The following is a 54,285-nucleotide window of genomic DNA, read 5'->3' on the forward strand; positions in this document are numbered from 1 at the left end:
GAATGTGAACGGTCACCCTGTTCTGCGCAAAGGCGCCGGGCACGGAAGCGTTGGCGATCCATCCTCCATAGGCGATCCCCGCCCGTTTCAGAGCATCCAGCGCATCTTGCGGGTAACGAACCCCGCGCACCGTCGTCTTGAGGCCGAGTTCCGCCGCCGGGCGGACGAGATATTCACCGATTTCGGCCGTCCGTTCGTCATCGCCCCAGTTCCCGATCCAGATCAGATCGCCAGTCTTCTCTGCCGATGGCTGTGGCCTGAAGATAGTGTCGTCAGCGGCCTCATGCCATGTGAAGACGTTGCGTCCCCAGCCGGCGTCCAGATAGCGCTGGCGTAATGTCTCACCGAAAACAAGAACACCGTCAAAGGCAGAAAGATCAAGGCCAGCAATGTCACCGTCGGTCGAGACTGCGCGGTGATGCGTGTCGTGAAACAGGAGTGTGAAGGTCGCGCCCGACTGCCGCAGGCGGCCGAGATGCGCAATCGTTGCCGGTTCCGTCCATTCATGCACGATGACGACATCGGCATCATCAACCGCCGTCTCGTGATCGAAATCCTCGTCATAGATGACGGACCGCAGATCGGGAAAGGTATCGTGAAAGGCGGCGATAGCGGCGCTGCCCTGATCGGCCTCCAGATTTTTACGGCTCCACGATCCGGCGGGCTCGAGCGCGATGGCGACATGTCCGCGCCGCAAGAGATCGCGCATGATCCCCCGCAGGAAATGCGCATTGCCGTGGTTCCAGTCCGAGATCAGAGAGTGCGTATAAAAGACGAACTTCATGGTCTACTCCGCAGCTGTGAGGAGGCGGGGCGAACGTGCCGCCGCGCGATAGTGATCGAGCATGGCGTCGCACTGCGCCTTGCGGGTGAAGGTCCCGGAGCGCAGCAGCGCCTGCGTCGCCAGCCTCTCCCGTAGAGCTTCATCGCCCGCAAGACGGTTCAGGGCGGCGGCGAACGCGGATGGATCGCGTGGCGAAGCAAAGAGTGCGGCGCCACCCCATAATTCGCGGTATGTCGGGATGTCCGCCAGAACTAGCGCGCAGCCGCTTTTTGCGGCTTCGAGCGCGGCAAGGCCGAAAGGTTCATAAATGGAGGGCGAGACGAATACCGCGGCTTCGCGCATCAGCTTCAGGATCTCGGAATGTGCACATTCCCCGACCGGGCGGGCATTGGCGATATCCAGATGCTGGCCGTTCGGACCGCTCGTCGAACCGGCCATAAAAATGGGCCAGAGTGTATCCCTCGCTGCCTGGACGAGAACCGCACCGTTCTTCCCCTCGTCCCACCAGCGTCCCGCTGCCACCACGATATCGCCTTTGTCCCCGGTTTGCGGTACGTCGTCGCTCGCATTGTGGACGACCTGAAGAGAGGGTAACGGCCCATAGACCGCCCTCACGTTTTCTGCATGGCTCCGGCTCGGAACCAGAACGAGATCGGCCTGGTTGAGGCCCCGGCGGCCCAGTTCCTCATGCCACGCCCAGTCGGGTGGCGGCTTTGTTCCACGCACGGCGGAAAACCACGTCGGTATGCAGGAATGCGACACCACCACCACCGGCTTTGCGACAGCAAGCCCGGCGGCCTGCGACGGCAGGTTGAGGTGCAGCAGATCGACGTCGTGCAGTCGGACGACCTCTTCGATCATGGCCGGTATGGCGGAGAGTTGTGCCGGGTCGTTCGCCATCCAGTCGAGCGGCGCATCCAGCCAGAGGAGCCGGCAATTCCGGGGTATCTCGAGGATCTGTTCGGCCGTTGGAGGTGGCCCAAAACCGGTCAGGATAATTTTTATATCCTCGTCCTCAAGCCCGGCCGCGAGATCGAGCGCGTAACGCCAGACGCCTCCGACCGCGTCGACGGTAACGAGAATGGTCCGGATCCGCCTGTTAATCGCCGGCGGTATCATGCGCGCCTCCTGCCGGCATCGACTGGCGAGGCCATGTCACGAAACCGGCTTTCGATCAGCCATGCCGCGAGATCGCGAAGCCCGGAACGCCAGGGTGTGCTGGCTTGCCATCCCAGCATCCGTTGCAGTTTTCGGGTGTCTGCGACGAAAAACAGCTGATCGCCGGCGCGCCAGTCGCCGAAATGAATGTCGGCCTCGCGTCCGATCACAGCCTCGATTTCCCGGATCACTTCCAAGACGCTGACGGCGTTGAGCGGACCACCTCCAAGATTGAAGGCTTCACCTGTCACGGTCGCGATGTTCAGAAGCGCCGCACGATAGGCCGCGACCGCGTCCTTGACATGAAGGACATCGCGGACCTGCCTGCCGTCGCCATAGATTGATACCGGTTCGTTCGCCAGCAGCCGAAGCAGAAAATGCGCAACCCAGCCCTGATCCTCGGTACCGAACTGGCGCGGGCCATAAATGCAGCTCATGCGAAGCACGCTGGTGGGAATGCCGAAGGAGTGGGCGTAATCCAGCACATACTGATCCGCCACGCCCTTCGAACAGCCATAAGGCGTGCAGAAGGCCAGCGGACGGTCCTCGTCTATTCCAACGGCGCGTATATCCTCATCAGCTGGAAGATAGCGGTCGCCGGCCTCGATCATGTCAAGATCGTCGAGAGCGCCATAGACCTTGTTGGTGCTGGCGAAGATGACGCCAGCCCTGCGACCTGCCCTGCGCACCGCCTCCAGCACATTGAGCGTGCCGCGCCCGTTCGTTTCGAAATCGTCCGGCGGATGGGCGAGGCTGGTCGTTACCGCCGTCTGGGCGGCCAGATGAAAGACCGCTTTTGCATCGGTAAACACCGCGTCGATACCATTGAAATCGCGGACATCGGCGAGAACCGGATGAACCCTGTCGCGATGCCGCTCCATCAGCCATGCGAGGTTCTGATCGACGCCCGGGCGTTGAAGATTGTCGAGAATGACGACATCCTCGCCATCCCTGAGGAAACTGTCCGCCAGGTTGGACCCGATGAAACCGCTGCCGCCGGTAATGACGATGGGTGCCGCATGGGTGGCAAGACGCGGCGTCGCGAGCCGCGTTACGTCCGCCAGCCGGTCAATGCCACCTTCGGTCAGCAGGCGCGCCAGGAGTTTGGGCTGATTGTCATGAGTGACGGCGCCGAGATGGTAGTGTCTGGGGTCAAACCAGAGGCCCTCCTGTACCGCGACGTCGGGCGGCACATCCTGCCAAGCATACCAGTACATCCGGTCGGCGTCGACGTTGAGCGCCACCATGAAGCGCCTTGCCTGCTCGATTTCGTCTTTGCGCCAGGTCGAATAACCGGTTTCCGTGATCCAGATTTCCGCACCGGGATTGTAGCGGTCGAGAACCTTGCGCATTTCGCCGAGATGCATGTCCCAACCGCCCCACGCACCCTGTTCGCTGTCCCATGTCCCGGGAAAACCGTGAAAACCCACGGCGTCCACGACGCCAAGAACGCCGCGTTCCCCCATGAGGTTCAGCCAGAACGGATCGAATGGGCAGGGGCCGCCAAGGACGGGCTTGAAGCCCCGCTGTCTCGCCCAATAAGCCGCACCGCCCACCATTTCGCAAAACAGCATGAAGTCGCTGTCTTCCCGCCAGTCCCAGTCGAGCAGGTTGTTCGGTTCGTTCCACAATTCGATATGGGTGAAATGCCGCCCGTAACGGGTAAGGATGTGGTCGACAAAATCGGCATAGGATTTCAGTTCCACGGGCGCGCCGGACGAGCGCCCGGTGCGCGACATCGAGGGCGGGGTGTAGTGGATGCAGGGCAGAATTTCTATCTGGCCGGCGAGATGGGGGATGAGCCAGTCGAACCATTCCTCGCCACCGGGAGCCAGATACTCCGCCCAGGAGAGATGGGTGCGTAGATAGCTGGCGCCGCTGGCGCAGATATCCGGCAGGGCAGTTTTCGCCCTCTCATATTCGCCAGGGCGAAACCATTCCACGAAACCGAATTTCCGCGGCGGAACCGGCAGGCTGCTGACGCGCTCCGTCATGACACCAGCCCTCTTGCAAGCAGTTCCTGCTGCATCTGGGTGCCGCGGTCCTGTCCACCTGTGCTGCGCACCCAGGCGGCGAATGGGCCAAGGGAGGTTTCCAGACGATGGCGGGGCGTGAAGCCCAGAAGCTCCTGCGCTTTGGAAATGTCCGCGAAGCAGTTGCGGATATCCCCGGCCCGGGCCTGGAGCGTAATTTCCGGCGTGAGGTCGGGGCAATCCATCGCCTGCGCCAGAAGGGCGGCCACCTCGGCGATCGTGTAGGCTTGACCGCTGCCGACGTTGAAGACGTGGCCGGGTGCTGCGGGTTTCTCCAGCGCGAGACGGAAGGCGCGGGCAACATCCTGCACGTGAACGAAATCGCGGCGCTGCTCGCCGTCCTCGAAGATGATCGGGCGCTGGCCGTTGGAAAGGCGTGCTGCAAAATTCGCCAGTACACCGGTATAGGGGTTGGAAAGCGCCTGGCCCGCTCCGAAAACGTTGAAAAGACGCAAGGCCACCGCTTCAACCCCGTAGGCACGACCGAATATCAGCACCTGCTGCTCCTGCGAATATTTGGTCAGGGCATAGATCGAGGCCAGATCGACGGGCTTTTCCTCGTCCGTGGCGACTGGCGTCAGGCTGGCGCCATGGGCATCGGCGGGATCCCATATATGGCGCTTGACCAGATCGGCGCGCCGGCGCACGTGGCCCAGGATCGCGCCTTGGCGGTCGCGGTACAGCCCTTCGCCGTAAACGCTCATCGAGGAGGCCACAACGATCCTGCGGACGGGACGTTCGATCATGGCTTCAAGAAGAATGGCCGTGCCGAGATCATTGCTGCCGACATAACGGGCGATCTCGTACATGGACTGGCCGACACCCACTTCGGCCGCAAGATGCACCACGGCATCCACGCCATCCAGCGCGGCAATGACGGCGTTCTTGTCACGTATGTCGGCCTTGACGATGTCGGTGATATTTCCCGGCGCTGGGCCTCCGCTGCCGTGGACCTGGTCGATGAACGCGTCGAGAATGCGAACGCTGTGACCGTGATCGGCCAGTTCCGCCGCTACATGCCGGCCGATGAAACCGCCGCCGCCTGTTACGAGAATTGTCGCCATCTGGAATATCCTTTGCCCGGTCGTCGGGGAGCGAATTGGGGGGCCCAACCGCAGACCGTTGCAAAAGTTCCTTCTTGAATGACTTCAATGTTGTCTTCTACTTCATCAATGACTTCTTCCGGAACCAAAGCCGTGCACTGTTGTTCGGCACCTCCGAGCCCGTTGTTTTGCTTCCGACGGGCATGCCTGCCGTAATCAGGACAAGGAGCGTTGTGATGAATCTCGTCGATAACCGTAGCAGCACCATGCAGGCTGCCGTCGTCACTGGCCCTGGAACGCTGCACGTCGAAGCCCATCCCCTTGCCGCGCCGGGACCGCATCAGGTTCGGATAAGGCTGGAAGGATGCGGCGTCTGCGCTTCCAATCTGACACCCTGGTCCGGTCCCGAATGGATGCAGTTTCCGACGGAGCCAGGCGGTCTCGGCCATGAGGGCTGGGGGGTGATTGACCGGGTGGGTACGGGTGTCGACGATCTCAAGGTCGGCGACAGGGTCGCGGCGTTGAGTTACCACGCCTATGCCAGCCATGATATTGCCGATGCCGGCCTCGTGGTGCGCCTGCCGTCCCAGCTGGATCGTCATCCATTTCCGGGCGAGCCCCTCGGCTGCGCCATGAACATTTTCGAACGCAGCGGGATTGAGGCAGGGCAGACGGTCGCCATCATCGGTATCGGCTTCATCGGCGCGTTGTTGACGCAGCTTGCCGCCCGCCGCGGGGCGCGGGTCATTGCCATATCGCGGCGGCCTTTTTCGCTGGAAGTAGCGCGCCGGATGGGCGCGACGGAGCTTGTCGAGATGGATGATCACTGGCGCATCATTGAATGTGTCAGGCAGTTAACTGACGGGCGTTTCTGCGATCGTGTCATCGAAGCGGTGGGCAAACAGTGGCCGCTTGATCTCGCAGGCGAGCTGACGGCCGAACGCGGCCGGTTGATCATCGCCGGCTATCACCAGGACGGGCCGCGCCAGATCAATATACAATTGTGGAACTGGCGCGGGCTTGACGTCATCAATGCGCATGAAAGAGATCCGGCCATCTATATCAGCGGAATGAGGAAGGCGGCGGCAGCGGTTGTCGCGGGAGAGCTCGACCCGTCGACATTGTATACCCACCGGTATACTCTGAATGATCTAGACCGGGCGCTGAACGATACCAGGGATCGTCCCGAGGGTTTTCTCAAAGCGCTGATAACCTACCCATAAGCGAACCGTAAGGTCGCCGGCATTGATGGGATTTCTGGTTCTGCCCGGTTCGATCGCAAGGCAGCAAAGGTGCAAGGGTACGGAAACGTACATGGTATTTCCTTGCAATTTCAAGCTGCTAAGTTGCCGCCCGTTTGGTGTCGTCGAGCGAGGGGGAAGCGGGTAACGGTTATGCCTGGATCGAGTATTTTTGCGCGCAACCGATTGCTGAGGGCGTTGGGTGAAGAGGGGTTTTCGCGGCTGGTCGCCCGGATGGAGATGATCAATCTGCCCGTGGGCTATCAACTGGTCGGCGCCAACACGCCCATCTCGCGCGTCTGTTTCATTGAGAGCGGTATTGCTTCGTCCGTGGCCCGGACGGAAGGCGGCAAAAGCATGGAGAACATGCTTGTCGGCCGCGAGGGCATGACCGGATGGCCTGTTCTGCTCGGCGCGCGGACAACGCCCGACGAGACGACGATGGGCGTCGCGGGCGAGGGATTTGTCATCGCTGCAGCCGATCTCAGGCACGAGATGGACCGAGACGCACGCCTTCGCGACCTGTTGCTGGGATATATCAATATCTGTCTGCTTCAGGTGGGTCAGCTTGTCCTCGCAAACGGACAATATGCCCTGCGTGAAAGGCTGTCCCGCTGGCTGCTGATGTGCCACGACCGGCTCGACAGCGATGACCTGCCCATTACGCATGAGTTCATGTCGAGTGTATTGGGGGTGCGACGGCCGGGAATCACCAATGAGCTGCATATCCTCGAGGGCATGCGGGCCGTCAGGGCAACACGCGGCAATGTGCGAATCATCGATCGCAAGGTGCTCGAGGAGATAGCAGGGGTGACCTATGGTGTCCCCGAAAAGGAATATGAGAGCCTGATGGCGCAATGGCGGGCAGAGATTCCCGTCCCCTCAGGGCTTCCTGTCAAGGGCATCGGCGAAGGGAACCACTTTTAGGAGCTCGCGGGCCGAATCGCGAATGACGACGCATCCTTCGGAGATGTCGTGTCCCTGAAGGATCGCCTCGCTCATCAGTTCGCGGGCGTCCTTGCGGGCTTCCTCTATGGCCTGATCGAGCGAGGCGAGATCACTTCCCTCGTCATCATCGAGAATATGCTGGCCACTGACGATGCTGAAGAAAAACCTTGGCATTGAAGTGTCCCCAGAACCTGACGGCTTCCGGCGGGTTTCCGCCCGCCGCTAACCGAATTCCCGCAAAATTTGCGCCTGCTTTTCCAGCCGCCCGGCAAGCTCGGAAATGCTCATGTTCGTCGCACAGAGATGGATTGCGCATTCGAGGAACTGCAGCGACGACCGCCTCAGAAAGTCCTGCTGTTGCTCATACGCGATCCGGGAGATGCGATCGGGCTCATGGGGTTTGTCCGTCATCATCGTGCTCCACCAGTTTGTGTCAAAACCGCCTAACTTCGACCCGGCGGAATGGTTTCGAAAAATTCGCCCCGGTCGCCGGGCCGGGAACATTGCCCGGGCTGAGTGGTTCGGGATCAGCGAAACGACTCAGGAGGCAAAAATGGGTAATAACTCGCCAAGCGACGGTGCGCCGGGCACCACCGACCAATCACCGCGCTGGGAGGGGCCGGAAGAAAACAGGCCGCGCGGCTACCTGAAGCCCAAGGACGATCCAGAACGTGACAGGGACGCCGTGGGCGAAAATCTGCGCGATCCAAGGAAAAAACGCGTCTCCGACGCGATGAAGACCAAGGACGACCAATAGGACAGGAGGAAACGATGTCGACCTCGACAAAGACACCGGCAAGCATCCGCCAGGGCGGCCCCGGCGCGTCCCATGAAAACGCCAAGGCGCCGCTGGACATCAAGAAGCCGCCCGCAGACAGCGACAGGCGCTCCCAAAGCAAGGTCTCGGGTGGTGGCGGCGAGCGCGACAGCCACCACACGCATGATCCGGAGCGAAAATGACGCCGGTTCGGGAGAAGACCGATGAAAAAGGGCAAGAAGAAAAAGAAGTGGTCGCAGAAGGTAACCAGCGAAAGCGATGCGCTTGATCTCGAGAAGGATGTTTTCACGAAAAAGGATCCCACCGGCATTGCCCGGTCGCTGAAAGCCTCGGCGGAACACTCGACACGGCGCAAGGCCAATCCGTTCCGCTCGGCAATGTCGATGCTGGTTTTCTATATCAATCGGGCAGGTGGCAAACTTCCGAAGGAGCGTAAAGAGGTTCTGGAGGAGGCAAAGGACAAGCTGAGAAAGGAATTCGGCAAGTCATAATAGGGCGGTTTTCCGGGAATTCATCAGTCGGTGCTGCCGCCGAATTGCCACGAAAACACCCAGATTCATTCAGCCACAGTTCACCCGGCCGGGCGCTAAATCGCTCTATCCAATAAGGAGGGAGATGCGATGCGTAAGATGATTTTAACCGCTGGAGTAATTCTCGGCGCCCTGTTGGGCACTGGCGCGAACGCCATGCCCGTCGGTCAACCATCCGCACCTTCGGCATCCCACATTCAGAATGTGGACTATGCCTGCGGTCGCGGCTTTCATCTGACACCCCGCGGCTATTGCCGCCCGAACGGACCGCGCTACGAGCGTGGCTGGGACCGGCGCGATCCCTGGGAGGGTCGCCGCGAATGGCGCGAACGGCAGGCACGGCGCGAATGGCGTGAGTGGCGTGACCGCCGCGAGTATCGTGACTGGCGAGACCGTCGCGATTATTACCGCTACTGACCAGACGAGGCCCTCCATCCGGAGGGCCTTTTTGCTGTTCCTTCTTTGCAAAACCGCCCCGGGGTTTCTGACCGGGGATGTGCGCCCGGAGAATTCGGGAAAATCCAGGCAACCTCCGGCGTCCTTCAGGGTTTGCCTCCATCGTCACTGACATGGAGGACCATCATGGAGATCACCAGACGCACGATTCTCGCCGCCGGCGCGGCAACCGCTGCCGCAGCCGTCTTCCCCCGGCCGCACGTGGCGCGGGCGGCGCTTCCCCTCAGCCAGCCGGCACTTCCGTTCGCCGAGGCGGATCTGGCGCCGGTGATTTCGGCGAAGACGGTGGGGTTGCATTATGGCAAGCATCACAAGGCCTATTACGACAAGCTCAATACGCTGGCCGCCGGCACCCGTTATGCCGATATGGAGCTCGATCGCATCGTCGTAGAGTCCGCCCAATCGAAGGAGGCTGCGGACGTCAAGATCTTCAACAATGCGGCCCAGGCCTGGAACCATGTTGCCTATTGGGATCAGTTCGTTCCGGGCGGCCCCAACCGTCCGCAGGGCGATCTCGCCGCCTCAATCGACAAGGCCTTTGGCGGTTATGACGGCTTCGTCAAGCGCGCCGTCGATGTCTCGGACACCGTGTACGGCACCGGCTGGGTGTGGCTGACGCGTGACGACAGCGGGCTTGCGCTGATCGGCTATGAGGACGGCAACAACCCTGTCGCCGTCGGCCGGCCGGCTTATCTCGGCATCGATATCTGGGAACATGCCTATTACGTCGATTATGAAAACCGCAAGGCCGAACACATCCGCGCCGTGCTCGACAAGCTGGTCAACTGGCGGGTCGTGGAGGAGCGCATGAAAGCCTAGCCGCGTTTCGCCGCCGGGCCATGTTTCCCGGCGGCTTGCCCTCAGGTGCATTTGAGCTACTATGCCGCCATGGCGGGGAGGCCATGTTACAGGAGGGTTCATGAATTACCGGTTTTCGAAACGGCGCATGGTGTTGAAACTTGCCGCGGCGGCAGTTTCTTTCGGCATGTTGGGAATGACGGCGAGCGCGCAGGGCTTTCCGGATCGGACGATAACGCTGGTGGTTCCCTTTGCGGCCGGCGGCTCCACCGATGTGGTCGCCCGCGTCATCGCTCAGAAGATGGGCGACGAACTCGGCCAGCAGATCGTTGTTGAAAATGTCGCCGGCGCAGGCGGCAATCTCGGCGCCGACCGCGTTGCCCGCGCGGAACCGGACGGCTATACGATCCTGATGGGCACGGTGGCGACCCACGCTCTTAACCCGCTCATCCTCAAGACCAAGCCCTATGATCCCGAAAAGGACTTTGCTCCGGTTTCATTGCTGGTGGTGGTGCCGAACGTGCTGGTCGTTAACCCGAAGCTCAACGTTAACAGCGTCGAGGAACTGATCGCACTATTGAAAGCCGAGCCGGACAAACACGCCTATGCGTCATCCGGTAACGGAACACCGCTTCATCTTTCCGGCGAGCTGTTCAAGAGCATGGCTGGCGTCAGCATGCAGCACGTGCCCTACAAGGGTTCCGGCCCGGCGCTCAACGATCTTCTCGGCAACCAGATTTCCATCATGTTCGACAATCTGCCGTCTTCGTCGGGCCACATGAAATCCGGCACCTTGCGCGCACTTGGCGTGACCACCAGCGAGCGCGCTTCATCCTTCCCGGATTTGCCGACGATCGCCGAAACCGTACCGGGTTATGAGACCTATACCTGGAACGCGCTCTTTGCACCGGCCGGAACGCCGGCCGAGGTGGTCGACAAGCTGAATGCCGCCGCCAAGAAAGCGCTTGCCGATCCGGCCGTCGCCGCCCGCATGGCGGATTTCAGCGCCAAAATCGTCGCCTCCACGCCAGAGGAGCTGAAAACCCATGTCTCGGCTGAAATCGCCAAGTGGGAACCCGTCGTCAAGGCGGCAAATGTCCAGATGGATTGATCGGGCTCGATAGACCGATCTTCCGATCTCCGCTGCGTCCCCAGAGGGGCGCGGCGGGGCTTCTGGCATCATAAGGCCGTGGCCGGGCCGCATCGGCCACGGATATAGTCGCCAACCGCCAATGTGGCGTTTTCGCATCACTTGCCACAAGGTTGCAAAAACCGGCTTGGCAAGTCTGCCAGGTTCAGCTAGAAATTTCTTTACCGCGTCAGATCGAACCAAGGGAGGCGTTGCATGACACCAGCATTCATCGAAACCCTCCCGCAGGGAATGACCAGACACTAGGTCATATCCATTCGCGGCCCGCCTTTTGCGCGCCCGACATGCGGTTTTGTTTTCCTTCACAGTCCGATTGATCTGACGGGATCATTTTGTCTCCCGCCCGGGCTGTGCCTTCCAACTTCCATTTCAAGGACCGGTCGCCGAGTAGAATGGCGCCGTGCTGGTAAAAATGTCTCGCAAGAAGCTCGATTTCCGCGCCGATGCCTATCGCCATGTGCTCGGCTTTGTCTTTCACCACTGGAGCCACCGGCCGGCGCTGGTGGGTTTCATCATCGTTCTGGTCATCGCCAGCACATTGGCCGAAGTCATGGTGCCGGTCTTTTCCGGGCGGATCGTCGATGCCATCGCCGGCGGCGATGCGGCGGATCAGGCGCTGCGCGCCTTCATCATCGTGGTCGCGCTGGGGCTGACCAGCGTCGCGCTGCGCTGGTTCATCTTCAACGGCATCATCCGGCTGACGTTGAAAACCATGGCGGATGTTACCAATAACGGTTTCCACAGGGTGCAGCGTTTCTCCACGGACTGGCACGCGAACAGCTTTGCCGGCTCCACGGTGCGCAAGATCACGCGCGGCATGTGGGCGCTCGATTCGCTCAATGACCTCCTGCTCATCGCGCTTCTGCCATCGCTCGTCATGCTCGTGGGCGCCACCATCGTGCTCGGCAGTTACTGGCCCGTCATGGGCCTCATCGTCGGTCTCGGCTCGCTGATTTATGTCGGTGTGACGGTGGGGCTTTCCATGGGATATGTTTCTCCGGCCGCACGGCTTGCCAATGCCTGGGATACGAGGCTTGGCGGCGCGCTGGCGGATGCCATCAGTTGCAATTCGGTCGTGAAGGCCTTTGGCGCGGAAACGCGTGAAGAAACGCGGCTCGGCCAGGTGCTGGTGAAGTGGGATAACCGCACGCGCAGGACATGGAAACGCGGCACGATAAATGGCACGATCCAGAGCTTCATGATGGTTTCCATGCAGGCCGGCATTCTCGGCACCGGCCTCATCATGTGGCGACAGGGATTGGCGACGCCGGGCGACATAACCTTCGTGCTGGCCATGTTCTTCGTGCTGCAGGGATATCTGCGGGACGTGGGGCAGGATATCCGCAACCTGCAGCGCGCCGTCAACGATATGGAAGAGCTGGTGCTGCTTTCCAAGATGCCGCTTGGCGTCGAGGACCGGCCGGATGCGAAACCGATTCATATTGGAAAAGGCGAGATCGTTTTCGATCACGTCACCTTCCAGTATGGCGCGCACGCCACGCCGCTTTATGATGACTTCTCAGTCACCATAAAACCCGGTGAGCGTGTGGGACTGGTCGGCCACTCCGGCTCTGGCAAGACGACCTTCGTCAAGCTCATCCAGCGCCTCTACGATATCAGGTCCGGTGCAATCCGCATCGATGGGCAGAACATTGCTGATGTCACCCAGGCGAGCCTGCGAGGGCAGATTGCCATCGTGCAGCAGGAGCCGATCCTGTTTCACCGCACACTGGCGGAAAACATCGCCTATGGCCGGCCGGACGCGTCGCGGCGCGAAATCGAGCAGGCGGCGAAACAGGCCAGCGCCCATGACTTCATCATGTCCCTGCCCAAGGGCTATGAGACCATGGTGGGCGAACGTGGCGTCAAGCTGTCGGGCGGGGAGCGCCAGCGGGTCGCGATCGCCCGCGCCTTCCTGGCGGATGCGCCGGTGCTGATCCTTGATGAGGCAACCTCAAGCCTCGACAGCGAAAGCGAGGTGCAGATCCAGCGGGCTATGGAACGCCTGATGGAAGGGCGCACCACGCTGGTCATCGCCCACCGGCTTTCGACCGTCAGGGCGCTGGACCGTCTGCTCGTATTCGACAAGGGCAGGATCGTTGAAGAGGGCGACCATCAGGCGCTGATCCGGCTCAATGACGGCATTTATCGCCGGTTGTTCGAGCGGCAGGCCCTGGAACTTACCAAGGGCTTGGTCGCATGACAAAAGCAACGCCGGAGCAAGTGATGCTCCGGCGTTGCCGTGCCGCATCGTCGATCCGTGCACGACTTTTCCGCTGCGGACGCGTATCTCCGAGCAAAAACTGACGGAGCCTGGAAACCACCAGCCTCTCCGGGCGTTTGGGTGTTTGAGTTAAGCCTGAAGGGAGAACAGCCATGGCCGACGACGCCACCGTTACCATTCGCGCCATTTTCGAAACACGCGAGGCAGCCGATATCGCCGTCGAGCATCTGGTCCAGCAGCACGGGATCTCCCGTCCGGATATCTTCATCCAGTCCACATCAGAGCAGAATACGACCGGCACCCAATCTTCACGTGGTGACCTGCCTCGCAGCGATGCGCCGCATGAGGGCGAGATCGAGGTGTCCGCCGATATTGCATCCAGCCGGATCGCAGCTGTCCAGCGCAGCTTCGGTGACGCCGGTGCGATCCGCGTTTCACACCGGTGATGTCAAAACCGGGAGGCCAATTCCGTACCTGCCGCCCGCGCCGCTCACCGCAACGAGGAGCCCGCAATGAGCAACTTCGAACTCTATTACTGGCCGGTCCCGTTCCGAGGCCAGTTCATTCGCGGACTTTTAGCGCATGGCGGGTGTACCTGGGACGAGCACGATGCCGGTGCAATCGAGGAGATCATGGGCCGTGATGCCGGCAAGCAGCCCATAGCGTTCATGGGACCGCCGGTGCTGATCGATCGAGAGCGCAATTTCGCTCTCTCGCAGATGCCCGCAATCGCCCTCTATCTCGGCGAGCGGTTGCAGCTTCTGCCGCCGGGCGCCGAGGGACGCGCGCTCACTGCCAAGATCGTAAACGACGCCAACGATGTGATCGATGAACTGACGCTCGACGGTGGGCGCGAGATGTGGACCCCTGAAAAATGGGAGGCGTTCGTTCCCCGGTTGCAGGAGTGGATCCGCATTTTCGAGGATACGGGAGCGAGACACGGTCTGACCGGCGATTCGGGGTTCATGCTGGGAACGGAGACACCCGGCGTCGCAGATGTCGTCACGGCCATTCTCTGGACGACAGTTGCAGACCGCTTTCCAGTCATCAGGCGCATAATCGAGGATACTTCACCCGTCATCTGGGCCTATTCCAGCCGAATGAAAGAGACGGCCCCACTGGCCGCCCTGAGCCGCCGCGCCTTTGACGACTATGGCGACGCTTATTGCGGTGGGCAGATTGAAAAATCGCTACGGAAAGTAGCTGGCTGAGGACCGGGGCATCATCGTCCCCCGGTCAGAAGGCGACCCGGCCGCAGCTAGGGTTGCTCCAGCCTTTTTAGCGATTCCTGCGCAGTCGCGTGTCCCTGATCGGCGGCCTTGCGGAACCATGTGATGGCCTCGGCCCGATCCTGCGCAACGCCATGTCCCATTGCATACATGTTCCCTAGATTGCCCTGGGCGACGGCAAGCCCCTGATCGGCGGCTTTTTTATACCAGCTGACTGCTTCACCATAGTCGCGGGTAACGCCGAGACCCTGATCGTAGAGCAGGCCGACAGCGTACTGAGCGGTTGCGAAACCCTGATCGGCGGCACGGCGATACCAGATCAACGCCTCTGCATAATCCTGAGCGACACCCTGGCCGCTTTCGTAGCTGTACCCCAGATTGTACTGGGCGACAGCCAGCCCTTGTTCTGCTGCGTTGCGGCCCCAGGACACGGCGAGTTCCAGGTCCTGCGGAACATCCTGGCCGACCGCATAGAGATCGCTAAGGCTGCTTTGCGCTTCCGCCCAGCCCTGATCCGCCGCTTTGCGGATGTATGCGGCGGCGAGTGCCGTATCACGGTCGACGCCCAGACCCGCCTGGTAAAGAACGGCAACCTTATATTGCGCGGCCGCGCTTCCCCCATCGGCGAGCGGTTTCCACGAGCGCAGGGCGGCGCCATAATTGCCGCTGTCATAGGCCGCCTGGCCTTCTTCAAGTGCCGTTGGCGCGGTAAGGCCTGACGTGAGGGCCGCAGCATTGGCGCCACGTTCCGGCAACGGATCAATGGAGGCTGCAGATACGGTGTGACTGTTCCAGTCGGGCAGGTCTGGCAGATTTCGTGGCAGGTCCTCACGCCATACATGGGTTTGGGTCATGATTTTAATGCCGCCGCTTTCCGCCAAAACGGTTTCCGTCGCTTCGAGGGTCGATCCATCGCGCAGTGACATGACGACAGTCATCTGCACGTTTTTGCTTGCGTTTCTGGCGGCCGCCAGTTGCTCGTCGCCAAGTTGTTTGGCCTTTTCACCGAAGCTTGAGATCACTCCTTCCACCGCAGAAGCCTGTGATTGCTGGAGCGCAACGCGATCGTAGGTTTTTTGGAGGCTGAAGGTGGCGGTTTGTCCGGAGATATCTGCGGTCTCGAGCGTCCATTCGATGGCGACGGGAATGGGCGTTCCCCGTGCATATTCCACCACCGACGCCGTACCTGACTGGCCGATCTCGTATGTGGAACTATCCTGCTCCTGTACTATGGAAAGAAGCTCTGCCTCCGGTGCGAGATTATGAATAACCAGGATTGGATTGCTTTTGATGCCCTCGACAATATCGCGCAAACCCGCTGGCTGGTTCGCAACGCTGCCATCCGGTCCGACAACCGAGGTGCTGTGCAGGTTGCCGAGGATCGCATCCAATCCGACGAGTTTGCCAGGAAAGCCGTTAAGTCCCGCTTCATATTCCACCTGCCGGACGCCATAGGCCGACAGAGTGTTCCGATAGAGAGCGTTCATTGCGTAAGTGTCTGCAGCGCCTTCGGCGTCCTGAGGCAAATCTGCGCTGAGGGACCAGCGCACGCGCATACCCTCCGCATCCCGCGACAGGACCGTCATGCGCTGCCGAAAATCTCCGCGCGTGATCGCTGCCGGCCTGTCGAACCACAACGACATGTCGGTGGAGGTGGTTCTATGGGAACGGTAGAGATATTCCACCCCCGTTTCCGGGGCGTAGGCGGGAACGACCACGCTGTCGGCGGCAAGAGCTTGAACCCCGCTCAACAGGCATGGCGAAAGGAGCAAAACGAGGGTCTTCCGAAGGCCTTTCATTTTAGAATCCCTTTTGTACCTGCGATGGCAAGCGGATGGTATCCGTCTCGGATTTCGGGTTTGCGGCAAACTCTACCGGCGTCAGACCAGAGCCAAAATACGGGCTGGTCCGCCTGTTCCGCCTCGGTGGGCAGGCGCGCCGACGATGATGGTCGCCCCCTTGGCCGGCAGTGCTTCCAGATTGTTCAGTCCCTCGATCCCGTAGCGCCCAGCAGGTAGCCAGGAATTATGGACAGCGAAGTCTGCAGAATTGCCCGGATCCAGCGAGAGTGTGTCGACGCCGATGGCGACTGTATCCAGCGTGAGCAGGAGGTCGGTGGCCGACTTGCCGAAGCCGGGGAAGGCAAATTTTCCGGCATCGTCATTACGGAAGGCCGGGCTTTTCACTTTCGTTGCCCAGCCGGAGCGCAAAGCCACGATTGCGCCTGCCGGAATGTCGCCATTTTCCGATATCCAGCGTTCGATGTCGCCTGCCTCGACCGTGGAATTGGCGTCCTCCCTCGCGCGATCCGTAATGTCGATGATGACCAGAGGGGCGACGAGCTTTTGCGGCTCGAGTTGATCGACGCTGGCGCCGTCTGCGCTAAAGTGGAAAGGCGCATCGATATGCGTTCCGGTGTGTTCGAAGATGGTCAGCTTATGGAGTTGATAGCCGCTTTTGGCGATATCTGCTGCCCACTCCATCTCAATGCCGGGTTTTCCATCGAACGTCGGAAACGTGGAATCGTAGGTATGGGTGAGATCGACGACCTGTCTGGGCGATTGCGCCAGAACCGGGGCCGCGAGGCTTCCCGCCGCCATCGCCGTTACACCCGCCACTGCACCCTTGAACAGCAGACGCCGTGACAGCATGTTCTGTTTGACGTTCTCGATCACGCAGCTATTGCACATGCCTTATTCCCTCCAATGAGAAATTCCCCGGTTGCAAGCGTAACGCAAACACGCAGGGGCGCAAGGCGGGAGCGTGGCCGATTTTTCACCCGTATTCACATCGCGGTTTCGCCAAGTCGGCGTCCATAGGCGGCGATTGCCTTGCCCACTGGCAGGCGGGTGTTCTGATACCGCGCAAGGGCGGCAGGAAGGTCGTCCGTTTGCCGCAGGGCGTCGCGTAGCGCCATTGCATCGCCTGCCGCCTTTGAGACACCCATTGCCGTGTGAGGACGAACGACAAAGGCGGCATCTCCGACCAGGGCGATACGCTGGGAGACCATGTGTTCCGCCTCGTAATCAAAAATCCCCTGGATCGATGGCGTCTCCTCTACGTCCACGGCAAGCGCCATTTGCGGCGGCAGAAGGGAAAAAGCCTCTTCGCGCAGTTGCGTCCTCCGGCTGCCGGAGAGCTCGCCGCGGGGGAGGGAATGCTCAAAATGCCTGCCGTCCCGGCCCGTGAAGGTTCGGGCGAGATCTTCGGCAGGCGTTGGACGATACCAGACCCAGTTATAGCGACGCTGTCCCTGCCGGGTCTCGCCGCGCGATCCCGGCACGAGATAACCAAGAACATGAATTCCGGACGTGATGTAGAAGGCGAAACGGTCCAGCAGCAGGGCGGCGTCGGCAGGCAGTCTTGTTTCGGGGATCAGCCCGCGCCAGGCGACGTAGCCCGCATAGGCGTTTTCCGAATGCTGGTTGACGGCGCTGCGGATGGCCGAACCCACACCATCCGCGCCGATAACGAGGTCAGCACGTTCCTCCATGCCATCGGCAAAGGAGAGCGTCACTCCCTGCGGGTCTTCGCGAACAGCGTTGACGTGATGGCCGAGACGATAGGTATCGGAGAGGAGGCGTGAGGATACTCTCTCAAAGAGGTAGTCCCATGAGACCTGCATCTGCGGCGTTTGCTGGCGCTGGGCAATGTGCCCGCCGGCATCGAGGTAGATGCGCTCCTTCGCAACCACACCGATCTGGGCAACGTCTTCGCAGCCGATTTCCCTCAGAACGTCGAACAGGTCCTGTTGAGGCACCAGTCCCGCACCGCGCCCGGCAAGCCCGGATGACGAGCGTTCGTAGACCTTTACATCGTGTCCGTCCTGCTGAAGCAGTATCGCGGTGAAAAGACCGGCAAGCGAACCGCCAGCGATGCGGATTTTCAGTGGTTTCATGGCCGTACCTGCCTTTCGATATCGACCTGGCAATTGTTCGTTCTGTCTCGACGGGAGAAGGCCGGCGGATCGGATACGCCGGCCCTACTGAAGGAGAGGATGTTCAGCCTGGCATGATTGCCGGCTGGTTTGCGGGAAACCTGGCGACATCCTCGATGCTGACATTCAGGTGCTGGGCAACGAGCGCCGGCGGGGTATGCGTGAGCCAGGAAGAGAGGCTGACTTCCTGATACTCTGCCGTCTTGAAGACCGCGACGAACTGCAGGTCGGTCTTGCCGGTATTCTCGATGATGTGGCCTTGGCTCCGTTTCACGTAGCCAATGTCGCCGGCGCGGAAATCGGCGGTCTGGCTGCGCGGACCGGCGTCGAACACGGTCATCCGGCCTTCACCCTTGATCCAGTATTGCCATTCGTCCGCGTTGGGGTGCCAGTGCATTTCGCGCACCCCGCCGGGCTTGATCGTTTCGATGGCGGCGGCGATGGTTTTGGACACGGTAAAGGCGCTGCTGTCGGCAAGGCGAATGACGCCAGCAGCGTTTTCCTTCAGCGGTTTGGAGGCCGTGAGCTTGTAAGTAAAGGGGTGAGGGGGAAGTCCTGCACCGGCAACGGCTTCCTGATCCCTGGAGAGAGGTCCAGGCTCCTTGCCCTGAAAAATCCAGAGGTTCTGCAGTGGAATATTGCGGAACACATCCTGCTCGACGCCGAAATTCTTCGCCAGCAGTTCAGGTGAGGTATGTGCCAGCCAGTCCGTCAGTAGCAGGGTGCCGTATTCGGACTGGTCGCCTTCGTCGAACACAATGACGAATTCGCACCCGTCGGGACCAAGTCCCTGCAGCGAATGGGGATAACCGGCCGGAAAATACCAGAGATCGCCGGCCTCGACGTCCTGGACATAAGCACGGCCTTCGGTATCGAGCACGGTGATACGGCAGCGTCCATTGGTCATGATCGCCCATTCTGCGGCGCGGTGCCAGTGCATCTCGCGAATGCCGCCCGGTCCCAGTCGCATGTTGACCCCGGACACGGCATCCGAAATCGCGAAATCGGATTTGGTCACCTGACGTGCCCAGCCTCCGTTCTGGATACGCTTGGCGGCATTGTTGAACGAACCCCAGAAGAGCTGCATGTCGCCGACATCCGTCGCGGGCGGGCTCTGGAAGGAGGGGAACTGGTCGTTGATAACAGGGTTCTTCGGGCCGGGATCGCTGAGCCCCGCGGCATCGGCGTTGATTGCTCCCTCCGCAGGCTGATCGGGATTGCCGAAAGATGCAGCACCGGCGGTGCTGGCGGCAAGCGCGGTGCCGCCGACGGCGCCGATTGCGAGGACTGCGCGTCTGGTCAAAGCTTCCATTTCAGAACTCCTTGTTCATGGCGAGTTGCGACGAGGTACCGGTATCGTCGGGTTGTGATGCGAGCTGGAGCGCGGCAATGCGATCAATCAGCTCGGCATTGAAGAGACGGTGCTGCAGTTGACAGAAGGCTTTTGGCTCGAGCGCCTCGTACCGGTCCGTTTTTCGGGCGGCGCGGATGGCGATGCAGGACGTTTCGTCATCTGCCGGAGCTGACACGCCTGTTGCCGCATCCTCCCCTGGAGCAACAGGACCCGAAAGTCCGGCCAGCCTGTCGATCGCCTGCGGCGTGAGGATGCGGAAGGCGCTGGCCGATGCAACGTTTTCAGAGGCGGCAAGCGCCGGCTCGGTATTCCTGATCAGGAGAGCGTTGCCGGCGAGCACTGCGGTCGCGCCCAATGCCAGCACCGTTGCGAGCTTGAGATGTCGAGGTTTGCGCTCGTCTGTCTTCTGACTGATGGAGGTCATGCCCTGCTCCTCAAAATGGATGATCGTGTCGTCAGGACCGTCCGGGAGGGAGGCGTTTGACTGGGACAAGGCTACGGCGGGTCAGCGCTGCGGGCACCTATACAGAGGTCTAGTTGGTATGGCGGAAGGTCGTGGCGGTATGGCAAACGCCGGGAGGAATTCCGTCAACGGCAATGCGTGCCCTGGCGGCACGGGGCCGGGGCATAAAAAACAGGGTTCGAAGGAAGAGGCCTCGCGTGATGAAAGGCTGTCTTCGCCAGGCGTCAACCGAAGGTCAGGGCTGCGGTCCGAGAACCGATTCCAGGCATCCCATCAGTTTGCCGATATTGACCGGCTTGCGCAGAAAGGCGAGGGCGCCGCCGCTCAGGGCGGCGTTGCGGGTGCGGTCATCCTCGTAGGAGGTCACGAAAATCATCGGCGCATGCTCGCCGCGCCGGTTCAATTCACTCTGCAATTCGATGCCTGAGAGGCCGGGCATCTTCACATCCACAACGATGCAGTCAATGTCCGCCTGCTGCTGCGCGTCCAGAAACTGTTCGGCAGAAGCAAACAGGCGGCATTGGTAACCGAAGGACATGATGAGATCGTCCATGGCTTCACGGATGGCAGGGTCGTCGTCAACGACGGCAATGACGGGAACGGGGGGCAATGAAAGCGACCTTTTCTGTTTTTCTTTCTTCCTCTATGCGCCCATGCCGCCCTCAAAGATACCATACTAAGATACAGGTGGGCGCATCTTCTCGCCGATCAGTTCCGCCTTGCGAACGAGATCGGCGACCGATCTCGCTTCCATCTTGCGCATCACATTGCCGCGGTGCAGTTTTACCGTGACTTCGCTGATGCCTAGCTCATAGGCGATCTGCTTGTTCATCAGACCGCGAACGACGGCGTTCATGACCTCGCGTTCCCTCGGCGTCAGTTGTTCGGCAAGGGAGGCGACGGCCTCGTTCTGGGCGCTTTCGCGGCGTCGTGATGCATCCCGTTCCATCGCGGCCGCGACGGCGTCCAGGATGTCCTGTTCCTTGAAGGGCTTTGTCAGGAAATCCACGGCGCCGGCTTTCATCGCCCGCACGCTCATCGGGATATCGCCGAAGCCGGTCATGAAAATGATCGGCATCCTGTTGCCGACGCGTTCCAGCTGCATCTGGAAGTCGAGGCCGCTGATGCCCGGAAGCCGCACATCGAGCAGCAGGCAACCCGGCCGGTTCAGATTGGCTTTTTCGAGGAAGGCGGTGGCGCTGTCGAAAGCTTCGGCATCAAACTTCATGGAGCGAAACAGATCGGTCAGCGCCTCACGCATCGACACGTCGTCGTCGACGATGAAAACGACGGGTTGGGGTGGCTCCTTCGCCTGCTTGCGTGGGTCAGGCATGGTCCATCTCCTGGCTGATCGGCATGGAAATGGTGAAGACCGCCCCGCCGAGGGGGTGATTATCACCGGTCAGCCTGCCGCCGCGCGCTTCCAGAGTGGTGCGGCAGATCGATAGCCCCATGCCCATCCCTGTCTCCTTTGTCGTGTAGAATGGTGAAAACAGCTTTTCCTTCATCTGCGCGGGGAAACCCGGTCCATTGTCGTGAACGGCAATATGGATTTTGTGACCGTCTTCACGTTCTTTCCGCACCGTGATGGTGCGATTGGTGCTGCCTGCCTCTTCCATCGCCTGAATGGCATTTGTCAGAAGGTTGATGAGGACCTGCTGCAATTCGATCCTGACGGCCGTTATTGGCGGAGTGGCCTGTTTATCCACGTGGACGGCGGTGCCGCTGCGCTCGAGCTCGTGTTCGAGAAGGCTGAGCGTTTCGTCAATGAACTCATCAAGATCGAAGGTTTCCGTCTTGCCGCTGGTATGGGCGAGCTGACTGCGTGTGTTCTGGATGATGTCGCTGGCGCGCTGGCCGTCACGGATCATGCGTTCGGCCGAACGGCGGGCCGCGGCGAGATCCGGCGGATCGCGATCGAGCCACCGCAGCAATGTCTGTGCATTGACGATGATGGCCCCAAGCGGCTGGTTCAATTCGTGGGAGAGTGATGCCGACATGGCGCCCACCGCCGCGGCCTTTGAAGCCTTCGTCAGCTCCGCCTGTGCTTCGGCCAGCGCCTTCAGCGCCATTTCGCGCTGAGTGATATCCACCATGCTCACCACCACGCGATTGAAGGCGGCGGCCTCGGCCGGAAAGCTGATGGAAAGAAGCACCAGCTTGTCTTCACCGCTTTCCGTGCGCACCACCACCTTGTCTTCAAAAACACGCCGGTTGTCGATGATCGCCTGCAGGACATCGACGAATTTTCCGGAAGACGAAACGATCGACCGCTGAAGGGTTCCGCGCAGAGAGGAGTCGTAACCGAGCATTTCCTTTCCGGCCTCATTCGACGCAACGACCGTGATGAGGTCGATGCATTGCTGCGTAAAACCCGGATTGGCGCGTGCGTGGGCGCGCATATCGGTGACGCCCTGTTGCTTGAGGCCCATCAACAGGGCGTGAAGCTTCGAATAGTCCCGCTCCCAGAGCGCTACGCGCGTGCGGTCGAAAATGGAGCGATAGCGCTCCTCGCTTTCTTTGAGCGCCGCGTTGACGGACAGCATCGCCAGCCGCGCGGTTTCGGTTTTCAGCAGCAGCATGGTGGTAACGGCCAGCGCTGCAAGGGCGACCACCAATCGAAGGGCAGACTGGAAGTCGGCGTCCTGCGCATGGGTCGCCGCATAGGACAGCAGCGATAGAATGGCGCAGGTGCAGGAGGTCGCGATGAGTCCTGACCAGCTCACGGCCTGCGCGGCCAGAAGAACCGTGATCACATAAAGAACGGCGATCGCGCCTTCTATGTCGGTATAGGTGTCGACGTAAAATACACCTGCTGCCAGCACCAGCGCGCCAACTCCAAAAAACAGATGGTGGGCTCCATCCTCCGGCTCTCTCGCGCGAAACATCATTGACGCAATCGACATTGTTCCCCCGATGCGATTTTTGCCGACAATACGGTTTTTTCAGCACAACCTGACCTATACATAGGTCTTGGTTGCCACCGCCCTCTTAACATCAGGATAGCGGGAAATGGGTGCGGGGCCATATGCAAAAATATGCATCCAGGACCTGTCGTCCACAGGCACCCATGGCCTCTGCAATGCGCACCGGCCCTTGGCTCGTCAGACAGCTGCTGCACTCACCGTAATCGGTACGCCTTTATAGGAGGGCGTTCCCGAAAGGCGATCATAACGGTCTAGCGCCACCACCGCATTCATCTCGGGATAATAACCCGCTGCCGAGCCTTTCGGGATATCGTACTCAACAGCCGTGAAACCCTGAACGAGGTGGCGCCCCTCACTGTCTTTGGCGATACCGTGAATATCGATGCGGTCGCCATCCTTCAGGCCCCGTTCGGCGAGGTCCTGCCGATTCATGAAGATGACGTCCCTGCGACCGAAGACGCCGCGATAACGGTCATCCATGCCGTAGATCGTTGTATTGTACTGGTCGTGGCTGCGGATGGTCGTCAGCACGAGGGCGTCCGGATTGGAGATCAGCGGATCTTCCTCGATCCCGGTGGCGACAAGGAAATTGGCCTTGCCGCTCTCCGTGTTCCAGCGGCGGAAGGAGGCTGCGACATCAAGGCGGAAGCCGCCCTTCACGCGGACCCGGCTATTGAAATCCCTGAAGTCAGGGAAGACCTCTTCGATCTTGTCGCGGATGCGATCGTAATCGGCAATCAGCCAGTCCCAGTCAATGCCGTGACGGTTTCCGATGGTTGCCTTGGCGATGCCGGCGATGATTGCGGGCTCCGACCGCACAAGTTCGCCTGGCGGTTTGAGGAAACCGCGTGAGGCATGCACCATCGACATGGAATCCTCGACGGTCACCGCCTGCGGGCCGGAGGCTTGTGTATCCAGATCGGTTCGCCCGAAACAGGGCAAAATCAGCGATGTCCGTGCCGTCAGAAGATGCGAGCGATTGAGCTTCGTTGCAATGTGGACAGCGAGATCGAGTTTGCGCATACCTTCGAAGGTCGCGGCGGTATCCGACATAGCGACGGCGAGGTTTCCGCCAAGGCAGATGAGCGCCCGGGATTTTCCGGCGATGATTGCCTCGACGGCTTCTATGGCATTGTGGCCTTTTTCGGCGGAGGGGCGAAAACCGAAGGCGCGTTCCATGCCATCCAGCAGCGCCTTGTTCGGGATTTCGGTGATGCCGACAGTGCGATCGCCCTGAACATTGGAATGACCGCGAATGGGCGCTATCCCCGCACCCTGGCGGCCCATATTGCCGCGCAGAAGCAATAGATTGGCAATCTGCTGGACATTGCTCGTACCCTTGGCGTGCTGTGTTATACCCATGCCGTAACAGATAATGACATTGGAGGCGTTCACGTAAACCCGGGCAGCGCTCTCTAGCGCCTCCCTCGTCAGCCCGCTGACCGAGCAGATCGTATCCCATGAGGTGGCGTCGATATCGCTGCGCAGCACGTCGAGGCCTGAGGTATGTTGCTCGATGAAGGCCCGGTCCAGTGCGCCGGCTCCGCCTGCATCGAGGCTTTCCGCATCCATTTGAAACACTGCCTTCATGATGCCCTTCAGGGCGGCGAGATCGCCGCCGGTGCGCAGCTGATAATAGGCGGAGGCGATCGGAGTGGAAGAGAGCGTCGCCATTTCGATCGGGTCCTGCGGCGCGGCGAAACGCTCCAGAGCCCGTTCCTTCAACGGATTAAAAACGACGATCGGCACACCGCGTTTTGCGGCATTGTGCAGCGTCGTCATCATGCGGGGATGATTGGTGCCCGGATTATGGCCGAAGCTGAAGATCGCATCCGCATGATCGAAGTCCTCCAGCGTCACTGTGCCTTTGCCGACGCCGATGGATTTCGGAAGGCCGACGCTGGTTGCCTCATGGCACATGTTGGAACAATCGGGAAAATTATTCGTCCCGAAGGCGCGCACGAAAAGCTGATAGAGAAAAGCAGCCTCGTTGGACGCCCGGCCTGACGTGTAAAACTCCGCCATGTCTGGGTCACCAAGCTTGTTGAGCTCCTGCGCGATCAGGCGGAATGCATCGTCCCAGGCGATCGGCTCATAGCGATCACTCTCGGCTTTGTAATGCAGCGGAAGGGTCAGCCTTCCGGCATCCTCGAGCTTGTGGTCGGTCCACTGCCACAATTCGGAGACCGTGTGCTGTGCGAAAAATTCAGGTCCGGATCGTTTGGCGGTCGATTCCCATGTGATCGCCTTGGCGCCGTTTTCGCAAAATTCGAACGATGAGGTGTGTTTGGGATCGGGCCAGGCGCAGCCGGGACAGTCGAAGCCTTCGGGTTGATTTGCCTTGAGCAGCGTCATGGTGCCCTGGGCGACGATCTGCTGGTGGGCGAGGGTTTTCGCGACGGCTTTCAACGCATCCCAGCCGCCGGCGGGATGATCATATTTTTCGATACCTTCCGGGCGTTGTTCTGTCATGTAGGAAGTCCTTCGATTTTGCAGCCTGGCGATTGTCGTGGGCAACGACGGTAGCCCACGTACGCAAGCTTAAACATTATACTCATGCATAGGTTGCCTGCTCACCAGAGGGCGAAACGAAAAGGCCGCCTCCTGCGGCGGGGGCGGCCTTTTGCGGATCGGGAGGGAGATCCGCGGCTCCGGGGAGGGGACGCCGGAGCTTCTGGCTTCTGTGAGCCAATCGCCGAGGGGCGGGGCGACGGGCAAACGTTATCCCGGGCCGGCGCTAGCCGAAACTACACTTAGGTATCGGGTAGACTGTACCAGCAGCCGATTTCTCCTCACCCTTTCTTCTCCCTATTCTCGAGGCCGATCAGACAGCCGCAACAGGGACGCTCAACAACGGGCGGTCAAGTGCCAAAGGAGAACGATCATGGACACGACAACAGCTTCCAGAAACCGCAAGCTTCCACTTGCAACCCCGACCGATCTCGGAGCGGAGGCAAGCCGCGACATTGCCGCGGCGTTGACCGCCCTGCTGGCGGATGTCTTTACGCTCTACGTCAAGACCAAGAACTTCCACTGGCATGTTTCCGGTCCGCATTTCCGCGACTATCACACGCTGCTTGACGAACAGGGCGCCCAGATCTTTGCCATGACCGACGACATCGCCGAAAGGGCGCGCAAGATCGGCGGTACCACCATCCGCTCCATCGGACATATCGCTCGCCTCCAGCGCCTCCTCGATAATGACGCCGACTTCGTCACGCCTGAGGATATGCTTGCCGAACTGCGCGAGGATAACAAACAGCTGACCGCCATCCTTCGGCAAACGCACAGCCTTACCTCCGACCTCAACGACCACGCGACCACCAGTCTGATCGAGAACTGGATCGACGAGACCGAGCGGCGCACATGGTTTCTGTTTGAAACCACGCGCCATGCGCGCTGAACGCAGGACAAGGAAATGGCCGGCAATCTCATCGAGCTCGCGCTTTCCAGACGGCACCTGCTGCTGGCGGGCGCGGCACTTTCCACGGCGATGGCCATACCATCGACAGCTTTTTCAAACTCCACCCCATCTCCCACCGAAGGAGCATTTCCAATGACTGAATCATTCGTAAAGACCAAGGACGGCGTCAATATCTATTTCAAGGACTGGGGCCCGAAGGATGCCCAACCGATCGTCTTCCATCATGGCTGGCCATTGTCATCCGACGACTGGGACGCGCAGATGCTGTTCTTTGTAGAGAACGGTTATCGCGTCGTGGCGCATGACCGCCGCGGCCACGGCCGGTCGGAGCAGGTGAGCGATGGGCACGACATGGATCATTACGCCGCCGATGCCTTTGCCGTCGTCGAACATCTCGATCTCAGAAATGCGGTTCATATCGGGCACTCAACAGGCGGTGGCGAAGTCGCCCGCTATGTCGCAAAATTCGGCGAGCCGCACGGCCGTGTCGCCAAGGCCGTGCTCGTCTCCGCTGTTCCGCCGCTGATGCTGAAGACGCATTCCAATCCCGGCGGCCTGCCGATCGAAGTCTTCGACAGTTTCCGCAAGGGCGTCGCCGATAATCGCGCCCAATTCTTCCTAGATGTCCCGACCGGCCCCTTCTACGGTTTCAATCGTCCGGACGCGAAGGTCTATCCCGGTGTTATCCAGAACTGGTGGCGTCAGGGCATGATGGGTAGCGCCAAGGCCCATTACGATGGCGTGAAGGCTTTCTCGGAAACCGATCAGACGGAAGACCTGAAGGCAATCTCGGTGCCCACGCTTGTCCTTCACGGCGATGACGATCAGGTCGTGCCGATTGCGGCCTCCGCCGAATTGTCGGTCAAGCTTCTGAAGAACGGGACGCTGAAGGTGTATAAAGGTTACCCGCATGGTATGCTCACCACCCATGCAGACGTTATCAATCCCGATCTGCTGGCTTTTGTGAAAGGCTGATCGCGTAAGGCGCCGCTGCCAGCGAAAGCGGGCGGCGGCCGGTTCCCGCGGAGAAGGAGATTTCGATGCCGTTCAGACCAGCTGATGAAACTCCTCTCCTTCGTGACGGGATCGCGAGCCTGCCGGAGATGGAGGATATCCAGCTTGAGCTTCCGCTCTCGTGCAGAACAGGGCGGGATATTGAGGGCGACGCCGGGCTGAAGCAGTCTCGGTCAAGTCCCAGCACCAAAGTGCCAGCCGTGTGCGTCGATCGCCACCGTTGACAGTCGTTTATTGTATCGCAAACCGGTGAAACTACATCCGGGTAACATTCCCGGCTTTTGACGAAAAACTCCAGACACAAGACTTGCCCATCGATTGGCACAACGTCGCTATCAAGTATGGAGAACCGTGATGTCCAACGAAGTCGTATCGCTCCTGGAGATCCGCAAGGTTTTAAATGAGTTTTGCGAAGATAATCGTCTTCCGATCGGCTGCGCCATGGCCGTCGATGCCGCAAGATACCTGATTGGAATTGCCTCAACCGATGAGGTCGAACGTTTAACCCTGCGACTGTCGCTGGATCAGTGGATGAAGGAACGGATTGCTGCTGCCGCCTGAAATGGCTCGGCTTGGTATAAAGCCGCCCCAAATCGGGGGCGGCTTCTTTGCGTTATAGAAAGACCAGACGCAATAGGTGGTGAAGCGCGGGCTGATCCCGCGCTTGTCTGACGGGATTCAGCGCAGTTTTCGGAAAGCTCCCCGCAGCTCACGGGAGAAAATATCGGGCTGCTCCCAGGCTGCAAAATGCCCGCCGTGATCCACCTGATGATAATAGGCGAGTGACGGATAGGCCTGCCTGCTCCAGCTCTCGGGCGCCTGGTAGATCTCCTTGGGAAACACCGTGATACCGACGGGGATCTTAATGTCGCGGGTCTTCTGGGCGTCCGCGCTGAAGTTGTTGTTGTTGTTTTCCCAATAGAAGCGTGCGCCAGAGGCGCCGCTGTTGGTCAACCAGTATAAGGTGATATCGTTGAGCATCTCGTCCCTTGAAAGAACACTTTCGGGTTCACCATTGCTGTCGCTCCACTGCGCGAACTTCTCATAGATGAACGATGCGAGACCAATGGGAGAGTCCGAGAGAGAATATCCGATCGTCTGCGGTCGCGTGACCATCATCGCGCCGTAAGCAGCGTTTCTGCCGAAAAACGTCTGCAGAGCGTTGTAGGCATCTCGTTCGAGAGGCGAGAGATCTGCCGGCGCAGCGTCACCGCTGCTGATACCCCTCATCAGCGTTCCGGGAACTGTGGCCGGCATATTGAGGTGGATGCCAAGCAGACCCTTCGGAGCTTGGCGTGCGAGAGCATCGGAAATGACCGAGCCATGGTCGCCACCTTGGGAGACATAACGTGTGTAGCCCAAACGCTTCACTAGAACGTCCCAAGCGCGTGCAACACGATCCGGTCCCCAGCCGAGATCTGTTGGATGACCTGAAAAACCATAACCGGGTATCGACGGAATGATCACATCGAATGCGTCTTCGGCTTTGCCCCCATAAGCGGTCGGATCCGTCAGCGGGCCGATAACCTTCGTGAACTCGAAGATTGAACCCGGCCAGCCATGGGTAAGGATGACAGGCAGGGCATTGGGGTGGCGTGAGCGCACATGAATAAAGTGGATGTCTACACCGTCGATACTGGTGATAAACTGAGGCAATGCGTTGAGCTCGTTCTCGGCGTTTCGCCAGTCATAGGCGCTGCCCCAGTATCGAACGAGGTCCTGAACCCGCGAGAGCTGGATGCCCTGGGAGATATCCCCCACAGTCTCCCTGTCCGGCCAGCGTGCATTTTTGATTCTCGCCTTGAGGTCGTCAATCTGTGATTGGTCAATATGCACTTGGAACGGGTGAATGCTATCGTCTTCCCGGGCTGTCTGTGATTGGGATGGTTTGGCAGTTTCCGCTGCCAGGGCCGGGAAAAAGGCCATCAGTACGGCTATGGCAGACCCAAGCACCATCGCTGTGCCGCGCCCGGTTTCCGCCGGATGAAGTATGTAGGTCATATTTCTCTCCATATGATGAGTTTTTGCAATTATTCGCACCCGAGACTGGTAGATGTTGCTCGTGTCCCGGCTGCTAGGTTCGACCTGGTGTTGCGTCACCGAACGTCGGCTTTCAGACGGCTGACGCTGCGGCGTGCAGCAGACCGGAGCGCGCCGGTATCGGCTTGGAAAAAATTGGTGTCACGGAGTGAGAATGGCGCGCGGTTCGAGCATACCATCGAGGCCGAAGGCACCGATTTCCCTGCCAATGCCAGACTGTTTGAAACCGCCAAAGGGCGCGCGGGGATCATGAGGAGCGCCGTTGATGACGACACGGCCTGCCACCAACCTTTCGGCAATTTTTTCGGCGCGCCTGAGGTCGGATCCGAGCACATATGCCTGAAGTCCATAATCGCTGTCATTAGCGATCTCGATGGCCTCGTCTTCGTTGTCATAGGCAATAAGGCAGAGGACCGGGCCGAAGATCTCCTCGCGGGCGATGCGCATGTCGTTCCTGACCCCGGCAAAGATTGTTGGACGGGCGAACCAGCCCTTTTCCATTCCAGCCGGCCGCCCGGTGCCGCCCGTCAGCAGGGTCGCCCCTTCGTCGATGCCGAGTCGGATATAGGCCTGAATCCTCTCCCACTGCGCAGCGTTCGCGAGAGGTCCTATCCGAACCTCCGGATCGCGGGGGTTGCCGACCTTGAATTTCCCAGTCTCCATCCGGAGCTTCTCCGAAATCTCTGTAAGGCGGGACCGAGGGGCGATGATGCGGGTGCCCGCGACGCAGGCCTGACCGCTGTTTGCAAAACCTGACATCAGGGCAACAGGGATCGCCGTTTCGAGGTTGGCGTCCGGAAGGATGATTGTGGGCGCCTTTCCTCCGAGCTCAAGAACCAATCTTTTCATGCCGTCGATCGCGGAGCGCTGAATTATTTTTGCGGCCTGAGTGGAGCCGGTGAAACTGACGGTCGCAACGTCGGGATTCTGCGTCAGCGCCGCACCGACCACGGGCCCCGTGCCGTTAATGACATTGAAGACCCCCGCCGGAAGGCCGGCCCGGTGCAGCCTCCTCAGGAATAAATCCGTCTGAAATGCGCTCTGTTCTGCCGGTTTGATGACGAGGGACGAACCGGAGCCGATCGCGTGGGCAACCTTGGTGGCGATAAATCCGAAATTGCTATTCCAAGGTGTGATAGCGGCAAGAACGCCGCGGGGCAGCATCCTGACCGTGCTTTTGCCCACAACACGGTCAAAGTCGTAGTTCCTAACGGTCTCGGCCATCACATCAAAAACTGAAGCGGCGTTCTGAACAGAGAACGCCGTAAAATAAGCGGGTGCGCCGTATTCTTCGGTCATGGCTTGCGCAAGCTCATCCGGCCTCTCGGCGACCACATCGCGCAAGCTGCGCAGCATATCGATACGCTGCATCTTGGTCGAGGCCGCCATGGCCGGAAAAGCGCGTTTTGCAGCTGCCACCGCCGCCCTTGCATCATGGGTGTTGCCGAGACGGACCTCGCCGATTTTTTCTTCGGTTGCCGGATTGAAAAGGTCCAGCCGCTCATCGCCGACCGGGATGACAAATTCACCGTCGACGTAGATCTGTTCTATTGTTCGCATTGATCTGGCCTCATTGAAGGTCGGAAGTTCGGTTCGATGGTCGCAGCGTAACGCGGCGAACTGCCCCCAAAGGAACTTCCGTAAGTGGATTGGAGGGGCACGCGGAGGTGAAAGTGTGAAGCGGCTGCGACATGCGCCGAGCCGCTCCCAGGGTCACATCGCTGAAAGCGCGCCCAGAAGTCCCGCAAGCGGCGAAGGCTCGTCTGAACTTGCGTCATAGACACAGGACACCGCGAATATTGCCGAGAGCACGAGGGCGATGACGAGCCAACGCGGGCGGAAAAGCGGTTTATGCGAGTTTGAGTGTGACATCGATGTTTCCCCTCGTTGCCTTGGAGTACGGGCAGATCTGGTGCGCATCCTCGACGATCGCCTGCGCCGTGGCACGATCGATGCCCGGCATGCTGACGGACAGGCGGGCCTGCAGGAAGAACTCGCCACCCGTCGTGCCGAGGTCAACCTCAGCATCGACGGCGGTGTCAGCCGGAAGGCGAAGCTGGCGCCTGGCCGCTGCCTTTGTCATTGCGCCGATGAAACATGCCGACCAGCCTGCCGCAAAAAGCTGTTCGGGATTGGTTCCCGGCTTGCCGCTGCCCGGAGGCGAGAGTTTGATGGAAAGCGCGCCGTCGTCGCTTTGCGCCGATCCGTCACGGCCGCCGGTCGTGCGGGTCTTGCCCGTATAAAGAACAATCTCGATTCTGGTCATGGGAGGCTCCTTTGATTGCCGCTGCCGCGGCGTTTTGCGATAGGAGCTTTGTGAGGGATCAGCGTATCGGCCATGTTTCCGGAAAACGCGAAACTGTATCGAAACGTATCGGCGCGTTACGAGGTGCTCGGCCTGCCTTCGTGTGAGGGAAAAGAAACCTCGGCCGCCAGCCCGCCACCCTGCCTGTTATAGAGGCGTACCGCGCCGCCGATCGTTCCGGCAAGCTGCTGCGCAATCGCAAGCCCGAGGCCCGTTCCGCCCGTGTCGCGATTTCTCGATGTTTCAATCCGGAAGAATGGCTGCATGGCGTTGTGCAGCATCTCGTCGGGAATGCCCGGTCCTTTGTCGAGCACCGTGATGACAACGGCGCCTTCAGCATGCCGATCCACTTTTATTTCGGCACTGCCAGCAAATTTGAGGGCGTTATCTATGAAATTCGTGAGTATCCGTCGCAATGCGTGCGGTTTTGTAGACGCCGTGCCGCGCACAATGCCTGAAACCGTGACCGCCTTTCCGGTATCCTGATAGTCGTAGGCGATGCTGTCGATGAAGGATGCCAGATCGATGCGAGAGGACTTCTCGCCGTTGCCGTGGGCGCTGCGCGCATAAGCGATCCCGTCCTGCACCAGACGTTCGATTTCACGCAGGTCACTGACCAGCTTTTCCTTTTCCGGCGTATCATCAGCCATATCGGCCCGCAGCCGCATTCGAGTGATGGGCGTCTGCAGGTCGTGTGAAATCGCCGCGAGGATTTGCACGCGTTCTTCAAGATATTGTGCGACGCGATCGCGCATGGCGTTGAATGCACGAGCCGCGTGGGCAACTTCGCTCGGGCCGCTCTCACTCATCGGCAACCCCTTCTCCCCCGGATCGAGCGCTTCCGCCGCGGCTGCCAGCGCGCTGAGGGGTCTGGTCGTCTGCCGCACGGCAAACCAGGTGCAGAGGAGGAGAAGCGCCATTTGTGCGGCGAAGACGTAGGGCAGCCATTCGGCGATGGGCATGACACCCCGTGGTGTTACGTCAATTGTCAGGGGCGAGCCGTCCGACAGCGTCAGATGAGCCTGAAGCCTCTTGCCGTCGCCGGGAATGGATTCCACCCTGACCGGAAACCGGTGCCCGGCGGCCTCTTCGATCCTCTGCGCGATTTCTGCCCCGCGCCCGGACATGTCGGCGACGCCGGGAAGGCCCGGACCGAGTATGAGCTGGTAGTTGCTGCGGCCGAGGCGGTTCACCCATCCCGCCCGCTCTTCCGCAGGCAGGCGGTCTATGATGGCGATGGATACCGCAAGGTCCTGCTCCAGTGTCCCGAGCATGACTGCTTTGGCAGACATATACCGTTCGGCAAAGAGGATGCTGAACGACAACCCGTAGGCAATGGCAAGCCCGGCAAGCAGGATGAGAAAGAGTCTGGACCGCAACGAGCGTGGCCACCAGCCGGCAATCAGATGCCGGCCTTTCATGCCCTTGGCTCCGAAATCTCCACCGGAACGGAAAAGACATAACCTTCCGCACGCACCGTCTTGATGTAGGTGGGTTCCCGCGCATCATCTCCCAGCCGCTGACGCACGCGGCTTACAAGAAGATCGATCGATCTGTCGAAGATTTCGGCATCGCGCCCCTGTGTGAGGTTCAGCAACTGGTCGCGGTTGAGGACGCGCTGGGGATGATCGATGAACACCCTGAGAAGCCGGTATTCAGCGCCGCTCAGTGCCACGGTCGTACCGTCCCTGTCCAGCAGATGGCGGCCCACCGTGTCAAGACGCCAGTCGCCAAAGGTCAGGAGCTGCCCCGCTTCGCTGATTTGCAGATTGGGCGGCAACATCCGGGTGCGGCGCAGGATTGCCTTGATCCGTGCGAGAAGCTCCCGGGCGGCGAAGGGCTTCGACAGATAATCGTCGGCGCCCATTTCGAGCCCGATGATCCGGTCCATCTCGTCATCGCGGGCAGTCAGCATTAGAACCGGCGTGGCCTTGTGCTTTCCGGCCCGCAACTCACGGCAGAGAACCAGACCGTCATCGCCCGGCATCATCACGTCGAGCACGATCAGATCGACGGTATTGCCGTCAAGAAAACTTCTCATCTGCCGTCCGTCGGCAGCCACCGTTGTTCGCAAGCCGTTCTTCTTCAGGTAGCTGGAAACCAGCTCCCGGATTTCCCTGTCGTCGTCCACGACGAGAATGTGATCGATATGTTCCATTGGATGCCTTCATCGTGCGGACGTTTCAGTGGCCCGCTACTGCATTGCCCGCTGCCAACAGCAGTAAGACAACGGTTCGCGGGCTTCGGCAAGCCTAAAGCTTTGCGACGTCGAGAACGGCCTTGGCGAATGCCTCGGGCGCTTCCTGCGGCAGGTTGTGCCCTATGCCGCCGCTGATATTGCGATGCTGGTACTTGCCCGAAAACCTTGATGCGTAAGTGGAGGGGTCCGGATGCGGTGCGCCATTGGCGTCACCTTCCAGCGTGATCGTCGGGATCGTGATGAGGGGAAGTTTCGCAAGCCGGCGCTCGTAGTCGTCATATTTGGCTTCGCCTTCGGCAAGTGCCAGCCGCCAGCGGTAATTATGGATGGTGATCGCCACGTGGTCGGGATTGTCAAACGCGGAAGCGGAACGATTGAAGGTTTCGTCGGTGAATTTCCAGGTCGGGGAGGCCGTTTGCCAGATCAGGCGAACGAAGTCGCGGGTATTCGCGGCGTAACCCGCACGGCCGCGTTCCGTCGCGAAGTAGAACTGATACCACCAGGAAAGTTCCGCCCTGGGCGGAAGTGGCTTTTTGTTGATTTCCTGACTGCCGATCAGATAGCCGCTGACCGACACGAGGCCGGTGCAGCGCTCGGGCCAGAGTGCCGCCATGATATCGGCCGTGCGAGCGCCCCAGTCATAGCCCGCCACGACGGCCTGTCTCACGCCAAGGGCATCGAGAAAGGCGATCATGTCAACCGCGAGTGCTGCCTGCTGCCCGTTGCGTGCCGTTTCATCAGAAAGAAAACGTGTGGTGCCGTATCCGCGCAGATAGGGAATAAGCACGCGATATCCTGCCGAAGCGAGGATGGGCGCAACGTCAACATAGCTGTAGATGTCATAAGGCCATCCGTGCAGCAGCAGAGCGACCGGGCCCTCCTCGGGCCCGGCTTCGGCGTAACCGACATCGAGTACACCCGCTTTGACCTGCTTCAGGGGCCCAAAGGACGTTTTTTCGCCTGTTGGTGCTGACGGGGTAGCTGAAGGCGCCTCGCCTTTGGCCTGGGCCAGGCCCGCCGCGCCGAACTCTACGGCGGCAACAGTCATTGCGGCAATGCCGAAGAACCGGCGGCGCTGGAAATTGATCTCGGAATTCATTCTCGTCTCTCCTGTCCTTTTTGGATGACAGGCAGTTAACGCTGTACGTGTATCCCCGATGTGTCCCGGGCGAACCTGATGTGAATGGTTTTGTAGCAGCGAGCCTTCTATATACAGACTGATACATTCAGCTTGCCCTCTGAATGCAGATCAGCCGCTCCCGATGTCAGGAGCGGCTGTGGTGGCGTTCCACCAGATCCGTGTTTATTTCGCGGACCGCCGGGCAGCCTCTGTGATGACGTCTGCGACCTCTTCGGGCTTGGATGCGAAGACTGCGTGGCTCCCGGCGATCTCGGTCACCGCGCTGCCGGCGCGCTTTGCCATGTCACGCTCGAGATCGGGGTTGATCGACCTGTCCTGCGTCGCGATGATCGACCAGCTTTTCTTTGTTTTCCAGGCTGGTTCGCCCGACTTGGCTGCGAAGGCTGCCTTGGCGGCGAAGACCTGGCTTTTGGCCATGAAGGCAGCCTCGTCGCGGGGCAGGTCGGCGGCGAAATCCTGCGCAAAGACCGCCGGATCCAAATAGAGGAAGGCGCCATCCTTCGTCTGCTTTATGCCGCTTCCGGCGGGTGGTTTTGCTGTGGCGAGGTCAAGAAGGCTCTCTCCCTTTTCCGGCTGGAAGGCGGCGACATACACCAGCCCCGCCACATCGGGCCGATTGCCAGCTTCCGAAATCACCATGCCGCTGTAGCTGTGTCCGACCAGCAGGCTGGGGCCCTGCTGGAGATCGAGCACGCGGTTTGTTGCTGCCACATCATCGGCAAGCGAGGTGATGGGTTCCTGGACGATGGTGACGTTGAAACCACGGCTTTCGAGGATGTCCGTTGCCTTGCGCCAGGCAGAACCATCTGCAAGCGCCCCGTGGACGATGACGATATTCTTTACCTCCGCTGCCTGTGCGGCAAACGCAATCAGCGCGGTTGCAAAGGCGAGCGCGAATCTTGGCATGAGACGATGATGCATCGTGTTATTCCTTTCATGTGGCCGGATAAAAACGGGTCAACCGAAGGTGAAGGCGTAGGCCTGCACACCGGGGTCGAGGAAGCGGATGGTGAAGGTTTTTGCTGTCACGGTGCCGGACTGGCGAACGAGCTGGTAAAGGCGGGTTGATGTGACGACGCCATTGCCATTGGCATCCGTATCGGCGCCATGATCAGGACCCGGCGGATGGCCATCCACGGTCACCTGGAAACGGACCGGCTTTCCGGAATCAATCGGACCCAGCACCAGATGCAGGTCACGGGCGCTGAAGCGGTAGGTGATACCGCCTTTGGCCGCATCAAGGGTGGCCGCTTCCGCGCCAACCGTCCATTCGCCGGAGAGCCCCCATTCATTGAGGGCAGGCGCCGTGACCGAATAGTCTTGGGGCGCGTCTGCACGTATTGTCTCGTTCGATGCAAAGCTTCGCGCCTGACGGTAGCCTACATAGGTTTCGCCGGAGAGCATGTGGCTCATGTCCGCGCCGGCTTCAGCCCCCTTTGTCTCAGGCGTCACAGTCTCGGTGGCGGATGCGCCGGTGCTGCCCGCCTCGCGCAGCAGATCCTGAATCGCCTCTTCGGTCTCCCTGTAGTCTCCCTCACCGAAATGGTGGTAACGGATCTGGCCTTTGGCATCGATCAGGTAATGCGCTGGCCAGTAGCTGTTATCGAAGGCGCGCCAGATCCTGTAATCATTGTCGATTGCTACCGGATACTCGATCTTGAAGCCGGCGACGGCCTGTCTGACATTGTCGATCTTCTTTTCGAAGGCAAATTCGGGCGCGTGCACGCCAATGACGACGAGACCCTGATCCCTGTACTTCTCCGCCCAGGCACGCACATAAGGAAGGGTGCGGATGCAGTTGATGCAGGAATAGGTCCAGAAGTCGATGAGCACGACCTTGCCGCGCAAGTCTTCACGGGCGAGCGGCGGGGAGTTCAGCCATTCGACAGCACCATCGAGGGACGGCGCGGGGCCTTCAACCGGCAGTGCCGGGCGCATGGTGGCAGCGTCACCGTCCGGCGCTGTGGCTGCGGATTTCTTCGCTACTTCGACCTTCTGTTCGGGCCCTCTGGCGGCGTCGAGACGATCAAGAACGTGCTGTTCGAACGATGTCGTGCTGGCATAGGAAATCTGCGATAGAAAACCGGTGTCCAGTCCAAGGGCGATGGCGGCAACGCCTGCCAGCACCGCTGCCCCGGTTGCCCGGCGAACACGCTCGCTGAAACCGAGGGAACGCTTCATCGCCGCAAACACCCTGCCTCCGATGAGGACGGCGACGGCAAGCGATGTCGCAGCACCGGCGGCATAGGCGGAAAGCAGCAGGCTGGTTTCCAGATTGGCGCCCTTCAGGGCCGCACCGGTCAGCACGATCCCGAGGATTGGGCCGGCGCAGGGCGCCCACAGGAGCCCGGTGGCGATGCCGAGCAGCAGGGAGCCAGTGACCGTCGGGGCGGCATCGGGCTTGCCGGCGGCATTGGCAAGTCGGTTGCCGAATTCAACGACCGGATGGGACAGGACAGAGGCGAACTTCGGTGACATCAGCCCAATTCCGAAAAGGGAGAGCATTGAAAGGGCGGCGAGCCGGCCATATTCGTTGGCGTTGATCGCCCAGCTGCCGCCGATGGCAGCGAGCGTCGCAACGGCGGCAAAGGTGATCGACATTCCGGCGAGCAGCGGCAGCGTGCTGCGCAGGAACGGTTGGCCGGCCCGCGCGAAGACGAAGGGAAGAATAGGCAGGATGCAGGGGCTGAGAATTGTCAGCACGCCCCCGAGATAGGCAACGACCAGAAGCGTCATTATCTTTTCCTTTCAGCTGGGATTAGGGGCACCGGGCGGCGAAGGTGAGCCGGTAATGGCGCCACCTTCCCGGCGTCGCGTATCTCTGATGTGTCGGTGTGTGGGTGATTTTGTATGGGAGTGTAGGCGAGCGGACGGACCGTCGACCATGAAGGGTAACGGCGGCGTGGCCCTTTGCTCGTCAGGGCGCGTATCGTGTGAAAACGAAATCGTGGTCCTTGACGTTGCCGACATGACACGAAAGGCAAGTCTCGTGCTGTGCGGTATCGACCGGTTTGCCGTTGACGAAGCGCCCGAAGCCCCAGCCATGGCTGTCAGGATATTTCCTGGAGTCCTTGACCATCACCTGCACGGTGGTTGCCGCGCCCGGCACCGTGGCTGGTGGAAATTCCGCGGATTGCTGCCGCTTGTAGGCAAGCTTCACCAGTATCGAGCCATCAGGGAAGGGCAGGGTTCCGCTCTTGTAAGCGTTCACGGCGATGTCGTTTGCCAGAACGGCACGAAGCTCATCGAGCGGCGGCGCTTCCTGTGCGGGAGCGATGAAGCGCCAGTCTCGATATCCCTCGGGAAGCGTAACGCCATAGAGGGGTGAGGCGTTTTCCGGCGGGCTGTCCGCAAGGCTTGAATAAGCGGCTCCGAAACCTGCTGCCGCAACTGCAAGAGTGACGGCAAAGAAAATCTGGTTCTTCATGACAAATCCTGCCTGATCCGAAAACGATCAGACGATGATCTGCGCGGCAGGTATCCGGCATGTTTCCTGAAACCGGGATTTATGTATCAGATCGTAGCAGCGATTGTGCCGGCGAGGGAAGCGCCGGCACACACATATCAATCGGCGCGCTGTAGCAGCGCGAGCGCGACGGTGGATGTCGCGAGGATCGCGGTCAGAGCCAGCGGCGCGGTGGCGCCGTAGGAATCGACGATATAGCCGCCGAACACTGCACCGATGCTGATGGCCACCTGGAAAGACACGACCATCAGGCTGCCTGCCGCCTCCAGCGCATCCGGCGCGCCCCGGGAAAGGTTGGTCGGCAGCACGACAGGCGCCATGCCGAAGGCAAGGCCCCAAAGGGCGACGAGAGCAAATGCGGCACCGGTATGGACGCCCCAAAGAACCAGGGAAATCGTTGCAAATGCCATCAGCGCGGCGGTGACGATGAGTGCGAGACGGATACTGGCATCAGCCATCCGGCCACCCGCGACGTTGCCAATCACCGAGGCGACGCCAAATCCAAGCAGTGCGAGAGCAATCGGCGTTGTACCGAGGAGCGTCACCTGCTCGAGGAAGGGACGGACATAGACCGATCCGGCGAAATGTCCCGTCATGAGCAGGAGGATCGCGAGCATGGCCAGCTGAACGCTACGCCGCCGCGTCAGCCGGAAAACATCGGAAAGGCTGTTACTGGTGCTTGCAGGCAGCGACGGCAGGCTGAGGATTTGCAGCAGCATGGCAATGACGGCAAGCCCTGCCGTCATCGACATTGCCGTGCGCCATCCCAGCCAGTCGCTGATAAGGGCTCCCATCGAAGGCGCGGCGATTGTGGCGAGCGAAACGCCGAGGGTAACGATAGCCATGCCGCGCCCGGTCGCATTTGCGCCGACAAGCCTTGCCACGACGGCAACCGAAAGCGCCCAGAACCCGCTGAGAGCAATCCCGAGCCCGGCCCGGCCCAGCAACAGAAGCCAGAAATCGGTTGCAAAGGAAGCAAGAAGGTTTGAGCCGATCGCCAGTGCACTCAGACCGACAAGCACGGTCTTGCGGTTCAGCCTGCCGATGAGGACGTTGCTCAACAGCGCCGTCACTGCGCCGACGGATGCCGTGGCCGTGACGACCTGTCCGGCGGTCCCTTCGGTGATACCGAGGTCACGCGCCATCGGCGTCAACAGTCCCGCCGGCAGGAACTCGGCCGATACCAGCGCAAAGCTGGTGGCCGCCATCGAAAGGACCGCGAACCATGTGGCGGCTGTCCACGCGGGTTGCTCCTCGATGTCGAGGGACATTGTTGTCCCGTCAAACTCTGATGTGGTGTCGGTCATGGTATCTCTCCTTGAGTTGGGAGAGTTTTAAAGGAATTTTGCTGGATGATATGTATCTAAAAGTCCGAATTTCATGCCTATTTGTCCAAATTTGTGCGGCGCACAACGCAGGCGCGTGCGTTGACGCAGGGATGTGTCCGGGGGTCGTGCGCCTTTCTGCCCGCGGGAAATCTTTGCCGGCGGGCAACCTTTCAAACCGCCATCCGTTTAGCCGTCCATGACCGATGCTGACGCAAATTCGAAACGAGCCGATGGCACCGGCAAGAATGGTGCAGGGAAAGTACATGTCGAGAATGCAGCCGATGAGCCGCTGCCGCCGGAGGAAATCGAACCTGCTGAGGGCCTGACGCCCGAGGAAGCCGAGAAGGCCCGCAAAAAATATCTGCTGAAACGCTTCTGGATCAGCGCGCGCGGCTTCTGGAGCCGCCGTGGCGACGGGCTGGCATGGCCGTTCTCCATCGGCCTGTTGGTGATGATCGGCATCAATGTCGCTTTCCAATACGGTGTCAACGTCTGGAATCGTGGCATCTTCGACGCGATTGAAAAACGGGATGCGTCCACGGTCTATTTTCTCGCTTCCATATTCCCGCCGCTGGTTCTGGGCAGCGTCCTGATCGTAACATCGCAGGTCTATGTCAGGATGCGGATCCAGCGGCGCTGGCGCTCCTGGTTGACGAAGGTGCTGGTCTCCCGGTGGATTGCAAATGGCCGCTATTACCAGCTTAACCTGATTGACGGCGACCATCAAAATCCGGAGGCGAGGCTGTCGGAGGACATGAGGATCGCCACTGAAGCGCCGGTGGATTTCGTCGCAGGGGTCATTGCCGCCTTCGTATCGGCATCCACCTTCATCGTCGTCCTGTGGACGATCGGCGGCGCGCTGACGTTGCCGATCGGCGGCGTTTGGATAACGATACCCGGCTTTCTGGTGGTGGCAGCGGTAATTTACGCGCTTATAACCTCAAGCTCGATTGCGTGGATCGGCCGGAACTTCGTCAAAGTCTCGGAAGTCAAGAACCAGCTCGAGGCGGAATTCCGCTATACGCTGACCCGTGTGAGGGAAAATGGCGAGAGCATTGCGCTGCTGGGTGGCGAAGAAGAAGAGCGAAGCGATCTCGACAGCAGGTTCCGCAATGTCCGGCATCAGTGGAAACGAATGGCGCAGCAATATATGCGTACCACCGTCGTGTCGCATGGATCGATGCTGATTGCGCCCGTCGTTCCGGTCCTGCTGTGCGCGCCGAAGTTCCTCGACGGAAGCATGTCGCTGGGCCAGGTCATGCAGGCGGCATCGGCTTTCACCATCGTTCAGTCCGCCTTCGGCTGGCTGGTCGATAACTATCCCCGGCTGGCGGACTGGAATGCCTGCGCAAGGCGTGTCGCATCGCTGATGATGTCGCTTGACGGCCTCGAGCGGGCCGAACAGAGCGATACGCTCGGCCGGATCGTGCGCGGTGAAACGGAGGGTGAGACGATGCTGAGCCTCAAGGATGTATCCGTTTCGCTGGGCGATGGTACTGCTGTCGTTAAGGAAACCGATGTCGAAATCGGACCCGGCGAGCGGGTGCTCGTCGCAGGTGAATCCGGATCCGGAAAAAGCACGCTCGTGCGGGCAATCGCCGGCCTGTGGCCATGGGGCGGCGGCAGCGTCAGTTTTCGTGCCGGTAGCCGGCTGTTCATGTTGCCGCAGCGGCCATATATTCCGTCCGGAACGCTTCGTCGGGCGGTCTGTTATCCGCAGGCAGCGGAGAGCTGGACTGCCGACGAGATCGGCGCAGCTCTCGACAAGGTCGGTCTCGGCCACCTCAAGGACAAGGTGGAAGAAGAGGCGCCGTGGGACCAGACGCTCTCCGGTGGTGAAAAACAGCGTCTCACCTTTGCCCGCCTGCTGCTGAACGATCCCGATATCATCGTCATGGATGAAGCGACCGCCGCCCTGGATGAAAAAAGCCAGGACAGGATGATGCAGACGGTCATCGACGAATTACCAGATGCTACGATCATCAGCGTGGCACATCGCGCTGAGCTGGAGGCCTTCCACAGCCGCAAGATTACGCTGGAACGCCGGGAAGGTGGCGCGAAGCTGGTCAGCGATATCCACCTCATTCCGAGGAAGGCCCGGTCCGGCTCGTTGCTCCGCCGCATGGTCAAACGCAGGTGACGAAAGTCGCGCAGCACCTCCACCCCCTGATATAATGCGAATGAGTATCGCTCTTTCGGTGCTTCTATGTTTTCCACGTCACCCGTATGAACGGTGGACGGTCAATCGGTGACGTCGTAATCTGGCCGCCAGATGAGGCAACGACATACTCTCGGGAGGAAACAATGCCTATCTTCATGGACCGGCATGAGCTCGCCGGAGTTTCTGCGGCCGATATTGCCGCCGCGCATCTTAAGGATATCGACATTCAGGACCGGTATGGCGTCAGGTTTTTAACCTACTGGTTCGATGAAAGGCGCGGTACCGCCTTCTGCCTCATGGATGCGCCGGATGCTGAAACCGCGCAATGCGTGCACCGCGAAGCGCACGGTTTCGTCGCCAGCGAAGTTGTGGAAGTCGCTCTGTCGGCTGTGGAGGCGTTTCTCGGGCGAATACAGGACCCGACGCCGCTCGAGCCTGCCCCCAAACACATGGATGCTGGCCACCGTGCGATACTTTTCACTGACATCGTCGGTTCAACCGAAATGACCGCTCGCCTGGGCGATCGTATGGCAGCTGAACTCGTCCGCGCGCATGATGCGCTCGTGCGTGGCTGTCTGGTAAGACGGTCAGGACGGGAGGTAAAGCACACCGGGGACGGCATAATGGCAGTGTTCTCCTCCACGCCATTTGCAGTCGACTGTGCAATCGATATTCAGCGCGCCTTCCATCGCTACAACAGCGACAGGGGCGAACCCATTCACATCCGCATCGGGCTGGATTGTGGTGAGCCGGTTGAAGACAGCAATGATTTCTTCGGCACGACCGTTCAACTGGCTGCAAGGCTTTGTGCTGCCGCCCATAGCGATCAGATCCTGATATCGGACAAGACCCTGCAGGAATATGGCAGCGTCGATGTCCCCGTATATGGCCATCGATACAGGCTTAAAGGCTTCGCCAAGCCGGTCCTAGCCTATCGTTGCGAGTGGTTGCATTGATTATGGTGTTCTTCAGGGCTGATCCTGACGCGGCACTACCGTTGCGATGCTTTCCTTGGCTTCCTGCTGCTTATAGGTGCTGGTTTCCTTAAGTTGGAAAGCATCCAGCCAGTCACGCCTTCGCAGAAATTGCGCCGAGCTCTTCAAGATCGAGATCATGCTCAAGCTCCCTTAGAGTTTCATCGTCGATCTTTCCTTCGCGTCGCAGACGAATAAGTTCCTTTCTGCCGGCGGCGACAGCCTGAAGAACGACATCGAAGTGGGCATGAAGAAGTGGCGAATATTTCTCGGTACTTTCGGCGTATCTGACACTTGCTGCCAGCCGGTGTTCGTATCTCTTCAGGAGTTGGGGATGGATGAGTTCCCCACTTTCGTCGTAGGCAAGCCCCTGAACGGCTGCGAGCTGGACCTGCGCCATGGCGGCTTCAGCCTCACTCATCGTCATCGGTGCGCGCTCCGGTTCGATATTGCCAAGCCCCGCCCAGGCGATAATCCACCCAAGCGTCGTTCCCTGTATGAGAACGGTTCCCACGATAACCGCGAATGCCATGACCAGAATGAAGTCACGTCCGGGAAAATCCTCCGGCAGGCTGAGCGCAAGTGCCAGCGTCACGACGCCGCGCATGCCTGCCCAGCCGAGCGCCGTCACCCCTCCTGCTCCGAGGGGCGTCGAGCGAGCGACCTTGACCCCGTGAAAAAACCTGATGACCAGATCCGATGTGAATATCCACACGAACCGCGCGATGACGAGCGAAACGAGGATTGCGGCCGCGGGGAGTGCCATCGAACCAACCAGTGAGCCAAAGCCGCCGCCACGTTCAACGACGTCCCGCAGCGATAGTCCTATCAGGATGAAAACCATAGCCTCCATCAGGAAAACAAGGACGTTCCAGAATGAGGTGCCGCGCATTCGCGTCGCCGCAGAAAAGACGGTGTGCTGATGCCATGACGCTATCAGCCCGGCCGTTACGGTGGCGATTACACCGGACGCATGGATCTGTTCCGCCAAAAGATAGGCGATCCATGACAAGATTGCGGTGGCGGCAATGATGAGGTACTCGTCGCCAAGGTGCCGGACGAGCTTTACCCATGCGAAGCCAACGACCACGCCGGTTGCGGCGCCTCCAAGGGCCAGAAAAATGAAGGTGCCGATCGCGTCGGTGGTGCTGAATGTACTTCCGGCCGCAGCCGCTACAGCAAAACGAAAGAGCACGAGCCCGCTGGCGTCGTTGAGAAGGCTCTCACCTTCAAGAAGGATTTGCAGACGCCTCGGAATCTTAACCCTTTCCAGCACGGCACGGGCTGACACGGCGTCCGGAGGTGAGACGATGGCGCCAAGGGCTGCGCAGGCCGCCCATGGCAGAGACGGCATCAGGAGGTGGACAACGACCGCGATGACGATTGTCGTGAACAGCACTGCACCGATCGCGAGAGATGCAATTCCGAAGACGTGTCGTTTCAGGCGATCGACGGCGATCGACCACGCTCCGTCGAGAAGCAGTGGCGGTAGAAAGATAACAAGAACCAGTTCCGGATTGACAGCGATCGTGGGCAAGCCGGGAAGGAACGCCAGCGTTCCCCCGCCCACCAGTAGCGCTACCGATGGCGGCAGGCCCATGCGATGTGCGATGTAGTGCAGCACGATGATGGCGAGAAACATCGCGATCACGAGTTCGAAGAGATGCGTACCGTCCATATGCGCCCCCAATCCGCGTCGGACTCACATCAAATGACGAGATTTGCGAAAAAGCAACGCAGTCATTTTTGCTGGTTTGACTGAGTTCCGGCAATTATCACCGGTTCTTTAGGCAGCGCCGCACATCAAAATGATCTACAACCCAAAACGCAAGCACATCAGGAATGGGATGCCGCCACCCGTGGAGTTCGAGAAGCGGTGGAATATCCAAGCCGAGGGCGGCCCAAGACTTGGGCTAATAAACGAGGAACGAACCTTATGATGACGATAAAACGTATTGTGCTGGCAAGCCGACCCTTGGCAGAACCATCGCATGAAAATTTCCGCCTTGAGGATGCCGAGCTGCGCGAAGCAGCCGAGGGCGATGTCACGGTCCGCGTTCTCTATCTTTCGCTCGACCCTTACATGCGTGGGCGTATGAGCGATGCCAAATCGTACGCGGCGCCTGTACCCATCGACGGTATCATGGAAGGCGAGACGATCTGCGAGGTGGTGAAGTCACGGCACAACGGTTTTGCGCCCGGCGACATCGTGCGCGGGCGGACCGGTTGGTGTACGGGGGCGGTCATCAATGGGGACTTGCTACGAAAGGTCGAGACGCACGGCGCGCCGGTCACGACCGCGATCGGCGTCCTTGGCATGCCGGGATTTACTGCATGGAGTGGTCTGAAGTTCATTGGCAAACCGAAGCAGGGTGAGACGGTTGCTGTCGCTGCAGCCTCTGGCCCCGTTGGTTCCATGGTCGGACAGCTTGCAAAGCTTTACGGGGCGAGGGCAGTCGGTATAGCCGGTGGGCCCGACAAATGTGCATTCGTGAAGGATGAACTTGGCTTCGACAGCGTGGTTGATCATCGCTCGGAGAATTTTGTCAGCGATCTGAACGCGGCCTCTCCAAACGGGATTGATGTCTATTTCGAGAATGTCGGAGGACGCGTCTGGGATGCGGTACTGCCTCTTCTAAACCAGTTCGGGCGTGTTCCCGTCTGCGGCCTCGTTTCTCAATATAACGGTGCAAACTCGTCGCAGACAGACCGTCTTCCGGCAACGATGTCGGCGATCCTGAGACAGAGCCTTCTCGTTCGAGGTTTCATCCAGACTGAATTTGCGGCCGATCATTTCAATGACTTTCTCGCGGAGATTGGCCCAAGGGTCGCTAGCGGCGAGATCAGGTACCGCGAGGATGTCGTCGATGGATTGGAGAATGCTCCTGACGCCTTCATCGGCATGCTGAAAGGCAAGAATTTCGGCAAGCTTATCGTCAAAATCGGTGGCGTCGTCTCATGAGCCGCCATGACGTAAGAAATATCGCGGTTTTGGATGATTACCAGAATGTGGCGATCACCAGCGCCGACTGGTCGCCATTGAAAGACTGTGCCGAAATCACGATCTTCAATGACCACATCGCGGACGAAGAACGCCTGGTTGATCGTCTCTTGCCGTTCGATGCTGTCTGCGTCATGCGCGAACGGACGCCGCTGCCGCGACGTGTTCTCAAGCGCCTGCCGAACCTGCGGTTCATCGCAACGACTGGAGGGCGCAACGCCTCAATCGACCTTGCCGCGGCCCGTGATCTTGGCATCGTTGTTTCGGCGACGGGTGCGAACGGATCGGGCGCCCCGGAGCTGACTTGGGCACTCATCCTTGCGGCGGCACGCCATATTTCCACAGAAATTGCCTCGTTTCGGAGTGGTGGCTGGCAAACCACGGTCGGGCGCGACCTTTCGGGCAGCACGCTGGGTGTCATCGGTCTGGGCAGGATCGGCCGCCAGATCGCAAAGGTCGGGCTTGCTTTCGGTATGGACGTGATCGCCTGGAGCCAGAATCTGACCGATGAGGCGGCAGAAGCTGCCGGTGTGCGACGGGTTGAAAAAGAGACGCTTCTTCGCGAGTCCGACTGGGTGACGTTGCATCTTGTTCTGTCGGAGCGAACGAAGGGCGTAATCGGTCAGGAGCAGCTGGCTTTGATGAAGCCAACAGCCTGGCTCGTGAATACGTCACGAGGTCCGCTTGTCGATGAAGGAGCTTTGATCGCTGCCCTGGAAACCAAGAGGATCGCAGGTCTTGCAGTGGACGTGTTTGATCATGAGCCTTTGCCCAGTAATCATCCGCTTCGGACTTTTGGCAATGTGATCGCGACGCCTCATATCGGGTTTGTTACCGAAAACTCATATCGGATTTTCTATCGAGATACCGTGGACAATCTCGTCGCATGGCTGAACGGAACGCCACTGCGGGTTTTGTGAACTTCCGAGTTGACCCTTGGTTCCCGTCGCACCGCCTGGCGGCACCATCTGGCCTCGCCCAAATAATAATGCGGCCGAATGATCGGCCACATTCTGATGTCACAAAAGTATCAGCCCTTGATGAGGGCCAGCAGGTCGGCGATCGGAACGATCTGGTCGTCTTCACCGTGCAGAACAAGCGTCGGAACGGAGATTCTTCAGGTTCTCGGTCTGGTCGGTTTCCGAGAAGGCCTTGAAGGAACGGGAACTTTAGGTGCTGCTGGAGGTGCTGCGTGGCATGAGAATGCTCTACCAACTGCAAAAATCGGCGGACGGATGCGCAGATGCTGTGGGACTTGCTGCGGCGTCAATTGCCGCGGATGGCGCTGCGTGGTGCCGATCGTCAACTGCTTGAGGATTCGCTCAAAGGGAAGATCATGGATGAGACCGGCTGAGCGTCTGCTGGCGGAAGAAGGAACGTGTCCGTCCGCGTTCGGTCCTGGTCGGCATGTTCAGTAATTGTGCTGCGGATACGCTGACGAACCGGTTGCCCGCACTTGCCGGCCCCGGTTCCTTGCTGCCGCTTTTAAAAAGGTACAGGAAAAAGCCCGGCACGAAGGCCGGGCTTTTGTTGTTGCTGTCCAGGTGGATCAGAACTTTACGCCGAGGCCGACGCGGATTGCATGCTGGTCGACATCCGCGTTGATTGCAGCGCCACCGAAGTTGAAATCCTTGTCGCCGAAGTCGGTGTAACGGTACTCAACGCGTCCGAACACCATGTCGGTAAATGCATAGTCGAGACCAACGCCGACGGTGTAGCCATTGAAGGTTTCCTTCACGTCGGCAATGCCCGGGACTTCCGCATAGCCGCGAGCATAGGCCCAGCCTGCGGTACCGTATACCAGTGCACGGTCAAATGCGTATCCGACCCGGCCGCGAACCGAACCCTGCCAGTCAAACCCGTAGTCGAAGCCTGTGCCGAGAATGGTGGCGGAATCATCGCCCCAGTTCTTTTCGAAGTCAGCCTCAAGGCCAACGACCCAGCTGTTGCCAAGGTCATAGTTGAAGCCGACGAAACCGCCGGCGAGAGCGCCGTCGAAGTCTGCGGACGTTTCGCCGGGAAGGCCGACGATCGAAGCGTCATTGTTGTTCCAGCCGTAACCTGCCTGGACACCGGCGGTAAATCCGGTCCAGCTGAACAGCGGCGCAACCTCTGCTGCCGGGGCTGCAGGTACTTCTGATACGGCATCGGCCGCCATTGCAGTCGATGCCGCGAGCACGAATGCGATAGTCGATACGATTTTCTTCATAGTCTCTGAACTCCCTTACATGAGAGATCATTTATATGCCTTTTGCCTAAGAAATGATGTAACCTTTGTGCAACGCCTACGATCCGTGCAGCGGTCTGCATAAAATCGAGGCTGCCCGGGCGCGGTGGGAAGTCGCTTGCGCTCGCGCTCGTCAGGATAATTTTACAGGCCTTTGCCGGCAGCCGATGTCTTTGCAAGGCCAGGGCTCTCAGCCAAGCTGACGTTCGATTGCGGGCTTGTCGATGACCGACCAGACCCTGCGGATTTTCATGTGCTCAAATTCGTAGAACACATGCTCGCAGAACTGAACCCTCCTGCCATTGACCGGAAGGCTCATGAAGGTGGATTTGGGCATGCAATCGAACGGAAGCCGGGCGGCAACCCGTGTCGCCTCGATGACAAGGATCTCTGCCTCGAACCGCAGGTCGGGAATGTCGGCAAAGTCGTTTTCCAGCATGTCGCGATAGCCCGACAATCCGAATGGTCGGCCGTTGTGTTCGACATTGTCGGCGACGAAGGTTCCGAGTTCATCGAAAGCCTGACGGTTGAGGCAGTCGAGATAGGAAAGATAGATATCCTGAAGTGTCGGCATGTGTTTCTCCGTATCGATCGAAGGGTCGAGCCTGCTTCGGCGCCGAGGTCGATGTCAGCAGTTTGCGCGTTGCTCGCGGTCCGTTGGGACAGCGAACTGTGCTCCGTCATTGAACACGTGCAGGTATGGACGGGGAACCGGTGACGAGATCGCACCTGCCACCGTCTAGCCGGTAAAATCCATCCTGCGGAACGGGCAGTTCGAGCATCTCCCGCTTTGAAAGTCCGAGAAACACGCCGCGAAGGATCCGCCCGAACAGACCATGGGAAATGACGATGGTCGGATGCCGGATATCCCAGATCCATGACGTCGCGCGCTTGCAGGCGTCATCGAAACTTTCGCCGTCTGGCGCCCCGAAATACCAGTCGAACGCGTTTGTCCCGTCAAGATGGCCGGGAAACTCGTTGTCGATCTCAAATCGCGTCATCCCGTCCCAGGAGCCGGTCGTAACCTCAACCAGTCGGTCATCTTCTATATACGGGAGTGGCACCTTGGCCTGTACGCGGTCCGCGGTCTGGCGCACGCGCCCAAGCGGACTGATCTGCATCTGGAACAACTGGTCATCGTTGCAGAGCGTTTCGCGGAGCAAGTGAGCTACATGATCCGCCTGCTCGATGCCACGCTGCGTGAGAGGTGAATCCAATTGTCCTTGAAACCGGCCAAGAGAGTTCCAGACGGTTTCGCCGTGACGAAGGAGGTAGATGGTCGGTAGAGCCACGCTTGTTTCATCCTGCACATTCGTTATCGATTGCTTTCATCCAAAGCATCGATACGGAAACGTGCCGATTGCAGCGCATTGATGACCGATTGCAAAGCCTGACCCTTGTCCATGCCTGACATTGACAGGACATGGTGCTCGAAGGCACCAAGATCGGCGAACTGCGAGTGAAGATCGGCGACGACATCAGGATCGCTGAGGCTGTCACCACCGCGGGCTAGACAGCGTTCTACCGCCTCTGCCGCTGTCGTGCGCAGGACGATGTAATGCAGCGGCCGGGCAATTGCCGTAAAGGCCGGAAGCCAGTCCGGTCGCACGACGCCATCGAGGATCACGAAGTAGCCCGCCTTCGCGTAGCGACCGGCAACGTCGGCGGCAATCTGCATGATCATCTGGTTCTGCTGATGGGATTGCGGCAGCCAGGGATCGATGCGGCCATGCTTGATATATCCCCACAGATCATCGCTATGGAAATGCACCTTTGGCACGCCGGGCAAGTGAGCCAGCGTTCCGGCGATTGTCGACTTGCCAGAGCCGGGATGGCCGGAGAGAAGCAGGATATGGCCGCCAAGATCGTCCGTCATGTTCCATTACTGACCTTTGGCAGGCATAAAGCGGATGATGATGTGATCATTGTGCTATCGATGTTGCCAATCTGGCGTATTCTATATTGGCCGGCACGCAGGCAATGAACCGCCCTAGCTGGCAAGGCTTGTCACGAGATAAGCTGACGCCAGAAGCAGGGTGATTATTGTGAAGAATATCAGTCCTGCCGCCAGTTCATCGAACCGGCCGTCGCGTTCATTGCGGTCCCAGTCGTAAGCCATAGCCAACCTCCATCGTTGCTAACGGAAGAGTGGTCCGGCATGGTTAATGTAATCCTAACGGCGATAGGCTGAATGTTGTCGGGTATGATTTGGTGGCTGGGCGTTGGTGACTGATTTCATCGCGAGATTGGTTGAAACAGAGGCACAGAAGTAATACCATCTTCTACGCCGGTATTACGGGAGTTTGAGATGGCAACAACGGTAACGGCCAAAGGGCAGGTCACCATTCCAAAAGCCGTACGTGAGCTTTTAGGGATTTCGCCAGGAAGCTCGGTCGATTTTGTTCGGGCCCCCGATGGAAGGATAGTTCTCGTCAGGGCAGACAAGAAACAGCCACTCACGCGTTTCGCCAAGCTGCGCGGACATGCTGGTGAAGGTCTGGGTACCGACGCCATCATGGCGCTGACCCGTGGTGACGAGTGACGCTTGTCGATACAAATGTCCTGCTTGATCTTGTGACGGACGACCCGGTTTGGGCCGACTGGTCGATTGAGCAGCTCGAACTGGCGAGCGTTTCGGGTCCGCTGTTCATCAATGACGTTGTCTACGCGGAACTGTCTGTTCGATATGAGCGGATAGAAGAACTTGATGCTTTTGTTGATCAGGCGGGGTTGAAGTTCAGCCTTTTCCCTCGCGCGGCGTTATTTCTGGCGGGAAAGGCCTTTACCGATATCGCCGCGGTGGCGGTACCCGTAACGGTGTTTTGCCTGACTTTTTTATAGGCGCCCACGCGGCAATACAAAACCTTCCCTTGTTGACGCGAGATGTGGCTCGTTACCGATCGTATTTTCCAACGGTCGCTCTGATCTCGCCTGAAGCGTAGGAATGCGCGAGCCTTAGCATTTGTGATTACTCACCGGTTTCAGGGGCGGTTTCGGCTCTGGTGCCGCCGGTCAGGCGAGCTGCAACGCTTTCAACCGGCAGGTTTGACAAGGCTGATTTCGGTTTTGCTGTCGAGGACGATATGCAGGTCGCGGATCATGCCGGCTGCCTGCAGCAGAGCGTTTCGCACTTCCTCATCGCTGCGCCATCCACGTTCTACCGAGAGTGCAACGGCGTGGAGGTCAACGAGACTGTCACGGCCGGCGCCGGATGGAATACCGATTGTTTCGCGCATGTCGCGAATTGTTGTGAGCGCGCGTTCGAGCATACGGCGCTTCTGATAGCCGTCGAGATGGTCGAGCAGGTTGGCATCACGGATGAGCTCGGCAATGAAACAGTTGGTCTGGGTCATGGTATGAGGTTGCCGGGACGGCCGGCTGGCGTCAACAGAAGTCCTGCAGCGCTGCCTTGGACTGCGGTTTTGGGGCTTTACTGTGATGCCAGTCCCAAAGGGCGGAACGCGGGGTGAACAGGGTTATCCGCTATACTCATAATAGATTATGGATGGAATATTATGTATTTATGTGATATTTCTAATGTATATAATTAAGGTTACTGTAAGTGCCGGTGTAGTAATTTATCTGGCAATGTTGATGAAAACAATAGTTGTACGGTAAGATAAGAGATAGAGGTTCACGATGTTCAGGTCCGCACGCGATTTCGGCGATGCTATCAAGGAGAAACGCAAATCTCTTGGCTGGACGCAAACCGGGCTTGCTGCCCGTTCCGGAACGGGTGAACGACTTCATCGTCGAGCTTGAATCGGGCAAGCCGAGTTGCCAGCTCGAAAATGCCCTGATCGTCGCGCGCACCGTCGGCATTGAGATCGGCGATCTCAAGACGGTCCAGGCTGTGCCAGCCGCGCCGGACGATGACCTTGGCTTTTTGCCGATGTTTGGTGCTGATCGATGACAACCATCTACTACGAGACCTTGCCTGTCGCCCATCTGACTTTTGATGGCGAATGGACGTTGGACTATGATCCGGGCTGGGAAGCGCGCCGCACGGCCTTTCCGGTGTCGCTCACCATGCCGCTGCGCTCCGGGCCCGTGGGTACTGCCAAGCTGCTGCACTGGCTTGCCAATCTGCTTCCAGAAACACATCTTGCCTAGATCGGACAACGCCTCAAGGTTTCTCCACAGGACATTGTCGGTGCTTGGTCATATCGGACGTGACACGGCGGGAGCGCTGTCGATCGGCGAACCGCGTAAAGCGGGTGTCAACCTCCAGCCCGTGCCGGATGAGCAGGCGCTGGAGCGTATTCTCGGTGAACTTCCTGCCAAACTTTTCTGGTCGGAGAGCGCGGTGTTTCCATGTCGCTTGCGGGCGTCCAGGAGAAACTGCCGGTGTTTGTCGACGGGCACGGCCATATTTCAGTTCCGGTTGATGGGACGCCATCAACGCATATTCTCAAGCCTGATACGAAACGCCTTGCGGGGAGCGTGGAGAACGAAGCCTTTTGCCTGTCGCTTGCGCGTGCCTGCGGTCTGGAGGCTGCCGAGGCGACGATCGGAGTAGCTGGCAAGCGACGTTATCTTCTCGTGAAACGCTATGATCGCTTTACCGACCCTCAAGGGGAGATCCGCAGGTTGCGCATCAGGAGGATATTTGCCAGTTAACGGGACATTTCCCGTCGCAGAAATACGAGCGATCCTCGACCGGCCGCGGCGTGACCATGAAGATGATGTTTGACGCCGTCAGCGATCTTGTTTCTCCTGGCGAGCGGTTGAAACTTCTCGACGCGGTGATCTTGAATGTTCTGATCTGCAATTCGGATTCGCATGCGAAAAATTACTCGATCCTGATCGGTGCCGGTGGGTCCGCGAAGATGGCTCCTCTCTATGACCTTATGTGCGCAGCCGCTTATCGGCAGGTCGATCAAAGTCTGCCTCAGGGGATTTCTGGCCGGTTCCATGCGCCTGACCTGCGACGTGCCGATTGGCAGGCACTGGCTGATGACGTTGGACTGAGCGGTGCATCAACGTTGAAACGGGTGGAGGAGCTCGCACAACTGGTCAGCGTCGGATGCGATGCGGTGGCACAGGAGGTTTCTGATTCGGCCAGCGATCCGACGAGGGTGTTCGAGCGGCTTACGCACAGCGTTCGAAAGCGGTGTCGAAGAATTCAGGTTCGATTAGGTGGTCGATGAGCTGGAGCCCGACCCGAGCCTATTCGCTCGTTTTCTGAGTGCATAGCGATATCGTCCGTCTACCGAAAAGTTCCTCTCTGGTCACGCATGAAAACGCCCGCCCTTCTTGGTCCTTCGCGTTGGCGCGTACGGACGACTTCTTTCAAGACGGTTTCGGAACCGCATGAACGACCGATTTGGAGGCGCGGCGCCGCTGCTTCTCGTCCGGCCATCGCGGTAGTCGAGCGCGTTGGGCCCACGCGTCGAAGCAGGCATGGCCGTTGTGCAGAAAGCAGGCTTTGTTGATAAATCCTAACTCGACAAGATTGGATAGGCGAATGCCTCGGACATCCGGCGACGCAGTCCTGTTCTACGGCCACTAGAGTGTCAGTTGCTCCAACCAGTCTGAAGCCGGTCAAATCGGACTTCACTAATGGGATGTCCCGACGGGTCGAGTCTAATCGAGCGAAGCACGAGGTTCAGGTTGGGAGAGTAACCCTCAACGACATCACGACTCTCGCGCTTCCATGTTTGCGATTTGCTCCAACGCCTGTCGCGGGGAGGTTTGTCTTTTCGTCGACCGCTGGCCGATCACGTCGGCTCGCTCCCTCAGCCCGCGCCGTTCGGAAAAAGTACCGGTAGTCCAGCGTGGGATCCTTGAGCCTGGAGCGGCCGAGGCTGCCGTGATGACCGGAATTCGGGTTCTTTGCTTTCTCAAAGTTTGTTCCAGACGCTACTTGCCTAATCACCTGTCCGCCCGTTGACTTGTTCTCTTGTTCTCTTGTTCTCTTGTTCTCTTGTTCTCTTGTTCTCTTGTTCTCT

General features: G+C 59.5%; 54 protein-coding genes and 3 pseudogenes (1 of these 57 only partly in view). 24 read left to right on the plus strand and 33 right to left on the minus strand.

Going from position 1 to position 54,285, the window contains the following annotated elements; translation table 11 throughout:
* The 4 genes in view from HQN82_RS22855 to HQN82_RS22870 are tightly spaced (at most 3 nt apart) and all read right to left on the minus strand, a layout consistent with a single transcriptional unit that may run on beyond the window.
* A protein-coding gene (locus HQN82_RS22855; protein WP_022563928.1) for a CgeB family protein crosses the window boundary here: on the minus strand, window positions 1–784 show its 5' portion. It extends 347 nt beyond the left edge of the window; 784 of the gene's 1,131 nt are visible here — the first part of the coding sequence; the start codon lies at window positions 782–784; its stop codon lies beyond the left edge, outside the window.
* Between the two features lie 3 nt (window positions 785–787).
* Complete coding sequence (locus HQN82_RS22860; protein ID WP_022563929.1) at window positions 788–1,903, minus strand: glycosyltransferase; 1,116 nt, start codon at window positions 1,901–1,903, stop codon at window positions 788–790.
* On the minus strand, window positions 1,900–3,936 hold the full coding sequence (locus tag HQN82_RS22865) for an NAD-dependent epimerase/dehydratase family protein (RefSeq protein ID WP_077987588.1): 2,037 nt from the start codon (window positions 3,934–3,936) through the stop codon (window positions 1,900–1,902). The genes HQN82_RS22860 and HQN82_RS22865 overlap by 4 nt, the downstream gene beginning before the upstream one ends.
* Entirely contained in the window at window positions 3,933–5,039 is a 1,107-nt protein-coding gene (locus HQN82_RS22870; RefSeq protein WP_173615975.1) for an NAD-dependent epimerase/dehydratase family protein, read from the minus strand. The genes HQN82_RS22865 and HQN82_RS22870 overlap by 4 nt, the downstream gene beginning before the upstream one ends.
* Window positions 5,040–5,254: 215 nt before the next feature.
* Between HQN82_RS22870 and HQN82_RS22875 the strand changes: the two genes are divergently transcribed.
* A complete protein-coding gene (locus tag HQN82_RS22875) occupies window positions 5,255–6,241 on the plus strand; it encodes an MDR/zinc-dependent alcohol dehydrogenase-like family protein (protein ID WP_112635995.1) in 987 nt (328 codons plus the stop codon).
* Window positions 6,242–6,412: 171 nt separating this feature from the next.
* Window positions 6,413–7,186 carry a Crp/Fnr family transcriptional regulator gene (locus tag HQN82_RS22880; RefSeq protein ID WP_162702117.1) on the plus strand — a complete coding sequence of 258 codons (774 nt, stop codon included), beginning with the start codon at window positions 6,413–6,415 and terminating at the stop codon, window positions 7,184–7,186.
* Here the strand turns inward: HQN82_RS22880 and HQN82_RS22885 are convergent.
* Window positions 7,142–7,381, minus strand: coding sequence for a DUF6894 family protein (locus HQN82_RS22885; RefSeq protein ID WP_022563934.1), 240 nt, complete (start codon window positions 7,379–7,381; stop codon window positions 7,142–7,144). The genes HQN82_RS22880 and HQN82_RS22885 overlap by 45 nt on opposite strands.
* A 48-nt stretch (window positions 7,382–7,429) precedes the next feature.
* The gene (locus HQN82_RS22890) at window positions 7,430–7,618 is read right to left on the minus strand and encodes a hypothetical protein (RefSeq protein WP_006700508.1); all 189 of its coding nucleotides are present in this window, start codon (window positions 7,616–7,618) and stop codon (window positions 7,430–7,432) included.
* A 142-nt stretch (window positions 7,619–7,760) separates the two neighbouring features.
* On the opposite strand from HQN82_RS22890, the gene HQN82_RS22895 reads away from it, so the two are divergent.
* The 9 genes from HQN82_RS22895 (at window position 7,761) to HQN82_RS22935 (ending at window position 14,354) form a co-directional block, all read left to right on the plus strand.
* Window positions 7,761–7,964 carry a hypothetical protein gene (locus HQN82_RS22895; RefSeq protein ID WP_022563935.1) on the plus strand — a complete coding sequence of 68 codons (204 nt, stop codon included), beginning with the start codon at window positions 7,761–7,763 and terminating at the stop codon, window positions 7,962–7,964.
* A 14-nt stretch (window positions 7,965–7,978) separates the two neighbouring features.
* Entirely contained in the window at window positions 7,979–8,167 is a 189-nt protein-coding gene (locus HQN82_RS22900) for a hypothetical protein (RefSeq protein ID WP_006700510.1), read from the plus strand.
* Window positions 8,168–8,188: 21 nt separating this feature from the next.
* Entirely contained in the window at window positions 8,189–8,476 is a 288-nt protein-coding gene (locus tag HQN82_RS22905; RefSeq protein WP_006700511.1) for a DUF3175 domain-containing protein, read from the plus strand.
* Between the two features lie 129 nt (window positions 8,477–8,605).
* A complete protein-coding gene (locus HQN82_RS22910) occupies window positions 8,606–8,932 on the plus strand; it encodes a GCG_CRPN prefix-to-repeats domain-containing protein (protein WP_173615976.1) in 327 nt (108 codons plus the stop codon).
* A 165-nt stretch (window positions 8,933–9,097) separates the two neighbouring features.
* The gene (locus tag HQN82_RS22915) at window positions 9,098–9,790 is read left to right on the plus strand and encodes a superoxide dismutase (protein WP_173615977.1); all 693 of its coding nucleotides are present in this window, start codon (window positions 9,098–9,100) and stop codon (window positions 9,788–9,790) included.
* A 100-nt stretch (window positions 9,791–9,890) separates the two neighbouring features.
* Window positions 9,891–10,880, plus strand: a complete 990-nt coding sequence (locus HQN82_RS22920) for a Bug family tripartite tricarboxylate transporter substrate binding protein (RefSeq protein ID WP_004444466.1) — start codon at window positions 9,891–9,893, stop codon at window positions 10,878–10,880.
* Window positions 10,881–11,331: 451 nt separating this feature from the next.
* Window positions 11,332–13,122, plus strand: a complete 1,791-nt coding sequence (locus tag HQN82_RS22925; protein WP_022563938.1) for an ABC transporter ATP-binding protein — start codon at window positions 11,332–11,334, stop codon at window positions 13,120–13,122.
* Between the two features lie 173 nt (window positions 13,123–13,295).
* Window positions 13,296–13,589 (plus strand): hypothetical protein, encoded by a 294-nt coding sequence (locus HQN82_RS22930; protein ID WP_045533988.1) that lies wholly within the window; start codon window positions 13,296–13,298, stop codon window positions 13,587–13,589.
* A gap of 66 nt (window positions 13,590–13,655) precedes the next feature.
* On the plus strand, window positions 13,656–14,354 hold the full coding sequence (locus HQN82_RS22935; protein WP_022563940.1) for a glutathione S-transferase: 699 nt from the start codon (window positions 13,656–13,658) through the stop codon (window positions 14,352–14,354).
* A gap of 47 nt (window positions 14,355–14,401) precedes the next feature.
* Here the strand turns inward: HQN82_RS22935 and HQN82_RS22940 are convergent, their stop codons facing one another.
* From HQN82_RS22940 to HQN82_RS22980, 9 genes are all read right to left on the minus strand, one after another.
* Entirely contained in the window at window positions 14,402–16,171 is a 1,770-nt protein-coding gene (locus tag HQN82_RS22940) for a tetratricopeptide repeat protein (RefSeq protein ID WP_234904894.1), read from the minus strand.
* Between the two features lie 81 nt (window positions 16,172–16,252).
* Entirely contained in the window at window positions 16,253–17,062 is an 810-nt protein-coding gene (locus tag HQN82_RS22945; protein ID WP_022563942.1) for a cyclase family protein, read from the minus strand.
* A 95-nt stretch (window positions 17,063–17,157) separates the two neighbouring features.
* Window positions 17,158–18,270: an FAD binding domain-containing protein gene (locus HQN82_RS22950; RefSeq protein WP_108081347.1), complete on the minus strand. Its 1,113-nt coding sequence runs from the start codon at window positions 18,268–18,270 to the stop codon at window positions 17,158–17,160.
* 103 nt (window positions 18,271–18,373) lie between these two features.
* Window positions 18,374–19,621, minus strand: a complete 1,248-nt coding sequence (locus tag HQN82_RS22955; protein WP_022563944.1) for an oxalate decarboxylase family bicupin — start codon at window positions 19,619–19,621, stop codon at window positions 18,374–18,376.
* A gap of 1 nt (window position 19,622) precedes the next feature.
* Window positions 19,623–20,087 (minus strand): hypothetical protein, encoded by a 465-nt coding sequence (locus HQN82_RS22960; protein ID WP_022563945.1) that lies wholly within the window; start codon window positions 20,085–20,087, stop codon window positions 19,623–19,625.
* 274 nt (window positions 20,088–20,361) lie between these two features.
* Complete coding sequence (locus HQN82_RS22965; RefSeq protein ID WP_004444449.1) at window positions 20,362–20,736, minus strand: response regulator transcription factor; 375 nt, start codon at window positions 20,734–20,736, stop codon at window positions 20,362–20,364.
* A gap of 66 nt (window positions 20,737–20,802) precedes the next feature.
* Window positions 20,803–21,459: a response regulator transcription factor gene (locus tag HQN82_RS22970; protein WP_107340433.1), complete on the minus strand. Its 657-nt coding sequence runs from the start codon at window positions 21,457–21,459 to the stop codon at window positions 20,803–20,805.
* Window positions 21,452–23,032 carry a PAS domain-containing sensor histidine kinase gene (locus HQN82_RS22975; RefSeq protein WP_173615978.1) on the minus strand — a complete coding sequence of 527 codons (1,581 nt, stop codon included), beginning with the start codon at window positions 23,030–23,032 and terminating at the stop codon, window positions 21,452–21,454. The genes HQN82_RS22970 and HQN82_RS22975 overlap by 8 nt, the downstream gene beginning before the upstream one ends.
* 198 nt (window positions 23,033–23,230) lie before the next feature.
* Window positions 23,231–25,525 carry an FdhF/YdeP family oxidoreductase gene (locus HQN82_RS22980; protein ID WP_022563947.1) on the minus strand — a complete coding sequence of 765 codons (2,295 nt, stop codon included), beginning with the start codon at window positions 25,523–25,525 and terminating at the stop codon, window positions 23,231–23,233.
* A 412-nt stretch (window positions 25,526–25,937) separates the two neighbouring features.
* On the opposite strand from HQN82_RS22980, the gene HQN82_RS22985 reads away from it, so the two are divergent.
* The 3 genes from HQN82_RS22985 to HQN82_RS22995 all read left to right on the plus strand — a co-directional run bounded on the left by HQN82_RS22985 (window position 25,938) and on the right by HQN82_RS22995 (window position 28,052).
* A complete protein-coding gene (locus HQN82_RS22985) occupies window positions 25,938–26,456 on the plus strand; it encodes a Dps family protein (RefSeq protein WP_034497777.1) in 519 nt (172 codons plus the stop codon).
* Between the two features lie 15 nt (window positions 26,457–26,471).
* Window positions 26,472–27,452: an alpha/beta fold hydrolase gene (locus HQN82_RS22990; RefSeq protein ID WP_034497775.1), complete on the plus strand. Its 981-nt coding sequence runs from the start codon at window positions 26,472–26,474 to the stop codon at window positions 27,450–27,452.
* 393 nt (window positions 27,453–27,845) lie between these two features.
* Window positions 27,846–28,052 (plus strand): hypothetical protein, encoded by a 207-nt coding sequence (locus HQN82_RS22995; RefSeq protein ID WP_034497773.1) that lies wholly within the window; start codon window positions 27,846–27,848, stop codon window positions 28,050–28,052.
* A gap of 117 nt (window positions 28,053–28,169) precedes the next feature.
* Here the strand turns inward: HQN82_RS22995 and HQN82_RS23000 are convergent, their stop codons facing one another.
* From HQN82_RS23000 to HQN82_RS23045, 10 genes are all read right to left on the minus strand, one after another.
* Entirely contained in the window at window positions 28,170–29,492 is a 1,323-nt protein-coding gene (locus HQN82_RS23000) for an epoxide hydrolase family protein (protein ID WP_173615979.1), read from the minus strand.
* 180 nt (window positions 29,493–29,672) lie between these two features.
* Entirely contained in the window at window positions 29,673–31,091 is a 1,419-nt protein-coding gene (locus HQN82_RS23005; protein WP_034497768.1) for an aldehyde dehydrogenase family protein, read from the minus strand.
* Between the two features lie 289 nt (window positions 31,092–31,380).
* Entirely contained in the window at window positions 31,381–31,797 is a 417-nt protein-coding gene (locus tag HQN82_RS23010; RefSeq protein ID WP_108081350.1) for an organic hydroperoxide resistance protein, read from the minus strand.
* A 116-nt stretch (window positions 31,798–31,913) separates the two neighbouring features.
* Window positions 31,914–33,257 carry an ATP-binding protein gene (locus tag HQN82_RS23015; protein WP_034497764.1) on the minus strand — a complete coding sequence of 448 codons (1,344 nt, stop codon included), beginning with the start codon at window positions 33,255–33,257 and terminating at the stop codon, window positions 31,914–31,916.
* Window positions 33,254–33,994: a response regulator gene (locus HQN82_RS23020; protein ID WP_022563954.1), complete on the minus strand. Its 741-nt coding sequence runs from the start codon at window positions 33,992–33,994 to the stop codon at window positions 33,254–33,256. The genes HQN82_RS23015 and HQN82_RS23020 overlap by 4 nt, the downstream gene beginning before the upstream one ends.
* A gap of 94 nt (window positions 33,995–34,088) precedes the next feature.
* Window positions 34,089–35,135 carry an alpha/beta fold hydrolase gene (locus HQN82_RS23025; RefSeq protein ID WP_022563955.1) on the minus strand — a complete coding sequence of 349 codons (1,047 nt, stop codon included), beginning with the start codon at window positions 35,133–35,135 and terminating at the stop codon, window positions 34,089–34,091.
* A gap of 204 nt (window positions 35,136–35,339) precedes the next feature.
* Window positions 35,340–36,098 (minus strand): alpha/beta fold hydrolase, encoded by a 759-nt coding sequence (locus HQN82_RS23030; RefSeq protein ID WP_022563956.1) that lies wholly within the window; start codon window positions 36,096–36,098, stop codon window positions 35,340–35,342.
* Between the two features lie 36 nt (window positions 36,099–36,134).
* Window positions 36,135–37,913, minus strand: a complete 1,779-nt coding sequence (locus tag HQN82_RS23035) for a cytochrome c biogenesis protein DipZ (protein WP_022563957.1) — start codon at window positions 37,911–37,913, stop codon at window positions 36,135–36,137.
* A 181-nt stretch (window positions 37,914–38,094) separates the two neighbouring features.
* Window positions 38,095–38,604, minus strand: coding sequence for a cytochrome P460 family protein (locus tag HQN82_RS23040; protein WP_022563958.1), 510 nt, complete (start codon window positions 38,602–38,604; stop codon window positions 38,095–38,097).
* A gap of 137 nt (window positions 38,605–38,741) precedes the next feature.
* On the minus strand, window positions 38,742–39,950 hold the full coding sequence (locus HQN82_RS23045; protein ID WP_034497759.1) for an MFS transporter: 1,209 nt from the start codon (window positions 39,948–39,950) through the stop codon (window positions 38,742–38,744).
* 217 nt (window positions 39,951–40,167) lie between these two features.
* On the opposite strand from HQN82_RS23045, the gene HQN82_RS23050 reads away from it, so the two are divergent.
* Both HQN82_RS23050 and HQN82_RS23055 read left to right on the plus strand, forming a co-directional pair.
* A complete protein-coding gene (locus tag HQN82_RS23050; protein WP_022563960.1) occupies window positions 40,168–42,111 on the plus strand; it encodes an ABC transporter ATP-binding protein/permease in 1,944 nt (647 codons plus the stop codon).
* Window positions 42,112–42,275: 164 nt separating this feature from the next.
* Window positions 42,276–43,088, plus strand: coding sequence for a nickel-binding protein (locus tag HQN82_RS23055; protein WP_173615980.1), 813 nt, complete (start codon window positions 42,276–42,278; stop codon window positions 43,086–43,088).
* A 112-nt stretch (window positions 43,089–43,200) separates the two neighbouring features.
* On the opposite strand, the gene HQN82_RS23060 is transcribed toward HQN82_RS23055, so the two are convergent.
* Window positions 43,201–44,784: a Na+/H+ antiporter gene (locus HQN82_RS23060; RefSeq protein ID WP_022563962.1), complete on the minus strand. Its 1,584-nt coding sequence runs from the start codon at window positions 44,782–44,784 to the stop codon at window positions 43,201–43,203.
* 258 nt (window positions 44,785–45,042) lie between these two features.
* Between HQN82_RS23060 and HQN82_RS23065 the strand changes: the two genes are divergently transcribed.
* Together HQN82_RS23065 and HQN82_RS23070 are read left to right on the plus strand one after the other, a co-directional pair.
* The gene (locus HQN82_RS23065) at window positions 45,043–46,068 is read left to right on the plus strand and encodes an NADP-dependent oxidoreductase (protein WP_022563963.1); all 1,026 of its coding nucleotides are present in this window, start codon (window positions 45,043–45,045) and stop codon (window positions 46,066–46,068) included.
* Window positions 46,065–47,027, plus strand: a complete 963-nt coding sequence (locus HQN82_RS23070; RefSeq protein WP_022563964.1) for a D-2-hydroxyacid dehydrogenase family protein — start codon at window positions 46,065–46,067, stop codon at window positions 47,025–47,027. Before HQN82_RS23065 ends, HQN82_RS23070 begins: the two co-directional genes overlap by 4 nt.
* A 134-nt stretch (window positions 47,028–47,161) precedes the next feature.
* On the opposite strand, the pseudogene HQN82_RS23075 reads toward HQN82_RS23070, so the two are convergent.
* From HQN82_RS23075 to HQN82_RS25680, 6 genes and pseudogenes are all read right to left on the minus strand, one after another.
* Window positions 47,162–47,261, minus strand: a pseudogene (locus tag HQN82_RS23075) (alpha/beta fold hydrolase); the annotation flags it as partial.
* A gap of 395 nt (window positions 47,262–47,656) precedes the next feature.
* Window positions 47,657–48,316 carry an outer membrane protein gene (locus HQN82_RS23080; protein WP_022563966.1) on the minus strand — a complete coding sequence of 220 codons (660 nt, stop codon included), beginning with the start codon at window positions 48,314–48,316 and terminating at the stop codon, window positions 47,657–47,659.
* 208 nt (window positions 48,317–48,524) lie between these two features.
* Window positions 48,525–48,908 carry an ester cyclase gene (locus tag HQN82_RS23085; protein WP_034497755.1) on the minus strand — a complete coding sequence of 128 codons (384 nt, stop codon included), beginning with the start codon at window positions 48,906–48,908 and terminating at the stop codon, window positions 48,525–48,527.
* A gap of 106 nt (window positions 48,909–49,014) precedes the next feature.
* Window positions 49,015–49,626, minus strand: coding sequence for a histidine phosphatase family protein (locus HQN82_RS23090; protein WP_173615981.1), 612 nt, complete (start codon window positions 49,624–49,626; stop codon window positions 49,015–49,017).
* Window positions 49,627–49,649: 23 nt separating this feature from the next.
* Complete coding sequence (locus HQN82_RS23095; protein WP_173615982.1) at window positions 49,650–50,210, minus strand: P-loop nucleotide/nucleoside kinase family protein; 561 nt, start codon at window positions 50,208–50,210, stop codon at window positions 49,650–49,652.
* Window positions 50,211–50,324: 114 nt separating this feature from the next.
* Window positions 50,325–50,453 carry a hypothetical protein gene (locus tag HQN82_RS25680; RefSeq protein WP_267900252.1) on the minus strand — a complete coding sequence of 43 codons (129 nt, stop codon included), beginning with the start codon at window positions 50,451–50,453 and terminating at the stop codon, window positions 50,325–50,327.
* Window positions 50,454–50,642: 189 nt separating this feature from the next.
* Here HQN82_RS25680 and HQN82_RS23100 point away from each other — a divergent pair, with 189 nt between their 5' ends.
* Together HQN82_RS23100 and HQN82_RS23105 are read left to right on the plus strand one after the other, a co-directional pair.
* Window positions 50,643–50,876 (plus strand): AbrB/MazE/SpoVT family DNA-binding domain-containing protein, encoded by a 234-nt coding sequence (locus tag HQN82_RS23100; RefSeq protein WP_006700634.1) that lies wholly within the window; start codon window positions 50,643–50,645, stop codon window positions 50,874–50,876.
* Window positions 50,873–51,276: pseudogene (locus HQN82_RS23105) on the plus strand (type II toxin-antitoxin system VapC family toxin). The gene HQN82_RS23100 and the pseudogene HQN82_RS23105 overlap by 4 nt, the downstream one beginning before the upstream one ends.
* Before the next feature lie 90 nt (window positions 51,277–51,366).
* Here the strand turns inward: HQN82_RS23105 and HQN82_RS23110 are convergent.
* On the minus strand, window positions 51,367–51,687 hold the full coding sequence (locus tag HQN82_RS23110) for a hypothetical protein (protein WP_045535496.1): 321 nt from the start codon (window positions 51,685–51,687) through the stop codon (window positions 51,367–51,369).
* A gap of 286 nt (window positions 51,688–51,973) precedes the next feature.
* Here HQN82_RS23110 and HQN82_RS23115 point away from each other — a divergent pair.
* From HQN82_RS23115 to HQN82_RS25690, 4 genes and pseudogenes are all read left to right on the plus strand, one after another.
* Window positions 51,974–52,247 (plus strand): annotated as a pseudogene (locus tag HQN82_RS23115) (helix-turn-helix domain-containing protein).
* On the plus strand, window positions 52,244–52,447 hold the full coding sequence (locus HQN82_RS25565; RefSeq protein WP_234904895.1) for a HipA N-terminal domain-containing protein: 204 nt from the start codon (window positions 52,244–52,246) through the stop codon (window positions 52,445–52,447). Before HQN82_RS23115 ends, HQN82_RS25565 begins: the two are co-directional and overlap by 4 nt.
* Before the next feature lie 201 nt (window positions 52,448–52,648).
* Window positions 52,649–52,954 carry a HipA domain-containing protein gene (locus HQN82_RS25685; protein WP_112552917.1) on the plus strand — a complete coding sequence of 102 codons (306 nt, stop codon included), beginning with the start codon at window positions 52,649–52,651 and terminating at the stop codon, window positions 52,952–52,954.
* On the plus strand, window positions 52,942–53,484 hold the full coding sequence (locus HQN82_RS25690; protein WP_272955778.1) for a HipA domain-containing protein: 543 nt from the start codon (window positions 52,942–52,944) through the stop codon (window positions 53,482–53,484). The genes HQN82_RS25685 and HQN82_RS25690 overlap by 13 nt, the downstream gene beginning before the upstream one ends.
* Window positions 53,485–54,285: the final 801 nt, after the last annotated feature.

The organism is Agrobacterium pusense, assembly GCF_013285525.1.
GTDB classification, from domain to species: domain Bacteria; phylum Pseudomonadota; class Alphaproteobacteria; order Rhizobiales; family Rhizobiaceae; genus Agrobacterium; species Agrobacterium pusense.

What these genes read in the sequence shown, in the direction of transcription:
- HQN82_RS23015 (WP_034497764.1), bottom strand. Translation starts at nt 33,257, where the DNA reads ATGAAAGGCCGGCATCTGATTGCCGGCTGGTGGCCACGCTCGTTGCGG.
- HQN82_RS23010 (WP_108081350.1), bottom strand. Translation starts at nt 31,797, where the DNA reads ATGACCAGAATCGAGATTGTTCTTTATACGGGCAAGACCCGCACGACC.
- HQN82_RS22880 (WP_162702117.1), top strand. Translation starts at nt 6,413, where the DNA reads ATGCCTGGATCGAGTATTTTTGCGCGCAACCGATTGCTGAGGGCGTTG.
- HQN82_RS22985 (WP_034497777.1), top strand. Translation starts at nt 25,938, where the DNA reads ATGGACACGACAACAGCTTCCAGAAACCGCAAGCTTCCACTTGCAACC.
- HQN82_RS22895 (WP_022563935.1), top strand. Translation starts at nt 7,761, where the DNA reads ATGGGTAATAACTCGCCAAGCGACGGTGCGCCGGGCACCACCGACCAA.
- HQN82_RS22930 (WP_045533988.1), top strand. Translation starts at nt 13,296, where the DNA reads ATGGCCGACGACGCCACCGTTACCATTCGCGCCATTTTCGAAACACGC.
- HQN82_RS23005 (WP_034497768.1), bottom strand. Translation starts at nt 31,091, where the DNA reads ATGCGAACAATAGAACAGATCTACGTCGACGGTGAATTTGTCATCCCG.
- HQN82_RS23070 (WP_022563964.1), top strand. Translation starts at nt 46,065, where the DNA reads ATGAGCCGCCATGACGTAAGAAATATCGCGGTTTTGGATGATTACCAG.
- HQN82_RS23000 (WP_173615979.1), bottom strand. Translation starts at nt 29,492, where the DNA reads ATGACCTACATACTTCATCCGGCGGAAACCGGGCGCGGCACAGCGATG.
- HQN82_RS23055 (WP_173615980.1), top strand. Translation starts at nt 42,276, where the DNA reads ATGCCTATCTTCATGGACCGGCATGAGCTCGCCGGAGTTTCTGCGGCC.
- HQN82_RS22935 (WP_022563940.1), top strand. Translation starts at nt 13,656, where the DNA reads ATGAGCAACTTCGAACTCTATTACTGGCCGGTCCCGTTCCGAGGCCAG.
- HQN82_RS22990 (WP_034497775.1), top strand. Translation starts at nt 26,472, where the DNA reads ATGGCCGGCAATCTCATCGAGCTCGCGCTTTCCAGACGGCACCTGCTG.
- HQN82_RS23060 (WP_022563962.1), bottom strand. Translation starts at nt 44,784, where the DNA reads ATGGACGGTACGCATCTCTTCGAACTCGTGATCGCGATGTTTCTCGCC.
- HQN82_RS22865 (WP_077987588.1), bottom strand. Translation starts at nt 3,936, where the DNA reads ATGACGGAGCGCGTCAGCAGCCTGCCGGTTCCGCCGCGGAAATTCGGT.
- HQN82_RS23020 (WP_022563954.1), bottom strand. Translation starts at nt 33,994, where the DNA reads ATGGAACATATCGATCACATTCTCGTCGTGGACGACGACAGGGAAATC.
- HQN82_RS25565 (WP_234904895.1), top strand. Translation starts at nt 52,244, where the DNA reads ATGACAACCATCTACTACGAGACCTTGCCTGTCGCCCATCTGACTTTT.
- HQN82_RS23050 (WP_022563960.1), top strand. Translation starts at nt 40,168, where the DNA reads ATGACCGATGCTGACGCAAATTCGAAACGAGCCGATGGCACCGGCAAG.
- HQN82_RS23095 (WP_173615982.1), bottom strand. Translation starts at nt 50,210, where the DNA reads ATGACGGACGATCTTGGCGGCCATATCCTGCTTCTCTCCGGCCATCCC.
- HQN82_RS22940 (WP_234904894.1), bottom strand. Translation starts at nt 16,171, where the DNA reads ATGAAAGGCCTTCGGAAGACCCTCGTTTTGCTCCTTTCGCCATGCCTG.
- HQN82_RS22955 (WP_022563944.1), bottom strand. Translation starts at nt 19,621, where the DNA reads ATGGAAGCTTTGACCAGACGCGCAGTCCTCGCAATCGGCGCCGTCGGC.
- HQN82_RS22995 (WP_034497773.1), top strand. Translation starts at nt 27,846, where the DNA reads ATGTCCAACGAAGTCGTATCGCTCCTGGAGATCCGCAAGGTTTTAAAT.
- HQN82_RS22910 (WP_173615976.1), top strand. Translation starts at nt 8,606, where the DNA reads ATGCGTAAGATGATTTTAACCGCTGGAGTAATTCTCGGCGCCCTGTTG.
- HQN82_RS23065 (WP_022563963.1), top strand. Translation starts at nt 45,043, where the DNA reads ATGATGACGATAAAACGTATTGTGCTGGCAAGCCGACCCTTGGCAGAA.
- HQN82_RS22890 (WP_006700508.1), bottom strand. Translation starts at nt 7,618, where the DNA reads ATGACGGACAAACCCCATGAGCCCGATCGCATCTCCCGGATCGCGTAT.
- HQN82_RS22875 (WP_112635995.1), top strand. Translation starts at nt 5,255, where the DNA reads ATGAATCTCGTCGATAACCGTAGCAGCACCATGCAGGCTGCCGTCGTC.
- HQN82_RS22870 (WP_173615975.1), bottom strand. Translation starts at nt 5,039, where the DNA reads ATGGCGACAATTCTCGTAACAGGCGGCGGCGGTTTCATCGGCCGGCAT.
- HQN82_RS22905 (WP_006700511.1), top strand. Translation starts at nt 8,189, where the DNA reads ATGAAAAAGGGCAAGAAGAAAAAGAAGTGGTCGCAGAAGGTAACCAGC.
- HQN82_RS23025 (WP_022563955.1), bottom strand. Translation starts at nt 35,135, where the DNA reads ATGAATTCCGAGATCAATTTCCAGCGCCGCCGGTTCTTCGGCATTGCC.
- HQN82_RS22950 (WP_108081347.1), bottom strand. Translation starts at nt 18,270, where the DNA reads ATGAAACCACTGAAAATCCGCATCGCTGGCGGTTCGCTTGCCGGTCTT.
- HQN82_RS22975 (WP_173615978.1), bottom strand. Translation starts at nt 23,032, where the DNA reads ATGTCGATTGCGTCAATGATGTTTCGCGCGAGAGAGCCGGAGGATGGA.
- HQN82_RS25680 (WP_267900252.1), bottom strand. Translation starts at nt 50,453, where the DNA reads ATGGCTTACGACTGGGACCGCAATGAACGCGACGGCCGGTTCGATGAA.
- HQN82_RS22860 (WP_022563929.1), bottom strand. Translation starts at nt 1,903, where the DNA reads ATGATACCGCCGGCGATTAACAGGCGGATCCGGACCATTCTCGTTACC.
- HQN82_RS23085 (WP_034497755.1), bottom strand. Translation starts at nt 48,908, where the DNA reads ATGCCGACACTTCAGGATATCTATCTTTCCTATCTCGACTGCCTCAAC.
- HQN82_RS22920 (WP_004444466.1), top strand. Translation starts at nt 9,891, where the DNA reads ATGAATTACCGGTTTTCGAAACGGCGCATGGTGTTGAAACTTGCCGCG.
- HQN82_RS23110 (WP_045535496.1), bottom strand. Translation starts at nt 51,687, where the DNA reads ATGACCCAGACCAACTGTTTCATTGCCGAGCTCATCCGTGATGCCAAC.
- HQN82_RS23100 (WP_006700634.1), top strand. Translation starts at nt 50,643, where the DNA reads ATGGCAACAACGGTAACGGCCAAAGGGCAGGTCACCATTCCAAAAGCC.
- HQN82_RS23045 (WP_034497759.1), bottom strand. Translation starts at nt 39,950, where the DNA reads ATGACCGACACCACATCAGAGTTTGACGGGACAACAATGTCCCTCGAC.
- HQN82_RS22925 (WP_022563938.1), top strand. Translation starts at nt 11,332, where the DNA reads ATGTCTCGCAAGAAGCTCGATTTCCGCGCCGATGCCTATCGCCATGTG.
- HQN82_RS22970 (WP_107340433.1), bottom strand. Translation starts at nt 21,459, where the DNA reads ATGCCTGACCCACGCAAGCAGGCGAAGGAGCCACCCCAACCCGTCGTT.
- HQN82_RS25685 (WP_112552917.1), top strand. Translation starts at nt 52,649, where the DNA reads ATGTCGCTTGCGGGCGTCCAGGAGAAACTGCCGGTGTTTGTCGACGGG.
- HQN82_RS22945 (WP_022563942.1), bottom strand. Translation starts at nt 17,062, where the DNA reads ATGTGCAATAGCTGCGTGATCGAGAACGTCAAACAGAACATGCTGTCA.
- HQN82_RS22900 (WP_006700510.1), top strand. Translation starts at nt 7,979, where the DNA reads ATGTCGACCTCGACAAAGACACCGGCAAGCATCCGCCAGGGCGGCCCC.
- HQN82_RS22960 (WP_022563945.1), bottom strand. Translation starts at nt 20,087, where the DNA reads ATGACCTCCATCAGTCAGAAGACAGACGAGCGCAAACCTCGACATCTC.
- HQN82_RS23035 (WP_022563957.1), bottom strand. Translation starts at nt 37,913, where the DNA reads ATGACGCTTCTGGTCGTTGCCTATCTCGGGGGCGTGCTGACAATTCTC.
- HQN82_RS22980 (WP_022563947.1), bottom strand. Translation starts at nt 25,525, where the DNA reads ATGACAGAACAACGCCCGGAAGGTATCGAAAAATATGATCATCCCGCC.
- HQN82_RS23080 (WP_022563966.1), bottom strand. Translation starts at nt 48,316, where the DNA reads ATGAAGAAAATCGTATCGACTATCGCATTCGTGCTCGCGGCATCGACT.
- HQN82_RS23030 (WP_022563956.1), bottom strand. Translation starts at nt 36,098, where the DNA reads ATGCATCATCGTCTCATGCCAAGATTCGCGCTCGCCTTTGCAACCGCG.
- HQN82_RS22915 (WP_173615977.1), top strand. Translation starts at nt 9,098, where the DNA reads ATGGAGATCACCAGACGCACGATTCTCGCCGCCGGCGCGGCAACCGCT.
- HQN82_RS22885 (WP_022563934.1), bottom strand. Translation starts at nt 7,381, where the DNA reads ATGCCAAGGTTTTTCTTCAGCATCGTCAGTGGCCAGCATATTCTCGAT.
- HQN82_RS23040 (WP_022563958.1), bottom strand. Translation starts at nt 38,604, where the DNA reads ATGAAGAACCAGATTTTCTTTGCCGTCACTCTTGCAGTTGCGGCAGCA.